The following is a 57671-nucleotide window of genomic DNA, read 5'->3' as shown; positions in this document are numbered from 1 at the left end:
TTCTCCGGCTTTTAGCGAAAGCTCCCAGCAGACATCTGTAACTTCATTGACCTGCTGATTCATGCTGACTCTTTTGGCCTTCAACCAGTCTGAGTTAGAATTTTTGAGTTCTCCTGCAATCGCTCTCCGGATATTGATCGCAATAGGTTTTGATTTGTAGTTTTTTATCGTGATTTCCCCCGAAACAGTGATCAGATCATAGTTGATCCTGTTTTTTCGAAGTTTGTTTTCCTCCCGACCGGTTTCTTCTTCTTTATGGGCTACTTTCACATCTGGTGCAGTGGTGATTTTTACCATAGAAAATCCTCCTGCCGGTGTGTAATTGAGCTGATCCTGGCTGATGGGGCTGATGGTTTCGCCCGTTTTCTTTACGACCATTGCAGTACCCGTCGTAAAAGGTTGTTTGCCCGGATTGGTGATCTTAATCTGGTGCAGTACTTCGTTTTTTTCCTGAGCGACGGGTAGGTCGTAATAGTTTCTTTGCTCCACGTTGGGGGGGAGATTTACCTCATATATATGCTCTACCGGAATATCTGTCTGCTGAATCTGATAAAAAGCTCTGCCGCCTTTGGCGAGTGTTACGTCTTTCAGTGTGTAAAAATATAGGTCTTCCTGCTCCGAACCTTCCACGTTGGGGGTGGTCTCTTCGATATCTGAAGGCTGCTCAAACGAATAGCTGATCGACTGATTCATCATAGCGTTGGAATAGGGCATCGCCCGCCAGTTATTATTCCTCTGATTCAGGTTGTTGATAAACTCTTCCAGCGACCGGTTGCTTACCAATGGGCTCACACCTGCGCTTATGGAAAAATTGGGTACCCCTACTACTACATTGACTTCCGCGTTTGTAATGTCCTCTGCATCATTGATGATTTCTGCCCGCATGGTGAGCCGGGCGGTTTTTTCTCCGGTGAGTTCGATCAGGTAATTGGGAAACCAGCCGATGCCTTTTTCCAGATACATCATTTGCAGGTTTTGTGTGGGCTGTGTGTTGCCAAAGCCGATTCGAATTCGCTGCTGTTGTTTTTTCTCCACAGTCTGCATTTCGGGGGCTTCGACAAAGGAAAACCCTGAAATCAGTGATGTCAGTATATTTTCATAACGGCTGGTAGTTTGAAGGGAAACGAATGTGAGGTTGGCCGATAGGATTTTACCTTCGTAGTTGAGATTATCTTTTGTTGTAATTCGCACCTGCTTCCCGATATTGGCTTCCATTACTTCATGTACATGGACGGTTTTGCGTTTCGTTTCTACTTCCTCCTGTGCTCCTGTGACGGAGGTGAGATTTCCTCCCTGAAACCATAAGGTGCCAAACAAAGCCTGAGGAATATGATCCTGCTCGATAATCCAGGTCTGGTTGACGGGCTTTACTTCGCCTGATTTTACAAAAAAAGCTGTTCCGTTTTTAAATACAGAAACAGACTGAGTTTTGATGGGTTGGGCGTGGAGGGTTGTTAGTAAAAAACAAACCATCCATATCGGGACTATGGCTGCAATTTTTTTCATACTCAATGATTGGACGTGGTGATCAAGTTACTAAAATTTACAAGAAAAACCCCCTGAACAGTTGTCATAAACTGAAGAGGGGGCCAGTTAAGTTTACACGTAATATCTTTCAATCTGCGGATGGGCTATTCAAACTTATAATTCTTTTTGCTGGCCTGCTCGCGGACGGTTTTGACTAGTACTGCGTCGAGTGTTTTTTCTTCAGCGCCCTCTTTTTGTTTTTCTGCGATAAAGGTTTTGCGCTCTTTTTCAAGGCTGAGGATTTTTTCCTGAATGGCTGACCGCTCCTTGTTTTTTTCCTCCACTTTGGCGAGAATATCTTCGTTGGAGAGATTTTTATATTCTTCCGGCAATGTGCTTTTTTCTATTTTTTCGACGCTGAATTCGTCATCTTTGGAAGCATCGACGAGGTCCCAGCTTTCATTGGAATAGACTTTCTTGCTTTTGGAAATGGCGCGGGTTACCTTATTGGACTGGCTGTAGGAATTGGCTTTTTCGTCTTCTGCCTGCTGCCTGACAGACATCTGCTGGCCCTGTGCACCGTAATATATGTAAGTTTGGTTGAGTTGGTCATTGAGATGGGAAATCTCGTCGTCATAGGGCGTGGCGATATAGGTTACCGTCTGGTTGTGGTCGATGTACATATACTGGCCGAGACCAATTTCTGCCCCTTCTTTCCATTGTGTATTGACCCCTTCAGCATAGTTGCCGCAGAAGATGGTGTTTACATAAATATCTTTTGCCACAGCTTTACGGCAGGATTCACGGAAGTTGACGGGCCCCTGTGTAAAAGGCTCATTCCCGGCGATAAAAATCATTTTCAGGTCCTCGGAAGAATTGCTCCACAAAAGCTGGTCGAGAGAAGTCGCTATGACCTTGCCGCAATATTCTTCTCCGCCATTGGTGGTCAGTTCAAATAATTTTTCCGAAATCAGGTCCAAATCGCTGGTAAGGGGTGTTACTTGTTTTACGTATCCGTTTTCAGCATTCAGGTGGTCGCCGCCATAGATATACAAGGCAATTTGCAGGCCGGGCGTTTCGCCGCCAATGCGTGCGTCACCGAGTTCGTTTACTATTCGCCATAATTTGGCTTTGGCCTGTTCGATCAATCCATCCATACTCCCGCTGATATCAAGCAGAAGGGCAACCTGGATTTTCTTGTCACTAAGGGCTGTTTCTTTGAGAAGAAGCGGCCTTTCGGGGTTGATGGCAGGCGTTTCATTTTGGTATGGAGTAATAGATAAAAGTTTGGCGCCGTAGGTTTTGACAGCAAAAGCAATGGCCAGGATAAAAGGCAGGAAGGATAGTGGGAGAATGATCTTTTTCATAACAGATAATTGTTGGCTGTAAAAGGATTTGACCAAAACTATGATGAAAAAAATGTGGAAAAAACCAGCAATACGTGAAACAACCGGTTGACTGTGTGAAAATGCCGGGGGGATGTGAGAACCGGGTTGTGGGAAAGCTAAATTGCTGGTTTTCAGTGTGTAATTCGCAAAATGTGATTTCTTTTTCTCCCTAATCCTTTTTATGTTCGCTGCGTATTCACCCTTATAATGAAAAGCATCCACATACTGATCCTGGTTTTTATCCTCTCCGGAGGGTGGCAATATGCTTTGGGGCAGGACGATAAAAAAATTCCCTCCAAAACAAAAAAGGCCGAATCCGTAGCGGATGATGCATTAATACAAAATTCCACTATCCCTTATGTCAAAAGGAGTAAGACCGTTGCAGTAACTTCAGACGAAATATTTGACCTTATCAATGCTGCCAACAAAGTATTGCCCGATTCGCCCGGAAAGTCCTTGGATCTGATTGAGCAGGCGCTGGCTTACAGCTATTCTACTGATAACAGACGAAGTGAAGCTTATAGCTACAACACACTTGGCGCCATCAATTACCAACTCAACCGGTACGACCTCTCGATTGAAAACTATCTGAAAGCTGTCGATATTTTCCAGAAGCTGGGCGATGCCTCCGGGCTTTACAACTCGTACAAATTTCTCAGTTCAGCTTACGATGCAAAAGGAAACAATGAAAAGGCGCTGGAGTATTATTCTGTATTTCTGAGCAAAGCAGAGCAGGCGGGAAATCTGGAAGACATGATTGCGACCCAGAACAATATCGCCCGGATTTACTACAATACGGGCAGGTACGAAACCGCCAAAAACCGCTATCTGATTGTGTTGCGGCTCGAAGAACAGCGAAAAAATCAGCAGGGAATTACCGAAACGTGGAATAATATCGGTCAGACCTACGACCAGAAAGGATACGGGGACAGTGCCCTGTTTTACTACCGAAAAGCAGAAACGCTGGCTACTTCTACCGGCGATAAAAAATCCTTATCACAGTCCCTGGACAATATCAGCGATTTTTACCGCAACCGCAACCAGCCCGAACAGGAGTTGCAGGTGCAGCAGAAAGCCCTGGCAACCCGGGAGGAAGCCAAAGATATTGAGGGGTTAAACGAGTCAAACCTGAAGATTGGCAAAATCTATCTCGATAAAAACCAGTCCAATGTGGCGATACCATATCTGAAGCGAAGTGTGGACCTGAGTGAAGACCTCGGCGCACTTTCCGACCAGGGCGAAGCGTATGAAGCACTTTCCCTGGCGTATGAGAAGATTGGAGATTACGAAAATGCGCTGACCAATCTGAAGGCATCCCGTGCGATTACAGACTCCGTACAGCAGGAGAAAATGGCTTTTCTTCAAAACACCCTTGCTGTAAGCGAGGAACTCAACCGCCGCGATACGCGGATCGCAACCCTGGTCAAAGACCAGGAACTGATAGAGGAGAAACTCCGCGTCCTCGAAAAAGAGCGCGAAGCGCGTGAGGCCAATCTTCACCGCCAGCAGATTATCAGCTATTCGCTGGTGGCAGGGTTGCTGCTTGTGCTGATCTCCGGATTTTTTGTGATGCGAAGTTATAACGCCCGGCGAAAAGCCAATCTTCTCCTTACCCTCAAGTCGCTCCGGGCACAGATGAACCCCCATTTTATCTTCAATTCTCTCAACTCTGTCAATAGCTTTATCGCCAAAAACGATGACCGCTCTGCCAATAAATATCTCGCCGACTTTTCGCGGCTGATGCGATCGGTGATGGAAAATTCGCAGCAGGATTTTGTCCCACTCTCCGCCGAAATACAGATACTGGAACTGTACCTCACTTTGGAGCATTTTCGGTTTAAAGATAAATTTGACTACACCTTTACGGTCGATCCTGCGATTGGCAGAGACAGCATAGATATTCCCCCGATGCTCATTCAGCCCTATATCGAAAATGCCATCTGGCACGGGCTGCGGTACAAAGATGAAAAGGGGTTTCTGCGGGTAGAACTAAAGCAGGTGGAAAATTATCTGGTAGCAGAAGTGGAGGATGACGGTATCGGCAGGAAAAAGTCCCAGGAACTGAAAACCAAAAACCAGAAAACCCATCAATCTACAGGCCTGAAGAATACTGCCGAGCGACTGAAAATTATCAATACCCTCTACCGTAAAGAAATAACGGTAAAAATAGAAGATGTAATCAAAGACGGAGAATGTAAAGGTACATTTGTGGAAATCAAAATACCGGTTAATAATGTTTAATTGCCAACAGCCAAAAGCCAACAGCCAAAAGCCAAAAGCCAACAGCCAACAGCCAACAGCCAACAGCCAACAGCCAACAGCCAAAAGCTAAAGATTAATTTATGTTGAGTGCTATAATTGTTGAAGACGAGCTTGCCAGCAGGGAGACGCTCGCCAGTTATCTGGGCAAATACTGCCCTGATGTAACGCTCCTTGCTCAGGCGGAATCGGTCAAAACCGGGCTGGCTGCGATTCGCGAGCATCAGCCGGATATTGTCTTTTTGGATGTGGAAATGCCTTATGGCAATGCCTTTGACCTGCTGGAGCAGGTGGAGCATATTACCTTTGAAACGATATTCGTTACGGCTTACAGCCATTACGCAGTCAAGGCACTTAACTTCAGTGCGTCTTATTACATTCTCAAACCTATTGATATAGACGAACTGATTGCCGCAGTAGAGAAAGTGAGGGACAATAAGTCAAAAAATGACCACGCATTCCACACCAAAATTCTCATCGACAATATCAAAAACCTCAACCAACAACAACAGAAGGTCGTATTGCCGGTACTCGATGGGTTTGAAGTCATTCAGGTGAGAGATATTGTTCGCTGTCAGGCGAATGGAAATTTTACCGACTTTTTCCTCACCAATGGCGCAAAGAAAATGATCTGCCGTACGCTGAAATTTTACGATAATATTCTCTCCGACCTGGGATTTGTCAGAGTACATAAAAGCCATTTGGTGAATGTTGAGTATATTACCGGCTACAAAAAGGGCAAAGGCGGCCAGGTTACGCTTACCAACGGAGACGTGGTCGAGGTTTCGCCCCAAAAAAAGCAGGACTTACTGAATCATTTTTAACAATCTGATATGGCTTCCAATCTTCCTCCCGCACAACCGCAGGGTTTTGTCAGACAACTCAGCTTATTGTCTATCGCCATTATCTCCGGACTGGTGATTTTCTGCGGTGTTGCCTTCTTTATCAACCAGACAGCGCCTATCGCTTCTGAAGAATTAAACGGACTGTTTTCCATTCTCGTTCCTTCGGCTTCGCTACTCCTTGCAGTGGCTGGCTATTTTGCTCTTCCGCTTTTCCTTGGCCGCGCTCCGCAAACCAAATACCTCCAGGTAAAACTTACTACTTATCGCACGGCTACCCTTCTTCGACTTGCTATGTGGGATGCCGGTGGATTTATCTGTCTTGCAGGCTATCTTCTGACGGGAAATAATCTGTACCTGGCATACCTTTTCCCGATTGTCGCTTTGTTTGTGTTGTTTTCGCCCAACCTTGACCGCATTATCAATGACCTTGACCTGAGCCAGTCCGAAGCAAACGAACTGAGCTGAGAGATTAGCACCCTTTGCGATTCCTTTGCGTACTCTGCGTGAACCATCGAGATGTTGATCGAAGATCACCCCCTGCTTTTGAACGCGGAGTAACGCAGAGTACCACGCATCTGCTAAGGCAGACAGGAAGTAACGCAGAGACTACATCACCCTTTGCGTTCCTTTGCGATTCCTTTGCGTCCTCTGCGTGAACCATCGAGATGTTGATCTAAGATCATCTCCCAGCTTTTGAACGCAGATTAGGCAGAGTACCACGCGGATTAACGCAGATGCCTTTGCGTCTGCCCGTGCAGATGCGATTCCTTGGCGTACTCTGCGTGAACCTTCGAGATGCTGATCGGAGATTAATTACTTCGTTGCCTGGCAATATATGTGTTGATCTCCTTTACCGGCGCCAGCCAGATACCGTTTTCGGGGTTTTGGGCGTAGGCGATGAGGCGTTCTAGCATGGCTACTCTTGTGGTTTGTGCGCCGGAATCCCCAATCTCATGGCCCGCAAAGACAAGCCATTGGCCGGATTCCGTTGCACTTGTTATGTAGGGAAGGATTTCCTCAAAATCATGTTCGTCCATATCCACGCCCGTAAGTTGCGCCGGATCGCAAAATGAAGGATCGTTGCCCGTTTCGTCTTTAAATCCTCTCCCCGAAGTAAATGTACGGGCAATCAGGGGAATATAACTTTGTGTCTGTTCGCCGCGGCCAATAAACTTCTGTCCGCAGGGATAGGCAAAAGATTCGGGCATTACGCCTAGCAGGTCATAAATCAACCGGTTGGACTCATCCAATTCGAACTGCATTTTTTCCAGATCAAAATTTTCAAGCGCTTTTTCCCTCGACCAGACAAAGTTGCCGGAGCAGGGATGAGTCAGCGAATGGTTGCCGATTTCATGTCCTTGTGCCACAGCTTTTTTCCAGCCATCGGGGCGTTTGTCCATCGAAAAAGTAGAGAGATAAAAAGTGGCTTTGACACCATTTGTCTCAAAGAAATCGAGCCCCCGGTCGATCTGACTGAGGCGCGCATCGTCAAAGGTAAGACTGATAGCAGCTTTTTTCCCTTCCGGCCAGGAAATATTGACGGGTTTGAAAGCAGCTACGGGTGCCTGAGTTTCAGGTTGCGGTTTTTGCATACAGGCTGCGAGAAAAACCAGGCATGATATTGCGAAGAAAAGGCGGGCGAATGTTGGCATAGTAGTAGGTGTTTGTAGACGGGAATATATAAAAAAATGCCAAACAAGGAATGCCAAATGCTAAATACTAACGGGAGGACTAACTGGTGGGGCATTGTAAATCCTGAGTCTGTTCTTTAAACGGTGTAAGGTACTTCCAACGGACTGAACTCAGCACAGATATTCCCAGCCAATACAAGCCAGTCTCAACATTGGAAAGCCTGGATATATCTCTGCCAGATACTTTTAAATATGGAGAAAAGGGGGGATATTCGTAAGAGTCAATAAGGAAATAAACGCAATGGGTGGCGTATATATGGATGTTATGGGCAAGTTAAGTACCGAGTACAGTTTAATGAAATTTATAAGATAATGAAATAAACAAACTTTGACGATGATAATGATATGTCAACATTTAGGCATATTGTAAAAAAGAACATCTTTTAATAAACAAGGTGAAACGAAAAAACCTAATTAATAGGAAATAAAAAGATGAAAAAAATTATAACAATTTCAGGTGCAATAATTTTTTTAATCAAATTTTCATTGGTTAATGCTCAAAATTGGACAAATGCTCAAATTTTAGAAGCAAATACAGCAAAAGATATTGAATATTTAACAAAAGTCGAAAAAGAATGCGTGATGTATATTAATCTTTGCAGACTTTATCCAAAAGAATTTTTAAATAATGAACTTCTAAACTATTATGGACCTGAAAAAAAAGGGGATTACTTAAAAAATTCCAAATACCGCAAATCATTGATTGATTTATTAAATACTATGAAATCTATTAATGCTCTCTATTTTGATGTTGAAGCGTATAATAATGCCAAATGTTTTGCAAAAGAACAAGGAGAGGCGGGTACTACTGGACATACAAGAATAACCTGCAAAAAAGGAAATTACGCTGAGTGCTGTTCATATGGTATGCATACAGGAAAAGACATAGTCATGCAATTATTGATTGACCATAATGTTCCTAGTTTAGGACATAGAATAAATTGTTTGAATAAAGAATATACTAAAATTGGTTTATCAGTGCAACCACATATAAAGTGGGAATTTTGCGCTGTAATTGATATGATTTGGTAAAGGTAATAATTTATAGCAACCAGCCCATAACCCGGTATAGGCAAGATGGCTATATTGTAGTTTGGGAAAGTGTCTGCTTCCAATTAAATTTGTAGTGATGGATAGCTTGTTGGCTCAGATTTCGCCACCTCGCCTATACTGATAACGTTATGCGGCAGCTTAAAAAGACTACAGACACATTGAAACAGACTTTTGAAATATTGACAATTTTATTATTTATGACAGGTTGTTGCCAGTTTAAATATGACGACAAAGACTTTTTATTTAATGAATATGAATTAAGTTTCTTTGACGCATATAATGTGGGTGACATTATCTATTTTGAAAATCAATTTGGCGACATAGACACAATAGAAATAATCGAAATTACTCGGACAAATACTGACCCGAAATCCGCTTGTGGCAAGGGACTTTTTATGAACCCAAGACCAGCAAACTCGAAATCAATAGCAATTAAACATTTACCAATTGACAGGTGGCACGGGACGACAGAAGAGCATTTTGATGACGGAGAAGTGAAAAAGTCTATAAACTATCAAACTCTATTTTCAACAACTAAATTTCCACTTGAAAAGGAAGTTGGTAGCGGAATTACATTTAAAGACTTTCATTCGAGTTTATCATTAAATTCAATGCTCAAGGACACCTTGGCACTTAACGACAAAAAGTGGACTAACTATTTCGTTGCAGAACATTCATATCCAGAAAGAGTAACAGACTCCTTAAATATTAGCAAAGCATATTGGACAGTTGACGAAGGGTTGATTGGATACGAAACTAAAGGTGGACAAATATGGACGAAAAAATGAAAGAAAGCCGACCGCATAACAGCACCTACCCAAAAGTGGCGGTTCAGTGCTGAATTCAAACTTTGTGCATCTAATGAAGTTTAGTGGTAAAAATCCCCGCCTTCGCAAAGCGGCCAAACGTTATGGGCAACCTTAAAATGACACTAACAGACAAACATATCACATATGAAAATGACTGCCGACAAATGTTCGTTGGACAGATAATTCGTGGTATCATTTATGGAGAACTAAAATACTTTGCTGACGAAGAAGGGAACAATATTAATCCTGAGCCATATTACAAAACAAAATTTTCTGATATTGACACTCTTGACCATTCTATTTACTTCAAGACAGACGACAAAACGATTTATGTTTTTTGGGACAACACATTTGTTTGTTACGGACTTCTATCAAAACAAATTGACTTAACAGCAACAACAAATGACTATGAACAAAAATGGGATGTTTCTTCTGACAGTAAGTGGCAACCTTTGATAGGACAAAAAATCGTTGACTTTAAAATTTTGTGGGCAGGAACTTTGACTTCAAAATATCCTCAAACATTTGAGATTAAAATAGAAAATGGAAAATCAATTTTTATAACAGCTTCTGAACTTAAAGACAATGAAGACGAATATTACTCTCAAATGGACAATTTACTTGTAACTACAAATTATGAATTGTTACAAAGACTTGAAAATATAGAACAGAAACAAATTGAAAAATACAATTCAAATAAAACTTAAAGGGCGAAACTATTTGGACAATAAAAAAGGCTACCCCTAACAACCAAGTTTTCCTGCCCCACACAGCGCCCAGCATGAAAACGATGTTGTTGCCTCCGACACAAGCTCTGGCAAGGCTCCACCTTCGGTAGTTTAAGGCGCCAGGGGAATTGGGTTGAGTCGAGGTGTCAGGGCAGTGCCTTTCAGGAGGCGTAGGAGGCCTGGTAGTGGGTAAACGTGCTGTGGTTTGGCGCGGATTCTTTGTAATTTCCCCCCATGAAAGTATCTCAACTTATCGGCTCCACGCTTCGCCAGGTGGAAGGGCACACGCCCGGAATGACTTTTTTGCTGCGGGCAGGCTATATACGAAAGCCTTTGGCTGACACGACGATATTGCTCACCCTGGGACAAAAAGTAGTGGATAAAATCGCTGCTGGTTTTGCGAAAATACTTAACCTTGCTGGTGCAACGCAAATACAGTTACCTGTCCTTCCGCCGGAAGATTTTTGGTCGAAGTCCGGCATCAGTGACGTGTTGCCTCAGGATGTTATGGCGCTGTTTACGCACTACATCACCGGCGAAATCACTTCCTACCGCCAACTCCCCAAAATCGCCTGGCAGATACGGCCCGCCTCAACCTCTGGCTCCGGAAGTATGCTGGATGTATGGGCAGTCGCTGCTTCTCAGGCAGAGTTGTCTGAGATCATGTCAAAACTTCATCTCCAGTTTGCCGAAATCTTAAACAACTGGATGATCCCCTATATTGGAATCCATGCACAGCCCGGTATTTCTGGTGGTAAAGCGGTTGGGATTCTATCGCCATATAACTTCGGAAAGACCCGCTATTTGATAGAATCAAGTGATTATTACCCTGCGGAAAATACGGTAATGCCTGTCAGTAAACCAGTTCCTCCGGCTGAGGTTTTCCTGCCGGCAGAAAAAGTATATACACCCGCTACGGCCAGCATTCAGGAACTGGCCGATTTCCTGAAAATACCAGGATCGAAAACCGCCAAAGTGGTATTTTTTACTGGAAAAGTTATCCGCAAAAAACAACCACAACTTATCATTGCCGTCATACGCGGCGACCGGGAAGTAAATGAAATGGCTGTCCGAAATCATACTGGTGCGGTTTCTCTCCGTCCTGCGACGGAAGCGGAAATTGCTGCGGTGGGCTGTGTTCCCGGCTTCGCCTCTCCGGTGGGTATTCGCAGGGAAAATGTGATTGTCATCGCTGATGACGAAATCCCACAAACGGCCAATCTGGTTGCCGGCGCCAATGAGAAAGATTATCACATACAAAACGTTTGCTATGGCAGAGATTATACGGCAGATATTGTGGCGGATATTGTGCTGGCTTCCGCTGGTCTGCCCGGCCCAAACGGAACCCCGCTGGAAGAGCGTTGGGGGATAGAATTAGGGAAAAAGATAGTCCCGGGGACCTGGTATTCAGACGTTTTACATTCGTCTTTTATGAGCGAACAGGGAAAGCCGGAACCTTTTCAATTAGGGTATTTTCAATGGGATCTCGAAATGATCCTCGCTGTTTTGTCGGAAATTTACCGCGATGAGAATGGATTGGAATGGCCGGACGAACTGGCGCCATTTGATATAACACTGATATCGCTGGAAGATTCGGATGAGACGACAGAAGAAGCAGCCAAACTGTATGAAAAACTACAAGCCGCAGGCAAGTCGGTATTGTTTGACGACAGGCACAAAAAAGTCGCCGGCCCGGGCGTGAAGTTTACTGATGCCGATTTGCAGGGATTTCCTTTGAGAATTACCGTATCAAAGCGCGCATTGGAAGAGGGCGGAGTAGAAGTAAAAAAAAGAGGGGCGGCGGAAAAGAAAATTGTAAAAATAGAGGAACTCCTCACCCCACCACCAGCGAACGCATAGAAATCGAGCCCATTACCAGATGTTCGTTGAAGAAATGGATTTCTTCTTTCTCCTCCGTGACGCCCAAAGCATAAATCAAAGGAAAATAATGATCAGGTGTCGGAATGGACAATGCCGCTGCCTGCCCCAACTTCTGGTAGTCGGCCAGCGCTTTGATGTCGCGGGTTTCTATCAATTGTTTGGATTTGGCATCAAACTCTGCTGCCCAGTCAAATGACTGATTGGGATTGCGGAAATTGATCATCCGGAGGTTGTGCACGATATTGCCGCTGCCGACGATCAGTACACCTTTTTCGCGAAGGGATTTCAGCTCGCGGGCCAGTTCGTAGTGATACATGCCCGGCTGGTAATAGTCCAGACTGAGCTGAAAAACGGGTATCCGGGCTTCCGGATACATCACCTTCAGCACTGACCATGTGCCGTGATCGAGCCCCCATTTATGGTCAAGTTCGATATGGGTTTTGGTGGCGAGTTTTTGTGCTTCGAGCGCAAATTCGGGAGAGCCGGGCGCCGGGTACTGCACATCAAACAATTCCTGCGGAAACCCGCCAAAGTCGTGAATCGTAGGCGGAGCCGCCATAGCCGTTACCTTCGTTCCCTGAGTCAGCCAATGGGCAGATACACAAAGAATGGCTTTGGGTACAGGCAGCTTCTTCGCAACCTCTTTCCATCCGCGGGTAAATGCATTATCTTCCAGTGCATTCATCGGAGAACCATGACCCACAAAAATCACCGGCATCCTGGGGCCGGGAGCAAAGCCATCAGTAATATTTTTTAAATCTGAAAGATTCATCGTCCAGGGCGCAGCCAAAATCGCTGCAATTGATGGTAATACAACACGTCGTTTCATTTCGACGATAAAATTAATGTTTAAACGTTGATTTTTCAAATAAGTTCAACGCCGCATTTGGCAAAAGCATCATTTTTACATTTTGTTACGTCCTAAAAGTATGAAAAATCTAATACTATCTTCAATCTGTGTGGCAGGACTGATTTTCTTATGCTTTCCTGTTTTTTCACAAGCGCCTCAGGGGCAATTATTCATTCATACTGCCCAAAACCTTCTTGAGTCGGATGGCGAACTGGGGTATATCAATTATCCCGAAGCAACCTACTACAAACTGGACTCGGTAAACGTGAGAGATTTCGAAATCGAGGGAAGCAGTCTTCTCTCCATCGGAAAGAATCTGTACCGTTATGATCTTGCTACCGGGCAGAAAACCGACAGTCTGCCGGGTATATTTGGTAGCCGCGTGGAAATATGGAATGACCGCCTGGTTACGATGCACGACTCTGTGCCGTATTTGCGGGTGTACCGGTCAGACTTTTCGCTGGATTTTGTGGTTGACACACCGGTTATGCGGCCTTATGCTATCGACTTGCTGGTCGCGGGAAATAAAGCCTTTATCACCTATGGAGACAGTATTCAGGTGATTGATTTGCAGACAAAATCTGCAATCCCGTATTTTCACAACACGCCTGTCCCTGTGGCAGCAGGAATTTATAGTTATATCTATCAGGCAAACGGAAAAATTTACGCCAATTTTGACTGGGCTACGGCCCTGCCCAGGGTAACGGTTGTGGAAATCGATACGTTGGTGGACTCCGTCCGGTTTGTTGCGATGGGTATATTTGGTTCCTCTTACTTCAATCCTGTCCCTGCCGATCAGAAAATATATATGGGTTGGTTTCTGGGATACTATGATTTTGTACAAGACACTTTTCTGACCAATGATACCCTGAATATGTTTGCCGTTGCCTGGGACGAACTTACCGAGTCTTTATTTACGATGAATATTGACTTTGGCATACCTGTCGTAGAGGTATCTTATCTGCAAAATGATACTTTCTCGACACCGGTTTCTGTACCCGGCTATATAAATCTCGCCAGACTCCGGAGTGGATACCGCACACCTGTTGAGGATTTGTGGGGGAATGGTTTGGACATTAAAATATACCCAAATCCCACTTCCGGACAATTGTTTTTGTCTTTGGACCATTTGCCCGGGCAAGAAGTCGAAATCACCATGTTTACTTCTCTGGGGCAAAAGCTTTTCAGCAAGCCATGGACTTCAGGAGAAACGATAGACCTGACGGGTTATACAGAAGGGTATTATCTGTTAAGTATCCGTTTGGGAGAAATGTATTTTTCCCGGAAAATACAGATTCAGCGCTAACCTATTTATCGTTGTACCTGTCTACCCGCTCCCGCTCTTCCCGAGTCAGTTGTTCGTAAAGTTTGGGAAAATAGGGCTGATTGATAAAATATTTGATCAGATCTTTTTCTCCGATATTGACGCCATTTGCCCGTAAAATTCCCAGCATCATCGGAATCCAGCTCAGTTCGCTGTAAAGGGGAGCTACGGGGTTTAGGGGAGCAGCGGGAGCACCAGGTCTCACATAACCCGCTACATTTCTGCTTTCTGCTGTCTCCGGTGAAATGCTGCGGGTGCGCATTTGTTCTGAGGGAGAGGGCGCCATCGCGACCATGGGCCGAACTTCTCGTTTGGTAACTACATCCGCTATGACGGGACTTTGGTTTTCCAGTTCCTGCAAACGTTGTTTTTCATTGTCCACCACAAACTGAGTCGTCTGTACAAACAGTTTCTGAACAAACAGCTTAAATGCCGCCACATTATAGGCATATTCTTCTCCGGTAGCGTACTTAACATCGCGTGCTACATTTTCAACATAAACCGTTCCGCCAGACCAGAGATAATAACCACGGACGATCTCCTCATCCAGTTTGATTTTCATCGGTTCGATGGGTTTCCTTACGGTCTGTGCATCATTGGGCCCTTGATATTCATAGGTATTTCCCGGTAGCCAGTCAGTATGAAATTCGACCTGCCGAAGTTCTGGGTTAAATTTTCCGTAACGAAGCAGAATATGCCGGAGGAATACTTTATCAAAAGGCTCGATATTTTTTCGGCTGAGATTTTCATCGACAAACCGTACCAGTTGGTCCTCTGCGCCATGGTTGCTGAGGAGAATAATTTTTTCAAAAAGACCTGAAAGGTTTTTATTCATGATTTCCGCCTGCGGGCCGGGTTCATTTTCCCGGTCGAGGTGGTACACATGATTGGGATGTGTGCGGAGAAGGTAATTTTTCTCATAAATTGCCAGCGAACCCAAACTCCCGAAATCAAGGGTGATGGCCTTGTATTGGTCGGAATATTCGCCTTTCATCTCCGTGTAGGTAGCCAGGCGAAAAAGGTTGTCAGGAGATAAATTGTGGTCAACGAGATAGTGGTTGATGATGTCTTCAAATGAGGAAAAAGCACCATCATTCTGCGCGTTCAGGGAAAAAACAGAAACCAGAGAAACAAGGGCAATAAATGCTCGTCGTGGGTTTAGTGTCATAACAGACCGATATACTAGCCAAAAAATTATAAGAACCAGGGAAAATGTCAGGGAAACCCCATTCATTCAGCCAAAGTAAGAATTCCTCCGAAATTATTTCGGTTAAATATTCCGGAATCAGCAGTATGTTCGGTTTAACGGATTTAAATCCTGTTTGAAAAGGAAAGCATAGACTTATCTATCCTGAGAGGTTTCTGTTCCCTGTGATAGATAAGTCTGGCACCATTTGTATTATTTAATCATCGGCAGACTTACCAGCCTTTTTTCCGCTTCATCTACGCTGCCAAAACCCAGCAAACCACCAGATGCTTCCGCAACCTTTTGAGCGAGACTCCGCCAGCTTTCTTTCAGCAGGGTTGCATATTCAGGGTCTATTTTAGGTAAAATGCTATTCACCCCGGCAAGCTCTCCGGTTATAAGGGCCTCACTATTCTCATTCCATCCGTCAATCAGTGCGTCAAGTGAAGATTCAAATCCCTCTTTCACCGCTTCATAGTAATTTTGAAGTTTTGGCTCAGAAGTAAAAGTCCGGTAATGTACCAGTTTGCCGGCCCAGTCTGTTTCCTTTTTGGATATATCATTGTCCGCCCCTGCGATAAGTACTGTAATCAGTGCGGGGGCGTTGGTAAGTAGAGCAGATTCCTGTTCAGTAAGATTGCTAAATTGTTTAATTGCCATAAGTGATACACTTTTTCGCAAAAATAGCGTAAAAATTTTCTACTAACGAGTATTCCCGATTATTTTTCATATTGACCTTCCCCACGTATATTTGAAGTCCCCGAAACTCCTTGTGGAGTGCTCCGGAACTCAACCCTGATTTTATGTCTTATACACAAACCATCGCTCAGGAACTGCAGCTGGCGCCCCGTCAGGTGGCCGCAGCGCTCGCATTGCTCGAAGAAGGCGCAACCATTCCGTTTATGGCCCGCTACCGCAAAGAAGTTACCGGCAGCCTTGATGAAGTACAACTGGCTGCAATCCGCGACCGCTCCGAACAATTGCAACAGCTCGACAAACGCCGGGAAGCAATCCTCAAGTCTCTTGAAGAACGGGAGATCCTTACCGACGAACTCCGCGCTTCCGTGGAAAAGGCCATCACCATGAGTGAACTGGAAGATATTTATCTGCCCTATAAACCCAAACGCCGCACAAAAGCTACCATCGCCAGGGAAAAAGGCCTTGAACCGCTGGCCAAAACCATCCTCGAACAACTCTCTAATACAGACCCCGACCGCGAAGCCCAGGCTTTTGTAAATCCTGAAAAGGAAGTGAACAATACTGATGAAGCCCTTCAGGGAGCTCGTGATATTATCGCTGAATGGGTAAACGAAGACAAAGATGCCAGAACCAAAGTCCGCGATCTGTTTGTCCGCCAGGGTATTGTAGAGGCAAAAGTGATGAAAGGAAAAGAGGAAGAAGGCGCCAAATACAGCGATTATTTTGAGTGGAATGAACCTATCAGCAAAATTCCTTCACACCGTCTGCTCGCTATCCGCCGGGGGGAAAAAGAACTGATGCTTACCCTTTCGATCCGGCCCGAAGAAGAAGAGGCTTTTTTTGTGCTGGAAAAACAATTTGTCAAGGGCCGCGGTCCCTGTGCCGAACAGGTGAAAACTGCCGTTCAGGATTCTTACAAACGCCTGATGGCCCCTTCGATGGAAACAGAAGTGCGTATTCTTTCCAAAGACAAAGCTGACGAGGAAGCGATAAAAGTATTTGTGGACAATCTCCGCCAACTGCTGCTTGCCGCACCTTTGGGTGATAAAATGGTAATGGCCATTGACCCTGGTTTCCGTACAGGCTGTAAAGTAGTATGTCTGGACCGGCAGGGGCAGTTATTGGAAAATACGACGATTTATCCACATCCCCCGCAGCCGCGGTCTGCAATGTCCACTTCCACTATCCACGAACTGGTGGCCAAACACGGCATTGAGGTCATTGCGGTGGGAAATGGAACCGCCGGGCGTGAGACAGAGGCATTTCTCCGCGATATAGGCCTGCCTTCCCATATTGCAATTGTAATGGTGAATGAAAGCGGCGCTTCGATTTACTCGGCTTCCGAAGTTGCCAGAGAAGAGTTTCCAGATCACGACATTACTGTGCGGGGCGCAGTATCCATTGGCCGCCGGCTGATGGACCCACTCGCAGAGCTCGTCAAAATCGACCCCAAGTCCATAGGCGTAGGGCAATACCAGCACGACGTCGATCAAAATGCCCTGAAAAAGAGCCTCGATGACACCGTCATCAGCTGCGTAAACGCCGTCGGCGTGGAGGTCAATACAGCCAGTAAACAACTGCTGACCTATGTATCTGGCCTTGGTCCGGCGCTGGCACAGAATATTGTGGACTACCGAAACACCAACGGCCCTTTCCGCAGTCGTGCCGCATTGAAGAAAGTGCCCCGCCTTGGCGATAAAGCATTTGAACAGGCCGCAGGGTTTCTCCGAATCCGCGACGCGAAAGACCCGCTTGATGCAAGCGCCGTTCACCCCGAAAGTTATCATATCGTATCCAAAATGGCCGGAGATCTGGGGGTAACCGTTGCAGATCTGATCACAGAAGACATCCTTCGGAAAAAAATTAATCTGAAAAACTACGTCACAGAAACCGTCGGTCTTCCCACACTCGAAGATATCCTGAGCGAATTGGCAAAACCCGGCCGCGACCCCCGCGAAAAATTTGAAGTTTTCAGCTTCGCCGAAGGCGTCAACGCGATTGAAGATCTGCACGAGGGTATGGTATTGCCTGGAATTGTTACCAATATCGTCGACTTTGGGGCCTTTGTAGATATTGGCGTACATCAGGACGGACTGGTTCACCTCAGCCAGATGGCTGACCGCTATATCAAACACCCGACCGAGGTGGTAAAAGTACATCAGAAAGTGCAGGTGAAAGTTATTGCCCTGGACATCAGCCGCAAGCGTATCAACCTTTCGATGAAAACCGGAGAGTCGCCTGCCCGGCCGCCCAGAGAAAACCGCGAGCGCCGCGACGATCATTCCCGGCGCCCCGACAATCGCGACCGTCGCGACCAGTCCTCTTCCCGCAGCAACGAGAACGAATTTATTCGCTTCAAGAAAGACCAGCGCAGGAAGTAAATGTAGAATGACAAACTTAGGGGGCACAGATTTGAAACCATCTGCAAGGGCAGACAGGCGTCGGGCCTCGAGAACTACAGAGATAGTTCAATGTAACTTCGCGTTACTGCCTGTCTGCCTTTGCAGATGCGTGGTACTTTGCGAAACTCTGCGTTCAAAAGCAGGGAGATGATCTCCGATCAGCATCTCGATGGTTCACGCAGAGTACGCCAAGGAATCGCAAAGGAACGCAAAGGGTGCTATAGTCTCTGCGTTACTTCGCGTGGTACTTTGCGAAACTCTGCGTGAACCGGGGAATATTTGATCGGAGATCGCTGCGATAGATTTTAACGCAAAGAGCTCTAATATGAAAAATAAATAAAATGGATAAACAATTCCTTAGCTGCGACTGGGGCACATCCTCCTTCCGGCTGTTGCTGGTAAATGCCGAATCCGGCGAGATTATCCATTCTCTATACACGCAGGAAGGAGTGGGGGTACTTTTTCGCCACTGGCAGGGGCTCAACACAACAGAAGACAAGGAAACCTTCTTCCTCCACTATCTGGGCAAACAGGTAACCTCTTTTCACGCGTTGGCCGGCTCCGGTTTTTCCCCCGAAAAAATCATCATCTCCGGTATGGCATCTGCTTCCATCGGCATGCGGGAGCTCCCTTATGCGACGCTGCCCTTTTCCCTTGACGGGACAAATGCGGTGATTGACCATATTTTCCGGGAAGAATTATGCCCTTACCCGGTCGTACTGGTCTCCGGTGTAAAAAGCGACGACGATGTCATGCGGGGAGAAGAGACCCAGATGCTGGGCCTGAGAGAAAGGGTCGGCATGGATTCGGCTGTATGTGTATTGCCCGGAACACATGCCAAACATATCTTCGCAGAAGCCGGAAAAATCACCGGGTTCCGGACCTATATGACGGGAGAAATCTTCCAGCTTTTGCAGAAGCAGAGCATTTTGGCAGCTTCAGTAGCGGAGGAAGCGTCAGGCTGGGACAAAAACGCATTTTGCGAAGGCGTACACCGCGCACAAAAGCAGCCATTGCTTCAGTCATTGTTTTCCGTTCGCACGGGAAGTCTGTTTGGCGAAAGAGACTTGAGGCAAGGATATCACTACCTGAGCGGACTGCTGATAGGCAGTGAAGTTGCCGGTATGGAAATCACCCCCGCTCAGAAAATCATTCTGAGCGCACCCGAGCGCTTGCGCGAAGCCTATAAGACTGCGCTGGAAGTTTTTGGCTATGAAAATCAGACAGAGGTGCTTTCTTCTGAAGAAAATAACCACCTCGCCCTCCACGGGCATTTGCAGATAAACCGAAGCGTTTATTAAGCCATACGTCCCGTTTATTTACTCAACCGACACACTTGTACATTCCCCTATAACCCCTTTTTGCAAGGGGCGTAAGAACTATTATAAGCAACAGAAACACAGATACTTACGACAACAGACACAGACATTACTACAACCCTGGAAAACGTTTTACAACAACAAACACAGATATTTTATCCAGACAAACAGCTCTTTACAACAACAGCTCTTTTTTCAAACAGACACAGTAAACACGACGGTCCGACGCTAACCTTCACCATGAAAGAATAATACGACTTGATTTTGATTTGGAGGACCCTAACGGAGACGGTTTCCGTGCAATTGCCGGAACCGCTCCTGTTTTTATCATTTGCCACAGCTCTTGCTTTAAAATCCAACATTAGTTTAGCCATGTAGCCCAAAAGTCCCGCCCCCTTGCGGGATTTTTTTTTGTCCTGCAAGGGTGTAAATTACACACCAAAATCAACAACTATATGACACTGGTAAAACTGAGCAAAACAAAATTTGGCATCAACCTTGGCTTTTTATCCATAGATTCTGAGTGGGAAATCGACGAAACCCAGAAAAACGCCTCCTGGGAGATGTATGTGGAACTCATCACCCGCATTTCTACTGCACCTTTAGAGCCGGGGGAAGGATTGCTGCGCGAAGCACTTTCATCGCTTTATAGCCTGTTTGGCACCACCCGCGAGATTCTCCGCAAGTACGGCCCTCCTATTGCCACCCCGGGAAACCCCGATGACATTACCTTCGGCCATCTGGCTGTCGCCATACTCAACAAAGTCCTTCGCCCTGTGCTTGCCAAATGGCACCCGCAGCTCAAAGACTGGGAAGATCATCGCCCCAAAGACCTGAGTGTCACAGCCCATGAAGCTGCCTGGCCACAAAATGAGGCCCTACGCAGTGAGATTAACAAAATTCGCGGCAGATTAATGGAATATGCCAACGTACTCGCCGAAGTATCAGGCGTGGCAAAGCTGACGGATTACCCTTCAGAGAGTTGATATATTCCTTGATTATTAGTATTTTAGTCATAAAATAAACATTATATCTCAATGGTACTTCTGGTGAAAAATAAACTTGAGGAAATCACTATACTTTGCCAAAAGTACAGAGTGAAAAAGCTCTGGATATTTGGCTCAGCGGTAATTCCTGAGCATTTTCGCCCAGACAGTGATTTGGATTTTTTGTACCAGTTTGATGATAATGGTACTTATGATCCATCATTTCCTTACGCTGCTAACTGGTCTGATATGTTAACAGCGCTTCGGGATTTATTTGATCGTGAAGTGCAGTTGATTGCATACGGCCCTTTTAAAAACCCCTGGTTTCGCGATTCGGTAGAAGCAACCAAACAATTGATCTATGACCAAAACACCCCAAAAGTGGCTGTTTGATATTATCGGATATGGAGAATTAATTCGAGGGTATCTGGATGAAATGCCTGATTTTATGGCTTACACTTCAGATAACAAAACAAAGTTAGCTGTTGAACGCTGTCTGGAGATTGTTGGAGAAGCCTGCCATAAACTTAGAAAAAACTATCAGATTATTTTAAGTTTTTCCGATCGCACATATAACTTCAGAGGAAGTCTGATTCATCAATACGATGAAATCAAAGATCAGACTATTTATCAATTTGCCTTGAATGATATTCCTGTCCTGGTCAGAGAAGCAAAAGAATTAATGGATACTTATGAGGATGATTAGGTAATCTCCCTTTGATGCAGGTACTCCCCTCCCCAAAAAAATTTTTCGTGACCGCCTACGGCGGTCTGGATTAAAAGTACAAAAGATAAAAGGTTTAAAGGGTAAGAGGGTAAAAGTGCCAAAGGGTTAGCGCCGGACTACCCGAAATCCTATAACATTATTCAGATCGAAAGGAATGTCCCCGTTGCGGTAGGAACAGCGACAGTCTAAGGCCGTTTCGAACCAGGACCCGCCACGAACCACCTGATCGGTTTGTTTTTTTTCCGGGCCGCGCGGATTTTTTTCAGGACTATTTTGGTAAAAGTTTTCATCATATCCGTCCCAGCACCACTCATAGACATTGCCGCTCATGTCATATAGCCCGAGGGCATTGGGAGAAAATCTCCGGACGGGTGTGGTTGCGCCCCGGTTTTCCCCTTTCTGAATCCAGGAAGCGATGGTTTTGTCAAAAGTATTGTAAACATGCTGTCCGTCGAAATTTATCTCCGAAGGATCGGCTATGTCTTTCCCGTTGCCAAACCTGATATTTTTGCCGCGTTCTCTTGCCGCGTATTCCCATTCCGCTTCTGTGGGCAGGCGGTAGCCGTTGTTTTCCCAGAGAGCAATTACGGTTTGACCGTCGGGGTGTTCATATACGGGTTCCAGCCCCTGTCGTAAGCTCAGCCAGTTGCAGTAGTGAGTGGTTTCGTACCAGTTGACATTCACCACAGGGCGATCGCCCCTGCCAAAACCCGAATCCCGGGGCAGTTCACGCCCGGTGTCAAGGCAATACATGCCAAATTGCCAACAGGTGACGGGTGTTGCGCCCATCCAAAAACCATCCACTTCAACCATGTGTTCCGGCCCTTCTTGTTTATAATATCTTGCGCCTTCTGTGCTGCCCATTTTGTAACGACCGCCTTTTACCTCAACCAACGAGGGGAAAAATCTGTCGGTATGAATGATAGAAGTATCAATATGGGGTATATTCCAATTGGCAGAAATATACCGATTCATTTCAGCCATCAACGCCATACATTCTTCTCGTTTTTCCTCCAGCCCGAGTTGTTCAAAGGGATAGGGCAGGTGTCGCGCCAGAGCCAGTATCCTTTCCGGACGGATTCCTTCCTGCCATGCGATATGGAGGTTGTCCAGCGCCTGGACAAAACGCAGGTGTTCGATATCTTCTGCTGCGCTGCGCAGGGCCAGCCGCTGGCGGTCGTATTTTTGTGTGAGATAACGTTGTTTGTCGGTTTGTATGCGTTGCTGAATCTCGGGCGGCACTGCTGACATCCCCCACTGCCCGGTTTCGATAAGGGTGATATCCGTCTCGCTGAACTGCACCTTTTGAATGGCGATTTTTTCCTTAGCCCGGATAATAAAAGCCGCCTGCTGACCCGGCAGAGAAGAAGTTTCATATCGCTTCCGGACGATACGCGCCAGGGCGTCATGAGCCAGCCGGGAGGTGTGCGCTTCGTCCTGACGAAGCAGGAGATACTGGTCTGCCAGACATTGTTGTATTTCTTTCAGCCTTCCCGGCCAGCGGGCCTCAATATGGGCATAACGCGCCACATAATCCCCGCCTGCCTGCGTAGCGGCAGTGAGGTCAGGGGTAGTATAGAAATAAAGGATATCGTTGATCAGACCGGAAGCAGCGGCTTCTGGAAAGGTTTTTTCGACTGCTGCCAGTTTGTGGTTTTCGAGGTAGGATTGCAGGGAGGTTTCCGGCTGATATTGATCCAGCTTCAGATAAATGACCCCGCCATGAGCGGCCCTTTCGGCTGCTTTGTACAGGTTTTCCAATTGAAACTGTAGCAGCGGCGCAATATGTGAAACCTCATCCTGCGTAATATCGCGAATCAGGGCTGCTTCCAGCAGGGGATCCAGTGTTCCAAGCCGGGGAAACATTTTTTTTACCTCCGGTGTGTCAAATACCCCGCGTATGGCCCTTCGCACACTTTCTTTCCCAAGCGGGCGCAGAGAGTATTCGAGGTAATTGATACGGTAATCTTTCAACTGGTCTTTGATGTCCGCGAGGTATTCCTTGCGGAAACCCAAAACGATTTTTACCGTGTCGGGAGCCCGCTTCAACATTTCAAAAAAGGCGGGTTTTTCGTCATCGGCACCCCGGTCGGTGAGCATTTCTTCCACCTGGTCGAGCAGGATAATACGTTCTGTTTTTTCACCTTCATCTGCCTTCGCGATAAGATTTCCCAGAAGAATATGCAGACCTGCGGGCGATTGGTCAGCGCCAGTTTGTTTTTTTCTCCGGTCGTAGCTCACGTTCCAGCCCTTATATTTTAGCCTTGGAAAAATCCCCGCATTCAGCAGAGAGGATTTGCCTACACCCGAAGCCCCGTGCAGAAGCAGGATTTGCCCCGGAGCCAGTTGAGTGATATATTCGTAATACAACCTCCATATATCCTCATCCCGCCCGAAAAAAAGCGGCGCATGTGCCTCGTCGAAGTGAGGAATGCCAATGTAGGGGCTGTCGAGATAGCAAAGTTCCCGGATAAGATTGGCGTTAAGTGGAAAGTCATTGAGAGGAAAAAGCGGTACTTCGCCGGATTGCGGTTGAGGGCTCATCACACCATTCAGCCTTGATTGCAGGGCCTGAATGGCTATCTCTGGTTTATCGGGGTTAAACCACTCACCTTGTAAACGGAAAAATGGTTCCAGTCCTTCGGGCGAAACCTCCGCAATATTTTTTTCGGCGGGCCATTTTTTTATGCCTTGCAGAAGAATGGGGATAATAATTTTATTTTCGTCAAGGGCAATCTGGATTTCCTTCCGCACCCAGTCATCTTCCCGGAAGAGTCGGCGATCAGTTTTGTATTCGCCTAATTCCAGCCATTCGTCACCATGGATAAACGCCAGAAAAACCTTTGCTTCCCGTATCGCCTGTGGAATTGTCGCCGCCCAGTCTTCCCCGCTTTGTATCGAATGATAATCCTGAAAGACGGCATCCTTTCCAAAGGTATTTTCGAGCAGCAGGCGTATGGTCGTGGCATGACCCTGCGCTGCGTTTTTGCGGTAATTGAGAAAAATAAGGGGCTTTGTCATTTCTGATAGGAGATATATTCCTGTTCGGTAAACGAAAATAGTCAATTCGTGGAGAAAATGAAGGGGGAAATGTGATTTGAAAGGATTGAAGTTCTCTTCGGGAGATGTGGTGGCCGGAGAATGGTGATTGAGTAGGCGTATGCCTGGGACGCCGGAGGTGTCCAAAGTTTGTAGCCACAAGGCTACCCTCTCAAATTTTTTCCCCATGCTTGCGCCTTAGCGCGCCTGTTAAATGAAAAATCAAAAAAGTTTTAAAGTATAAAACCCTTCCCTGAGCCAAGTCGAACGAGGTAAAAGTGCCAAAGAGCTAGCGCCGGACTACCCGAAATCCTATATTAACGTGAGTTTTGGGTAAGCAAACTTGCTTAATCCTGAAAAGGTTCTTCACTATCGCTCATCTCCAAAGGACTCCCTGGGAGATGAGCGATAGCGAGGAAGGGCCTTTTCCTTAGACCGTCATAGACGTAGGTATTAAATTCTTAATTCTGTTATTTTCAATGAAATACTGTTAAAAAACCTAAATCCCCTATCCCCAACCCACATTAAATAACACCTTGCAAAAACAATTTTTAAACCCAACCTCCCTCAAGAAAAAAAAAATTCGTGACCGCCGAAGTTGAAAATCTGCTTAGGCAGGGCGGTCTGGGTTAAAAGTACAAAAGTAAAAAGTTTTAAAGGGTAAAACCTGCCCTGAGCGAAGTCGAACGGGGGGAAAAAGTGCCAAAGGGTTAGCGCCGGACTACCCGAAAACCTACATTAAGATTCAGAAGGAAAGGATTGACCCTGAAGCGGTAGGAACAGCGACAGAGCATTGCTGTCTCGTCCCAGGACCCGCCACGAACCAACTTTCCGCTTTCAGAAGAGTTTTCCGGGCCGGTCGGGTCTTTGACACCTTCGCTTGAGCGGTAATAATCTCCCTCACTCCACCGGTCCCAGCACCACTCATAGACATTGCCGCTCATATCATAAAAGCCGAGAGCATTGGGTTGAAAACTAAAAACGGGGGTTGTACGGCCCAGTCCTTTTTGGCCGGTCTGGGAGATATACGATTTGTCATTGTAAGGGTGTGCATAATCGTAGTTCATCTCGTCGGGGTGGGCAATATCTTTGCCATTGCCAAAGCGCACATTTTTTCCGCCCTCCCGGGCTGCGTATTCCCACTCCGCTTCGGTAGGGAGGCGGTAGCCGTTGTTTTCCCAACGGGCGATGACGGTGTTTTTATCTTTATGTTCATATACAGACTGGAGGCCGTGGCGTTCGCTCAGCCAGTTGCAGTAGCGGGTGGCTTCGTACCAGTTGACATTGACTACGGGTTTTTCGCCTCTGCCAAAACCCGAGTCGCGGGGCAAATCCTGTCGGGTAGCCAAACAATAAAGGCCATACTGCCAGCAGGTGACGGGGGTTTCCGCCATTTCAAAGCTGCTCAGATGTACGGTATGCACAGGTTTTTCGTCTGCGTATCCTTCCTCGCTTCCCATCTTAAAACTTCCACCGGGTACGGGGAGCATAGTGGGGAAATAGCGTTTTTCCAGAATTTTTTGATCTGTTGGGGGCAGTTGTTCTCCGGCCAGTAGCTGACATTTTTCAAGGCCATCAGATTGGTTGAGTTCGCGAAAAACAAAAGGAAGTTGTGTCAGCAATTCTTCAATTTTTTCGGGTAAAATGCCTTCTGCGGCGGCCAGTTCGAGGTTATTTAGTGCCTCTTCATAGCGAAGATGTTCGTGGTCAGAAAGGGCAGTTTCATAAGCCAGCCGGAAACGGTTTTCCCGCTCTTTTCGGTATCGCTGCCGGTCTTTCTCCATCTGGGCGGCAACTTCCCGGGGTATTTGCGGCATGCCTTTTTCCCCTTCATCCACGGAGAGTAAATCCGTCTCGCTGAATTCGGAGTTCAGACCTGCGCGTTTCTCGCGGGTTTTGGTTTCGATGATACGTGCAGCGCGTTGTCCGGGTGCATCGGAGTTGTTGAACCGTTCCCGAACCAGGGGCGCCAGCGCATCGTGTGCCAGGCGGGTGGCGGGGCGTTCCTCCTTACCACAGGGGATCATCAGTTGGCAATGGTTTTTGAGCTGGGCAAAAAGTTCTGCAAACTCGCTGATATGTAAATAATCGGCTGCAACTTCAGCATCATCTTTTTCCCTTGCCGTGAGGAGGTCAGTGGTATAAAGACAAAGCAGATTCCAGATCAGGCCATTGTCGATATAAGTCTGCCAGGCAGGCAGTTTCTCAGACAATTTTTGCAATTCAGCCTCGATCAGTTCTCCCAGTGAAGTTCTTCGTCTGGTGAGATAGACTTTTTCGGTGAGGGTTATCCATTCGTAGTCTGCGTTTCGAGCCTGGCTGGCTTCCTTCCACAGATTGTGAAGCTGATATTGAAGCAGGGGAGCGATATGTGAATCAGGGCGACGAGGATCCACCAGATCGCCTGTCATCTGGTTTACCAGCCCCGGTTCGATATGAAGCTGGTAATGATTACTCATCAGCTTATCTTCAGATATACCTGAAATCGCTTCCCTGACGCCGGCTTCAGTCAGCGGGCAGAGATACATTTCCTGGTCTCTTGTGGGCACAATTCCTTTTGCGGCAATCAGCGCTTTGATCGGCGCTATATGTTCCGAGCGAAAGGAGAGCAATATTTTGATGTTGGAATGATGCTGCCGGATAAACCCCAGCAGATCAGCTGTGGCGGACGGTTCTTCTTTTCTGTTTTCCCGCGGATTTGTAAACATTTCCTCCACCTGATCGAGGATGAGGAGCGTGGGTTTTCCCGACTCGCAATATGTATCCAGCCAGTTTTGCAACTGGCGGTGGAGGCCGGGTTCTTTGTCTCTCCGCAGGTAGTGGGAGACAAAACGGTCTTCAATCCGGGGCAACAAACCCGCATTCAGCAGAGAAGACTTGCCTGCTCCTGATTGCCCGTACAACAAAACCACCGGAAAATTGGAAACTGCCCGGCAGAGGCGAAGCGATTCTTCTGTCCGGCCAAAGAAAATGCGGGCATCTTCCGGGCGGAAGTAATTTAATGCCATGAAAGGCACTTTCGAATGGGGGAGATGATATTTTTTGGGTAGGGGAAATTCGCGCGCCAACTCGTCGCGAAGACTGGGCAAAGGACTATCAGTTACTTTTTCCCCGCCTTCCGGCAGGAAAGGGAGTTCGGGCAACGTGCGCAGATAGTTGATCAGCGCTTCTACGTCCCGGCGAAGGTTTTTTTCGTCACATGGGAAATATTTTTTTTCTGAGAGGAAGCCAATAGAAGATACTTTTCTTGACAACCAATCGCCCGTTTTCTTAAAATCAACCTGGTTGAAGAGCACCAGAATAATGGTTTTATCTTTTTCAGCAGCGAATTCAATTTCTTTACGAACCCAGTCATTAGGATTGAGCAAACGCCGGTCGCCTTCGGCATCTGTGACATCCTGCCAATTTTCACCTACCACTACCAGCAGCAGCTTTGTCTGTTCCAAATGTTGCCCGATAACATCTCCGATTACCTCGCCGTAGGAAATGGATTCAGTATCCAGAAAAACACTGCCGCGCGGGAGCTGCTCCTCAAGGCATATGCGGAGATACTCGGCGAAACCTGCGGTATCGTCCTGGCGGTAGTTGATAAAAACTGAAGTAGGTACTGTCATGGATCATGTCACTGCACAATGGCAATATATGGATTTTTTGGGGAAAAGGGTATAAGTTTTACCCCCCCCTCCCCATCCAAAAAGGAACCGTGGCAAACCACATGATGGTTCCGATCAGCATCAGGGTTTTGTTTTGGGTGTTGGCTAATATGCCTGCGGCTACGAGCATGGCGGGTATGATCGTCAGACCCAGCCCGGTGAAGGAGATTACTTTTAATGCAGTTTTCATTTCTGGATCATTTTACTGATTACAACATATAAAATCGAGGCGATAAACCAGCCCGGCAGTCCGAGGAAAAATATTTCGATACCCTGGGTGATGTTCAGCATCAGACAAAGTGCGAGGGTTCCCAGCCACGTAATGCCTGCGGCAATGTTGAAGCTGATTTTTGCGCTTTCGGCATAATCGCTCTTCAGCCCGATGCGGGGGAAAACATAAAAGTCCATGATAATGACCGCTCCCATAGGCATCAGCAGCAAGCCGTAAAGTGCCACAAAGTCCAGCAATTTCATCACCAGTCCGGGGAAACATGCGGCAATCGTCGTGACCAGTCCGGTGATGAGCGTAACCTTCCACGTCTTCCAACGTGGGTTGAGCGACTGAAATGCCAGTCCCGCGCGGTAAATCGTCGGATTTGCCGTCGTCCAGCCTGCGATGACCACGCAGGTCGCACCGGCAATGCCTGCCGCATAATAGGCCACGGGGCCGGGGGCAAATTCGTCAGAACCGCCTGAGTTGATCAGGAAAACGGCGTAGAGAATGCCACTCGCCAGCCAGGCGATATAGTGTCCGACATACATGCCCGCAGCAGAGGCAAATCCCGCCTGCCATTTTTTCGCGTAGCGAAAAATGGACATATCTGCCATACCGATATGCATCGCCATATTGCAAAACCACGAGAAAAACAGCACATGCCAGAAGGTAAACTGGCTTTGGCCCTGTAGCGGAACGCCTGTCCAGATTTTTTCATTTGCCACCGGCCAGAAATCGCCGAAGGACTTGATGCCAAGTTCGGGTAAAACCGCCAGCGCAGCTGCGACAAATACCAGCGGCATCCAGGCAGCAGCAAGATTGGCAAATCGTGAAACCTGCTCATATCCGCGCATGGCGATAAAGGTGATGACCGATCCTACGGCAAATACCACAATCACCCAGATAATACTCGTGGGGTACATATCTCCCAGTGATGGCATGGGCATATGAAAGGGAATGCCCACAGCGGTAGCCGATACGGCAATCATAGAACCAGCCAGAAAACAAAACATCACGCCGTTGACGATGTTGTATCCTTTGACCAGCACCGGCCCGCAGATTTTTTCGAGTTTGTAATAGAGGGTCATACGGGTCTTTACCGCGACCGGAGCCGTAATGAATGCCCAGCTCAGCACGGCGAGCAGATTGCCCAGCAGCAGCCCCCAGATCAGGTCTGCGGCGGCGACGCCGTGAGCAACAAAGAGCGGACCGATGACAAATTCTGTTCCGGCGGTATGTTCTCCTGCATACATGCCGATAAAACTGCCGATTCCTTTGAGTTTGTGTTCGGGAACGGGTTCCCGTTCGTACTCATTGACAGATTCAAATGTTTGCGTGAGCGTAGTAGTCTTTTCCATAAAAAGTGAGTAAGTAGGGTAAATCAGGTAGTCGTATAATTATCGCCGGGCAACGGGGAGTGGATGGTCCATCCTCCGTCGATCATCAGCGTTTCTCCGGTGATATGATGTGCTTCTTCTGAAGCCAGAAACAAGGCGGCAGCAGCTATATCCGCTACGGTGGCTATTTTTCGGTTGGGCGCGACGACTTTCCAGCCTTCGGTGAAGGAGGGGCCTTCTTTTTCGGTTCGCTCGGTAAGGGTTGCGCCTGGTCCCAGGGCGTTGACGGTGATGCCGTAGGGGCCGAGTTCCATTGCAAGTGATTTTGCCAGCATGCGAATAGCCGCTTTGGTCATGCCATAGGCGCTGAGATTGCTGTGTGCCTGAACGCCAGTTACAGACGACATAAGCAAAATACGTCCATCGATTTTGTTTCTGATCATGGAAAGGGCGGCAGCCTGGGCACAGAAATAGGAGCCTCTCAGATTGACATTTACCAGCTTGTCAAAAGAGGATGCGGCGAATTGTAAAAATTCTCCAAAAATTGTGATTCCAGCATTTGCGACCAGTATGTCGAGTTTGCCCAGTTGAGATTCGATTCCCTCAGCCATGGCTGAGATGATCTCCGGATTACTGATATCTCCCGGCCAGGCACTGACGGTTTGGGTGCCGGTTTCGCGGTTGATGGCAGTTGCAGCCTGTTCTGCCAGTATCGGATCAAGGTCATTTAATGCCACCCAAGCGCCTGCCTGTGCAAACATTCTGCATATTTCGTAACCGATGCCCTGGCCAGCTCCCGTGACCCAGACGACCTTTCCAACAAACTTCATGGAGTTAATCTATTTCGTTTAGGGTATTTTTCTGTCCTATACTGTTATGTTTCCACTCATTACGTGATTTTCCCCGTTCGCTCCCGGTTGCTTTTATCCTCTTGCAGGGGAAGTTACTTTTATTCTATAATTCAGGCAAATGACTCCCGAAGAAGTAGAAAAACTCAAAAAAGAGATCGATGCCTTGCTCAGGGAAAACCAGCGGCTGAAAGTCGCATTAAAAATCCAGTCTCCCTACAATGGGAATGGAAATGGCCATAAGCCCAAACTTCATGGGAAAGCTGATTCTGCGTTGCTGGCTATGTCGTCTCAGCTTGAGCAGGTACGTGACATTCATCGGGTATTGAGCGATTCGCTGAAGATGATTGCAACCGTAGAATCTTCCATTGAAGCAATCATTCCCGCATTGGACCTCCAGTTGAAGGGGTATGACACGACGGTTTCACAACTGAAAGATTTTCAGGAGGAAGCAGAAAGTGCATATGCAGGGGTGGTAAAAAAACTCGAAAACCAGATCAGGGAAATGCGGCAGGATTTTTCAGATACAGAGCAGGTACTGCATCAAAATTATCAAAGGCGGTTAGCGGAGTTGCAGGAAAAAATCACGGTTCTGGAAAATGACCGGTCTGCGATTGCCGAAACGTTGGAAGAATTTCGGAAAAAAGAAGAAGAAAAACCCGCTGAGAATTTGCCGGGAAATGATAATAACCCGTTTTCCTCATTGAGTATATTTGGGATTTGAGGGCAGGAGGAATAATTCTTTTTTTGAAAAAGAAAATATAGGTTGTACCGTATAAGGGTAAAAATATCTATATTTGAAAAGAAGTAAATTAGAAATTTATCACTTCAATACCGCTTTCTGACAACCTTCTAAAACAACTACTTTATTGGTCCGGCCTGAAAAATCAGGAAGAAGCCTTAGAGATTGCCGTAGATACCTATATACGAATCCGGAAACGTAAACTTCTTAAGGAAATGAAAGGAAGTTTTCCTTTAGAGACCGATCTGGACAAACTTCGTGGTGATATATGACACACTTTGTGGACTCCAGTGTATGGATTGCTTATTTTAAATCAGGGGCAGGAGTGAATTGCTTTTAGGAACTCGTTCTGAAAAGGAATATAAACAACTATCAACTGCTCTGGAAGGCTAGATCTGGATGGACTTGAATCGAAGCTTATTAGAAAAAGTGGCTCAAAATGGATTTAATTTGAGAAAACACGGTGTAACAGTACCACTTACAGATTTGATAATTGCAACTCAATGCATAGAAGCTGAGCTTGTACTAATACACAATGACAAACACTTCCCGCTTATTTCGTCTCTGTTACCGCTTAGATTTGTTTAAAATATTACTCAATTCTCCTTAATCCGCAGTTTCTGCCCTACTTTGATCGTGTTGGAGGTGAGCCCATTGATGCGTTTGATTTCGGAGACACTGACGCCGTACTGTCGGTAGAGAGAAAACAGAGTTTCTGAGGGTTTTACGGTATGCATCACCCATCCACCTGAAATCTCTGTTCCGGGAGTTTTAGTTGTTCCCAATTTTTCTTCTCTTACGGGTGGAGTTGGCGGCTCGTATTCGGGAGAAAGGCCCATGGGCTGCCAGGGTCTGTTGGGCAGGTTTTGCGTTTCAAGATCAAGGGCAGACCGCAATTCGTTGGTATCATGAACGCGCTGTACCTGTGCGCGGGAATTCACCAGAAATAAGCCTGGAAGAGAATTGTGGGCAAATGCATTTTTGAGAAAAGCATAGTCAGACTCATAGGGAAGGAAAAGTTGTTCCCAGGGCATTTCATATTGAGGGAGGCGTTTTTCCCAGTTGGAGCGAACCTTATCCACAGAAATGCTGATAAATCTTACAGGCTTATTTCGGTACTCATCATATACACGTTTGAGATCAGGAAGCGTATAGAGTGAGGCCCCATTGTAGCTGGCCCAAAAATTTACCACCCAGACTTCCTGCCTGGCACTACGCGCAAACTCCTGACATTCCTTGAGAAAAGTCGCATAGGTGAGCGAGGTATCTGGTTTGTATTGGGCGTAGGCCGGCCTACCGGAAAAAATAACTACAAAAGCAAATATCCAGATAGCAAGTTGATTTTTCAGCATGATATAAATTCCCGGTTTCATAAAGGATTGAATATACAATTTTCCTTCAAGTTGTACAATTTCTGCGTTTTTACTCAAGGACTTTGCCCATTCGGGCTGTAACAAGCGAAAATAACTGGAAAGGTTTTAATTTCCGCCAGTTTATCTCATCTAAAACCGGACTCCAGAAAAAATAAGGCGATACACCATATTGGATCATGTCTTCGCGCACCTCTTCTTTTGCCTTTAAAATACAAATCCATCCGTCTTCCATTTCCTCCTGAATCGCCTGATAATAGTCGTCAGTTTCCAGGTAAATATGAAAAACATTTTCGCAAATCAGTATAAATTTATCAATTCCGTTGTCAATCAGGTAGGTAAGGCAATTTTCACCGAATAGTTTATAGTCATTTTCAAACAGATCGTTCCACTCTCCAAAAAGTTCGATGATGGCATATCCTTCCTGGTAGTTTGCATAAAGGATTTTCACCAGCAGACTTTCCGAACCAATGTCATCCCACAACGGATGCGCCGGGATATTATTGATCGAACGGTCGTAATAAAACATATTATGCTGAACTTCGTGGAATGGCGAAAGCTCGTCCTGATCATGGCTGTAAATTTCCAACCAACCGTAAAATGGTTCTATATCTCTTAATTCAAGTGGCATATAGGTAAAACAAAGGTCTTTATGTGTAAATTTAGCAAGGTTTTTTTTTCAATCTTATATATTTTCGCGCAAATTATCGTTGAATCCTGATTGATAATCGTCTGGATCCTTTCCTCCGGTTAAGCGCTATGTGTATGTATGGGTGAACTTGTGATTTAACCTTTAAGAAAAGGAATACGTAATGATAAATGCTATGAACATCAGGAAACTAATATCTCTCCCAACTGTTTATTTTGTGCTGAATATCCTTTCAGCTCAGACGATTTACAGGGCGGATACGATTCCTACGGACGAATCGATTTCTCATATTTATCTGAATCTGGAAATTCCCGTAGGAGAAATGTATATGCAATCTTCCGGCTCTTGCGGCACCAGCTATTCCCGGCTTTTTGCTCCCGATAGCTTTGTTCATCATCAGGTCATCACCCGCGCAAATGCCAATGGCAATCAGTTTCGTACCATCCGCCTCGAATCTACCTTAAATGCGAAATCAGCAGCGCCTTCTCCCACTGCCCGCATGCGGTTTACAGATCAGATGACCAATCTGGACGTATTTTCCGATAAAAGCGCCTATAAATCTGAATTTTTGCCTGATCCCTCTCTTTCCACTGACTTATATGTAGATCTGGGGGTTGGGGGTTCAATGCTGGATCTTTCCGGGCTTACGCTCAACAATGTTTCTGTTAATTCTGCCTTCTCAAATGTGGTGGTGACTTATACATCTCCCAACCAGACCGAGATGAAAAAAATGGACATCCACGCAGCGAGTGCAGACCTTACGTTGAAAAACCTTGAAATGGCGCGGGCTGATCTCATTACGATTCAGAATGATATGGGCGCTACCAAATTGATTTTCGGTAGCAGCTATAAATCAAATTCGACGGTATATCTCCAATCAGGTGTAGGCAGTTGTACGCTGGTACTTGACCCGCGACAGCCGACACAGTTGACACTGAAGACAGGTTTTTTTGCTTCTGTGGATGTATCTGATTCGTTTAAAGAACTGAAAAAAGGGGTGTATGCCAATAAAGCCTGTGAGCAAAACCCCGAAAAGTGTATGAAAATTATTTGTAATGTAGATTTTGGAAGTATTTCTGTAATACAAACCGAATAATAGCGACTAAGAGGAAAAACAAATTTCCCAAATGTCGGAACCCTTTCTCAACATCAGTGAAGTTTCCAAGTCTTATGACACCTATCGTGCGGTCGATAAGGTTTCACTGAAAATCCCCAAAGGAAAAATTTACGGCCTACTGGGCCCCAATGGCGCTGGAAAAACGTCTATTATCCGTATGATCACCGGCATTACCGCGCCGGATGAAGGAAAAATATTTTTTAACGGCGCGCTGCTCGATCCCACTCATGCCCGGTTTACCGGTTATATGCCTGAAGAACGCGGCCTTTACAAAAAAATGAAGGTAAAGGAACAGATTGTCTATCTCCTCAGCCTGAAAGGGATGACCACAAAAGATGCGACTACTGCCGCCGATCAATGGTTGCAAAAACTTGGTCTCACAGACTGGGCAGGCCATAAAACTTCTGACCTTTCCAAAGGGATGCAACAAAAAGTGCAGTTTATCACCACCGTGGCGCACAAACCCCAGTTGTTGATTCTCGACGAACCATTTTCCGGACTTGATCCCGTCAACGCCCGGGCGATCGAACAGGAAATACGCTTGCTGAAAGAACAGGGGACGACGATCATTTTCTCTACTCACCGGCTGGAACAGGTCGAAGAGTTGTGTGATTATATTGCCCTGATCAATAAAGGCAAAGTCATGATAGAAAATGATATTCAAACCGTAAGACAACAGTTTCAGAAAGATTTGTACAAAATTGTCTATACCGGTGATTCCTCCTGGTGGAAAAGCCTGGATATGGTCAATGTATCGGCGACTAATGAAAAGTTTGTCATGGTGCAGTTGAAGCCCGGCTTCTCTGGCAATGACCTGATGCGGCATCTTGCCGATAGTCCGCTGACTATCAATAGTTTTGAACTCCACCTTCCCCGACTCAACGATATTTTTATCGAATTGGTAAGTAACGCCTGATTGATCAACCGGAAAAAACATTCACATGAATACCATCTGGATTATACTCAAGAGAGAATATTTAAATATTGTCAAAAAGAAAACTTTCCTCATCAGCACATTCCTGGTTCCGCTGGGGTTTGCCGCCATATTTCTGATTCAGATATTGTCGGCAGCTTTTGTAGAGAAAGAAGCCTATACCGTACTCATTCAGGCCTCAGACGTGCCGCAGATCGTCTCCCGCCTCAAGCCGGGCGAAATCCTGAAGTTTGAACAAACCAATCTTTCGGAAGACAGTCTCCGGGCCAGGGTATCCCGGAGTAAAAATGAGTTGTACCTGACCATCTCCGAAACCCTGCTGGACAAAAAAAGCGGAACGGCGGTTATCGTAGGTGCTAAAAACCCAAGCCGTCAGGCAATTTCCGAGCTGAAACAACAACTGAATACTGCTGTAAGGGAATACAAAAATGAGCAGGCAGGAATTACGGAAGCGCAACTGGATGCCGTAGATTTTGATCTCGATATTAAAACGAGAAAAGTAAAGGAAGATGGCGAAGAAGTCCAGACAAACGTGGCCATTGCAACGGGAATCGGTTACGCAGTCTGCTTTTTGATGTATATGCTGATGGGAATTTATGGCTCAATACTCATGCAGGGAGTGATCGAAGAAAAATCCAACCGCATCGTAGAGGTCATTATTTCTTCCGTCAAACCCTTTGACCTATTGCTCGGAAAAGTTCTGGCGATCGCTTCTGTCGGTATTACACAGTTTTTACTATGGATGGTACTGTCGGTAACAGTAATGATGGTGATGACGCCATTTATGGGAGCAGTGGATCCCCAGGCTATGGGCCAGCCGGGAATGGAGCAGGTAGATGAAAATATGGTATTGACCATAATGGAAGAGATTCAACAGTTTGACTGGACGGTGCTCTGGTTTTTCCCGATTTATTTTCTGGGAGGATTTTTCCTGTATGGATCACTTATGGCAGCTGCCGGATCGGCCGTTGACAATATCCAGGATGCCCAGCAGTTTACCTTTCCTATCACCATCCCCATGATGTTGCCATTGCTGTTTGTGCTCAATATTATCCAGAACCCCAACGGTGTCTTTGCGATTGCGGCATCGCTGATTCCTTTTTTCTCGCCTATGGCAATGCTCGTGCGAATGTCGCTGACCGATGTGCCCTGGTATGAAGTTGTATTGTCCATCGCGATATTGATTGCAAGTTTCCTGGGATGTGTATGGCTGGCAGCAAGAGTGTACCGCACCGGTATTCTGATGTATGGAAAAAAACCTTCGTTTAAGGAGGTGTTTCGCTGGGTAAAATATCGACAGTAATTTCTGGTTATTGTTTGCCGAATAAGGTTTTGATCACTACTTTGCAGGTTGGCTGCCCTTAATTGATTGGAGAAACAATATGGCAAACAAAGATTGGAAAAACCAACTGACCCAGATTCTGGAACGGCTCAGTATGCTGGAAGATAAGTACGTCGGAATGGGGCAGGATATGCTTTCTTACCTCGACGGACTGTACTATTCAAATGGACTTACCTATTGGGAGTATATTCATCTCGACAGTCTGCTGGGACTTCAGACACCCCGTACACCTTTTAAAGATGAGGTGATTTTTATCACTTATCATCAGATGACCGAACTGTTGTTTAAATTGATTAAGCAAGAGATTGATGCACTTACCGATGATCAGGGAAAAGACAGCGAATATCTGCTGGTGACCAACTGGCGTAAAAGAATCAGCCGGATCAGCAATTATTTCAAACACCTCTGCAACAGCTTTGATATTATGCTCAGCGGAATGGATCCCGAGGAGCTGCGCAAATTTCGTATGGCGCTGTTACCTGCCAGCGGTTTTCAGTCGGCACAGTTTCGCGAAATAGAAATCATGAGTACCGGATTGCAAAATCTGATTCGCATGGAAGATAAAATAGCGGAGCAGGCAGAAGATTCCGAGATGATCTATCCGGAAATATACTGGAAAAAAGGAGGTATTGACCTGGAAACCGGCAAAAAAACCATTACGCTCAAAGAATTTGAAAAACGTTACGATCAGGAGCTCATCCAACTGATTCGCAAATACGAAAAACAAAACCTTCAGTACCTGTTTCTGAACCAGAAACCCGAAGTGCGTGATGATGCCGAAACGATTGCTGCGCTCAGAGAATACGACCAGTATGTCAATATTTATTGGAAACTGAGCCATCTTTCAGCCGCGTCCAAACATCTGGTAAGCGGCGGTAATGATATTGACGCTACGGGAGGAACCAACTGGCGCACATTTCTCCCGCCCCGATATCAACGCATTATTTTTTTCCCGGAACTCTGGTCAGACGAAGAAAAAGATACCTGGGGAAAAGCCGGGGTACTGAAATTTTTTCAGCAAAATATCTCCCGTAACTGGATGAAATAGCCACTTGTTATAAAATACATACGGAAAAAACACTTATAAAACAAGTGGACAATATTTTCAATGTATCCTATATTTGATGATGTTCAACTGCTGATAAGTCTCGTTGTGCCTTATGAAAGACAATTTCTGGGATAACGATTTCGAAGAACATCGGGCCCGCAAAAAGGCCCGGGACTTTGAACGGCGCCTTAAAGATCAGGAAAGCCTTTTCCTCGACCTGTTGCAGGTGGATGAAATATATAATTATTATCTGTTGTCCAATGAACTTGTCAAAGCACAGGAACTGGTCAGCATGGCGATTCAGACTTACCCTTCCAGCAGTGACCTTTATCATAAGCAGGCAAGAATAGACTACGAATTTGGCCGATACAATCAGGCGATTCATTATATAGATACAGCACTTGAGCTTAGCCCGGGTATGACAGAGTACCTGATGTTTAAGTCTGATCTGCTCGCCCGACTGGAAAAATATCAGGAAGCAATTGCACTGCTTTCAGGCCTGATTCATCTTCATTCTTCGCCCGAAGAGATATATCTGCAAATGGGAAATGTGGCGCAGATCTGCGCGTATCCGGAAGAGAGTGAGAATTATTATATTCAGGCACTGGAAATCCGTCCGGATTTTGAAGAGGCTTTATTTGAATTGGCTTTCCTGCTCGAATCTGAAGATAAAATTGAAGCGGGAATTACCCTGTATGAGTCGTTTCTCGACAGCTATCCTTATTCCACTGAAGTTTGGTATAACCTCGCATTACTTTATCTGAAGACCGGCAATTATGAGATGGCGCTGGATTCATGTGATTATGCGGTGATTGTAAAGGAGGATTATGCGATTGCCTGGTTTACCCGGGGACAGATTTTGGCTGAGTTGGGCAGATACCCACAGGCTTTGCAGTCTTTTTTACAGGCCGATACGATTTTGCCCCGCGATATTCATACTTTATACCATATCGCCGAATGTTATGAGCAGACCGGTTTATTTCGGGAGGCTTTTCGATATTATTTCCGCGTAAGCAAGCTGGATCCCTATCACAATGATGCGTGGATGGGCATGGGCTATTGTACCGAAAAGCAGCACAAATATCTGGAGGCAACACATTACTACCAGAAAGCATATAAACTGGATGAAGAAAACAGCCATATCTGTCTGTGTCTTGCGATCTGCGAGTATAAACTTGAACAAAGGTATCAGGCCTATCAGTATCTTCAAAAGGCGATAAGACTGGCTCCTCAGGAAATTTTTCTCTGGCAGGACTGGGCAGAAATGCTATATAAGGATGGTAATTATTTGGGGGCGATTACGTATCTGGAAGAAGGTATCAGCCGAAATCCATATTCTGCAGAACTGCACTATCAGTGTGCCGCTTATTGTTATGATTCGGGAAAACGAAAAAAGGGGGTAGCTATGCTTCAAGTGGCACTGCAACTCGATTTTGAAGGCCATTATCTGCTTTTTCAGATCAACCCTTCTCTGAAATTCGAACCTGAGCTAATGGACGTAATTACGGATTTCAGATAGCAGGCCTATCCCATTATTTTTACCTTAGGGTTATTGTATCCGGGTTTGTCTTACAAAGTGGAGACAAACTGATTGCTTGATTTTTCGTTACTTTGGTCTGTAGATTTAACCCGGGATAAAAAATGCTTAAATATAGCCTGCTGCTTATTGTTTCGCTATTGACACTTTCTGTCTATTCGCAGGAACATCCTGTGCGCTGTGCCACCATGGAAGCTGATGATATTTTTCGTGATGCGTATCCCCAATTGGGCTCCCGGGACGACTTAGAGGAATGGATTCAGCAACAGATGGCTTCGGGCTCAGGGAGCTTACCCATAGAGGGCGCAATTCTTACGATTCCCGTCATTGTACATATTATTCACAATGGTGAATCTGTCGGCTCCGGTACTAATATTTCATGGGCACAGGTGGCTTCTCAGATAGAAGTATTAAACGAAGATTACCGCCGCATGCTGGGAACCCCCGGGCATAATACACATGTCAATGGGGCAGATATTGAGATAGAGTTTTGTCTTGTTACCCTCGATCCTGACAGCAATACACTTGCCGAGCAAGGCGTAGAGAGGATTAACAGAAATGATCTCGCGTTAAATACTCCTCCATATACGGTGAGCTATTGTAAGTCGAATATTCAGCCTCAAACTTTCTGGGATCCTAACCGGTATATGAATATCTGGACCGTAGATCTTGCCAATGATTATCTGGGTTATGCCCAATTGCCCAATTCTTCTACGCTTCCTGACCTCGCTACCAGCTATGGATCGGGCTCTACAGACGGCGTGGTGATCCGGCCAACCTCGTTTGGACGAGTCGGAAATCTTAGCGCACCTTACGATAAAGGCAGAACGCTCACCCATGAAATCGGCCACTGGCTCGGCCTTTGGCATATCTGGGGCGATGGAAATTGTGGGGTAGACGACTACTGCAGCGATACACCTACTGCTGAAGCACCCAATTACGGCTGCCCTTCGAGTCATTTTTCCTGTGGTTCAATGGATATGGTCGCCAATTATATGGACTACACAGACGATGTCTGTATGAATATTTTTACCAATTGTCAGAAGACCCGGATGCGTACCGTGATGGAAAATTCTCCCAGAAGGGGGGTACTGACAAACTCTACCGTCTGTTCGGTTGAAATTCCTCCGAAAGCTGCTTTTGGCGCCAGCCGAACGGAAATATGTGAAGGAGGTAAAATCCAGTTTACCGATTTATCCAACAATAACCCTGGTATATGGTCATGGTCTTTTCCCGGAGGAACACCCGCAACCTCGGCCTCTCCCAATCCGGAAGTTACCTATTTTACTCAGGGGCTCTATGATGTGGTATTACATGTTTCCAATCAGTTTGGCGTGGATTCGATCGTAAAAAATACCTTTATTAAGGTGAATTCTTCCGGTCCCGGAGTATTTTTTCAGGCAGACTTTGAAGGAGGTCTTGGTGCATGGACCGTCGAAAACCCCGACAACAAAATTACATGGGAGATTAAGGACGTCGCCGGATCGCAATCAGGGAGTAAAGCAATGGGAATCAGCTTATATGACTATGCAGTTACAGGTGCACGTGATGGACTGGTTTCGCCGGTGATTGACCTCAGAACAAATGAGCAGGTTGTGCTGGACTTTCACCACGCGTACCGGCGATTCTCCAACAATGAATCCGACTCATTGCTGGTATATGCTTCAATTGACGGGGGGCAAACCTATCCGTATCTTCTCTATCGGGGAGCAGAGAACGGTTCGGGGAGTTTTGCCACGAATGCAAATTGGTTTACCAGCTTTGTTCCTGCGACTTCAGATGACTGGTGTTTTTCAGGCACAGGATGGGCAGGTTGTATTTCTATCGATCTTTCAGCTTTTGACGGGGAGGAAAAATTCAGACTCAAATTTGAAAGTTACAATGACTACGGGAATAATATTTTCCTCGATAATATCAAACTTACAGGTGTATGCTCGGCCTCAACCAGCATAGAAGAGACAATTGAAAATAATCTCCATGTAACCGTATATCCCAATCCCAATGAGGGTATGTTTACGGTGGCAGCTGAAAATCTTCCACAAGGCGCTCTGACTTTTCAGGTTTTTAATATGATGGGGCAAAATGTATGGCAATCATCAGTAATCACGCATTCAGACAAATACAGTCAGGAAATAAACCTCACTCATTTACCTGCCGGCACCTATTTAGTTCGACTTTTCGCAGGAAATTTTGAGATTCATCAAAAAATCTTGATCCGCTAAAGAGAATACTTGTTATTTTAGCTTTTCAATAAGCATGTTGTAAATGATAAAACAGGGGAGAAGTCTATTCTCAATCTCCGAACTATTTGTTTGCCGACTCGGCTTAATCGCGTTAGTTGTGGGTATCATCGTTTTCGGTTTTATCCGGGAGCTGACGAATCCCCCTGTAAATGACCCGCTTTTATTGCGGGTTTTGATCGGCATGGGTAGCCTTTTGATTGCAGGATTATCTTTTCGGGTGGAGTTTGTGAAAAAGAAGATCGGGCTCTTTATGCTTTTGGTCGTGTTTGGCGTTACTTCCTGGGGAATGCTGCTTTCCTTTCTCAATGATTTTAAGGAAGGTTATTGGATCGTTTCGTTGGTTGTGTTGAGTTTAAGTGGTTCATTTTATAAACACTCCCGTGGATTTTTGTTTTTAAGTATCATGTTGCTGCTGCAACTGTTTGTATTTACATGGTGGATTTTTCCGGATATCGTGATTCCCTGGTTGTATCCTGTATTGATGGTGATTATCCTTGTGATTCAGGGGATTTTGATGTTTGTGTTGTCCCAAATGCAAAGCAAGATAGCTTTTCATGCCAGTTTTCCGGAGTCAAGCCCGATGCCGATTATAGAGGTTGACAGTAGTGGTACGGTTGTATATATCAATGCTTCCGGGCGGGAAGAATTTCCTTATCTGTTTTCGCATGCGTCCACACATCCTCTACTGATGCAACTGAAAGACAGCTTTGGTACCCTGGATAAGGCGGGGCAGGTAAAAGGGGTGGATATTCATTTGGGGGATAAAGTATATCAGGCACATTTTTACTATATGCCTGATATCGGGTCTTATCGATGTTATATCACAAAAATTTCTGTCAGGGAGGAGTTGCTGCAACAGGAAACCAACCGCAGGATGGCAAACCTTAAAAAAGTGGAGGAGGAGCTGAAGGAACGCAATCATCAGATGGATTTATTTCTTTACAAAGCGACTCATGATCTGAAGGGCCCGCTTACTTCTGTTGTTGGTATTCTCAATATTGCGATTCAGGATTGCCTGCAACCGGAAGTAAGACAATATATTGAAATGGCATTGGCGAGTACCGCGCGACTGGATAATGCGCTGCTGGATTTGATTCACGTTACCCGTTTGAGCAAGGAACAGATTCGCCCTGAAAAAATAGATTGTAACGCTTTGTTAAACGAGGTCCTGCAAAGTATCAACCATATGCCCGAGCGGCGTAATGTGGAATTTCGGACCGATGTGCCGATGCTCCTTTCCGTGCGCTCAGACCGCAACAGTATGCTTTCAATCTTGCAAAACCTCATCACCAATGCCATGAAATACCGGCGCGATGGTGATTATTCACACGTGGTCTCTATCAGTATATTTCCCGAAACGGCGGGTATCAGAATCACCGTTTCCGACAACGGAGAAGGAATTCGAAATGAAATTCGTGAAAAAATCTTTTCGATGTTTTACCGGGGAAACAAAAAATCCAAGGGTACAGGGTTGGGGTTATATATTGTCAAACAGAGTATCTCCAAACTGGGGGGTACGATTGATATGGAGAGTCATTTTGGTGAAGGAACACGCTTTTCGGTATGGCTTCCCAATATTTCAGATGAAATTCCCGCCATGGACTAATCTTCAGGTATCAGGATATCCGTATCCTCGGATCAAGGAGTGCATATAAGACATCTGTCAGGATACTGGCCGCTACAAATATCACCCCGATTGTCATGGCACATCCCAGAATAACGGGGAAATCGTTAGTATTGAGTGCATCAATGGTGAGTTTTCCTATTCCCTGCCAGTCGAAAATGTATTCGATAAAAAAAGCACCGGCAAGCAGAGAGGCAAGCCAACCTGTGACCGCTGTCATGACAGGGTTGAGCGCATTGCGAAGGGCGTGGCGAAGTAAGACATTTTGGGCAGAAAGACCTTTCGCCTTCGCTGTGCGGATATAATCGGTACTTAAAACTTCCAGCATGCTGCTGCGCGTGAGCTGGATAAAAACTGCGAGGGGGCGTATGCCCAGGGCTACTGCGGGGAGGAGCAGATTTTTTAGAATGATCGTTCTGCCAGGGGAAAAAATATTTTCCTCAAAAATATGGCCGCTTACATTCAACCCGGTGATCCCTCTGAGCTTGACTGCAAAAAGCCAGGCAATGAGTACCCCCATAAAAAAAGATGGCGCAGAAATTCCCAATACAGAAACAGAAAGGATGGTCCTGTCCCACCAGGTATTGTATTTCAGTGCGGAAATGATCCCCAAAAATATTCCGGCAACAGAGGCAAAGATAATAGATACTCCCGCGAGAATAAGCGTTCCTTCCATTCTTGAGGCGATCATACCACTTACCGGGGCATTGGTCTGGTATGAGCGGCCAGGGTTGGGAAATTTGATTGCCCAATGTCCGTTTTCATTGATACCCAAAGGCGAGAGATCGTTGAGGTAAAGAATATATTGAACGGGCAGCGGTCGGTCTAATCCGTATTTTTCCCGGATGGCAGTTTTTGTAGCTTCGTCGGCCTGGTCACCTACAAGGTATTCTGCCGGATCACCCAGTGTATAAAAAATCAGGAACAGGAGAGTTACGATTCCCCATATGACCAGGATTCCCTGGAAAAGCCGTTGAAGGAAAAATTTCACAATGAATCTATCTTTTTGTCGGTAAGCGTATTGGGTAACAGTACGTGTAAACTTTTATCTACAATTTTTACAGATATTTCGGAGCCAGCTTCGACAGGTTCACCATCAATCTGGGCTGGTCCGGCTTCGCGCCTTACGATATCAATGCTGCGTGCTTTGTACACTTCGACATATTTCGAATCCTGAAACTGGCCGCTAAATAATTTTCCCACAATGAGTCCGGCCATCAGGAGCGGGAATTTGTGAATGATGATCAGGTCAAGCATACCGTCGGTAATACTGGAGTCAGGGGAGATTTTCGCATCATACCCCCATTGAGTTCCATTTGCGATAGCGATGCCCATGATTTCATTAAAGATAAACGGATTTCCGTCAATAGAAACCGAGTAATCTTCTGGTTTGTAACCAAACAGCCTGTCAGCAGAGCTTTTGGCGTAGGGCATAAAGCCCCTGTTTTTGCCCAGAGAAAAATGTTTAGCGACTTCGGCTTCGAGTCCTACTCCGGCGACATTTAGAAAAGGGCGATGATTGAAGAGGCCGGTATCGACCAAAATCGGTGATGCGTCGAGCGATTGTTCGATGGCCAGCCGGGTATTGATTGAGAAACCGAGGTTGCGGGCATATCCATTGCCGGAGCCTTTGGGGATGACGCCAAAATTGATGGGTTTGTGAATCAGCTTTGCACCGACGGCATTTACCGTACCATCACCGCCGACGGCAAAAACATTATCCACGCCATTATTTATGGCCTTATCGAGGGTCTGGTCGAGGTTGGGGAAGTCTATCAGTTGAATTTCAAAGGGAGCATCTGCCTGTTGATAGACATCGCGTATAATTTTAATGGTTTTTCCTGAGTCGCGTTTGCGTCCGGAGCCTGGGTTAATCAGAAACAGGGTCTTCATCTGGGGGCAAAATACAAATCAGGCGGCCCTTTTACAAAGACCGCCTGATCGAAATTTTCAAGAAATACCGGAAGGACTATTCCTGAATACATTCGAATTCAACTCTCCTGTTTACGTAGTGGAGAGGCTCCAGACGCTTATCAGAATAATTGTCAGGAAGATTTTTAATAACTGTATTGGATTCACCCTGATAGTCAGTTACAAAACGGTTAGGATCAATTCCATAAGTACTTACGAGGAAGTCAACGGTGTTTCTCACACGGCGCATGGAAAGATCTTTGTTGTAAGTATCGGTGTTACGGACATCGGTATAACCGGTAGCACGGACTTTGAGTGAAGTGTTGGCCTTCATAACCTGAGCGATATAGTACAGTTCAGGGTAGAATTCAGGCTTAACATTGTCTTTATCGAGTTCGAAGTGAATGATTGGCAGCAGACAAGGAGAGTTTGCACTTGCAGAAGCACCACCTGTAGCAGAACTAGGAATCTGGATAGCTACACCTTTTGCATCATAGTACATTCCGGGAGGTGAGTTGGGCTCTTTGTCGAAACAATCGGGTACACCGTCATTGTCGGCATCAAGTGCTACGCCATTGCGGTCAACCTGGCAACCTTTAGGTGTGAAGGGCTCATCATCTTCACTGTCAGGATAGCCATCGTTGTCGCTGTCAAGTGTACGACCCTGACCATCGACGGGGCTACCTTCGGGGGTATCAGGTTCTTTGTCATAGAGATCCGGAATACCGTCGTTGTCGCTGTCATCAGTCAGTTTTTTGACGATTTCACGGGCTTCCTGTGCGCTGCTATACACTTCTGTGAGCGGGTTGCTCCACCAGAGGGCTTCTTCACCGGGGCCTATGCGGAAGTGAATACCCAGCGTTGTATGGCTGTAGAGGTCAAAATCGCGGGTAAGCGGAGAGACTGTGCCTAAACCACCACCAGCTTCCTGCCAGCGCTGACCATCAAGGAGGTCATCATTGGTCCACGCAATGCGGTGTTCAAGTTCCAGTTCTACTCTTCTGCCCAGGCGGTAACGAAGACCGAGCGCGCCGGTTACTACAGGGTTGACCACATAGTTGTCTCCTTTTAAGGAAAGACCCGTTTCGTCTCTATGACCTTCTGCCGGAGTTTCATAGTCAAAATCTACAATGCTTCTGAGCTGGTCCAGGCGCTGACGGCGTCCGTCAATTTTAAAGAGACCATTGTTGCCGGTCATGGGGATAGCCGTTACAGAAGAGAAATCGTAAGGATCCACACCAGGACCGCTACCTGCATCAACTTTTGTATTGTAGGCCATTCCACCAATACCTGCAGCGGCATAAATATTCCACTGGCTTTGTTCTTTGTAGAAGTTGATATTGTTGAGGTTTACAAGACCCTGAAGAGTAAGGTCTCCATAACGCATCCGATAGTTGTAATAAACATAAGGTGCGATATTACTACCATCGATGGCGCTTACACCTCCATTGAAGTAAGTGGTATTCCATGGGTTGCCATTGTGTCCTTTATAACCCTGAGTAGGCTGATAATTGAGACCTGTAGGCTGACCAGCACTGGCTTCAAGGCGAAGAGAAAACACGTGCCCCAGTGCTTTGCGAACGTCAAGTGCAAAACCAGCGCCTGGTTGAGCCTTAACATCACCAGAGATGAAGGCGGCACCACCTTTCACACCCACCGACCAGTTGTTTTTGGGTTGAGGTGGGAAAAGATAGTCACCATCTTCGTACTGATCTTTTTGATCGTAGTCTTGCTTTCTGATATTCTTGTACTTGTCTTCGTCCTGGGCGTACCCAAAAATAGTAGAGCTAAGGAACATCAACAAAAGGAGATGTCTTAAATTTTTCATATACTTCCTTCCGGTTAATTTACTTTTCTGATTGTGAAATAAAACAAATTGAGAACGTGTGAAATATAGGAACTCACATTAAATCCATAGTTTAGAACGAATTCGTGACCGGTCAAATTGCCAGAGGCCGCTCGAAGAGATTTGTAAACTTATAAAATATTGATAATCAATATTCGGACATGTTAGCAAATCCTGAAATTAGTCACCTGGACAAAGGCATGCGGGTCGTAAGAAAATGTCAAAAAGTCGCTCGTATTTGTATTCAATTTCCCCTCAACATTCTACAGCACAATCGAGACACACACTGAATTACGACCTTAAATAAGGCTATTTAGACAGGACTATCAAGAAGGGTTATGGGAATTGCTCAAATCTTGTACCCAATGGCTTTAATCGTAACCGGAACAGTTATTCTTCCGGGGGATAAGTTTTTACCTTTCGGTAAATAATCGGATCAAAAAAACCATTTGGAGGAGAGTTGTTTGCAAAAAAAAGAAAGTTGAGGCGACGAGCGGATTCGAACCGCTGTACAAGGTTTTGCAGACCTCTGCCTATCCTCTCGGCCACGTCGCCTGACATTCTATATACGAGGCGACAAAACTAGTGATTAATTTCAGTATATCAAATATCGTCTTGAATTTGTCCAAGCTTATTCATGCAACGTTTTTTTTCTTCGGGAATTGTACACTGCCAATCAATGAAGAAAGTTTTTCATTTCTCCCATCTGGCTCATGATTCTATCCCTCATTGACCTTCGTTACTGATCTATTGCGAAGTACTCTTATTTTAGGAAATTTTCTATCTCAAAAAACTTCTCTTTCTTACTACCTTGTGGCCATCTGCTGGAAGTGTTTACTGATAGCGGATTCTATCTCCTGGTAGTCAATATTTCGTGCCAGCTCACCTTCCAGCGCGATGGACAATTCCCTTCTTTCTTCTGAGACGACAATCGCGAGTGAATCGCTGATTTCCGTAACGCCCAATGCCGAACGATGCCTCAATCCCAGCTCAGGATCGATCTTTGGATTTTTGCTGATAGGCAAAATACACCTTACAGCAGAGATTCGGTTGTTTTGCAATATCATGGCGCCATCATGCAGCGGACTTTCTTTCTGAAATATGGAATAGATCAGCCGGGCAGTGATATTGGCATCCAGTCTGTCGCCGGTTTCCTGTATTTCAGACAAAGGATTGCTTCCTACCAGAATGATTAATGCCCCATTGCCTGATGCACGGAGGCTTTTTAGCGCTTCTACAACTTCCCGATATGTACTGTCTGACTCTGTCCGGGACGTTACTTGTCGCATGATCCGGTCTATCAAAGTATTTTTACTGATCACAGACAGAAACCTTCTGATTTCCGGTGCAAAGATGATGACAATCGCAATGGCTCCCAGGCCCAGAAACTCGTCGAGAATTGTACCCAAAAGCCGAAAATTTAACAGATCAACCAGCTTCCAAATTAAAAAAACTGAAATAATCAGACTGGTGACCCTTACCGCAAGGCTGCCTCTGAGATTTTCATATAATTTGTATAGGAGAAAGGCTACGATGGAAATATCTATTATATCCACGAGCCGTACGGTGATAAACCCAATCTTAAATAATTCCATGCTCTTTTAAGTAACCAAATAGCTGAATAATCCGGGCTGCGGCTTTTACATCGTGTACCCGCAAAATGCCGGCCCCTTTTTCTAGTACTTTCAGGTGAAGGGCGGTTGTGATTTCCAATACATCCCCAGGATCTGTATGAAAGAACTTGTAGATCATGGATTTTCTGGAAATACCTGCCAGCAAGGGCGTGTCCAGACTTGTCAGATCGTTTAGCCCTTCAAGCAACTGATAGTTGTGATGGAGGGTTTTCCCAAATCCAAATCCCGGATCCAATACCACATCGACGATTCCCAGTCTTCGGGCCATGCTCAGTCTTTCTGTAAAAAATGTCAAAACCTCAGCTACTACTGATTCATACTGCGGGGCTTTCTGCATATTTTGCGGGGTTCCCTTCATATGCATCATAATATACGGCACATTGCCGTATCCAGCTACCATTCTCATCATTTCTTCGGAATCTCTACCCGCAAAAACATCATTGACGATATGTGCGCCCTGTTCAATCATCGCTTTTGCTACTTTCACCCGAAAGCTGTCGATGGATATAATCGCTTCCGGAAAACGGTCGATAATCATTCCTGTTATCGTTTCCACCCGCTTTAATTCCTCTTCCGGGCTGATATCTTCTGCAAATGGCCGGGTCGAATACCCTCCGATATCAATAATCGAAGCGCCCTCCTGCAACATCCGTTCTACCTGTGCCAGTGCTGCATCTGGTTTGGTAAATCGCCCTCCGTCTGAAAAACTATCCGGCGTAAGATTGAGAATACCCATAATGCGGGGGGTATCCAGGGATAATAATTTTCCCCGGCAATTGAGCGAACGTGGCCGTTGTGTTGGTATATTTGGACTTATTGTCAACTAAGTGATTAGTTTTTTGGTTGAAGGTTCAGCAAATGAAGTAAGAATTTTGCAATATTGTGCACGGTTTAGGGACAATGTCCTTACTTAGGAATAAACGAAAACGCATCGTGGAAAAAACCGCCGGTCAATTTTGGTCTGTGATTGCTATCTGCAGAGAGTTGTTTGTCAAAAAAACAATGGACTATGGGCCGTCATGGTCTATTCTCCGGATGCCTTCCGTAACAGACCAGATCTATATTAAAGCCGAACGGATCCGTTCTCTGCAGGAAACCAATATCAATAAGGTAGGCGAAAGTATGGAGGGTGAGTTTATCGCCATCGTCAACTATTGCATTATCGCGCTGATTTTGCTGGGGAAAAAAGAAACTCCCGATATGGAGATTCCTGACGACGTAGTGCAGCTGAGCAGCCTGTATGACCAGAAAGCGGAATTTGCCTTTCGCATCATGTCCAATAAAAATCACGACTACGGTGAGGCCTGGCGGAAAATGCGGGTTTCATCCATCACCGACTTGATTTTGATGAAGATTTTCAGACTCAAGCAGATGGAAGATCAGGAAGGAAAGCTGCTCGTATCAGAAGGGCCTGCCGCCAACTATGTGGATATGCTGGTTTATGCGGTATTTTCTTTAATAAAAATGTGGGAAGCAGAGGGTAAACTCTGAAAAGAAGCAATAAATTTGGTTATGAGTACATATCAGATTATCGGATTATTTGGACTGGGCTTAGGGCTTGCCTCAGCAGTAGTATTATATATGGAGTATTTCCGGTTGTTTCCGATGAAACAAAAGCTACTGTATGGACTGGGAATGGCTATGGGACTGTTGTTTTTATATCTGGGTGTTACCGGTGTGATTGGATCACCCAAAGCCATTGAAGCTTATGTCAACAGTGGCGATCCTTTTCCCGGCGGGCTTACCCTCAATTTTCTTTGGGCCCTGGTGGGGGGATTACTCATATTTTTTTCTGTTTGGCTGGCGGGCAAAGCACAAAACAAACTCGGTGTGGGGCAGTCGTTGAGTTGGGAATCGCTTCCCGTTTCTTTTATTTTTATCTGGCTGATACGGATTTATATCGGACTACTTTTCCTGTATTCAGGCTTTGTCAAAGCCAATGACTATATAGGATTTGCCTATAAGCTGGAGGAGTATTTTTTGGTTTTTGGTTCTCACTTTCCGGTCTTTAAAGGATTTTTTGGATTTTTTGTTCCTTTTGCCGAGCCAATGGCCTGGTTTATCAGTGTATTTGAGTTGGTACTTGCTGTGGCGATTCTCACCGGCTACCGTATGAATCTGACAGCATGGCTTACCTTGTTGATGATGATATTTTTCACAGCACTCACGGCTTATTCACACCTTACAGGAGCGGTGACAGACTGCGGTTGCTTTGGAGATGCGCTGAAGATCGAGCCCTGGGAGTCTTTTACCAAAGATGTTATTCTGATGGTCATGCTGATTCCTGTATTTTTGGTACGAAAAACTATTACGGCAATACCATCCAGTCGGATTGCAGCTATTTTGACAGGGGTTACTTTTTTGGTTTCAGGGGTTTATTCCTGGTATTGCCATGAAAACCTTCCGATCGTAGACTATCGTGCATACAAAATCGGGGTTGACCTTAAAGTCTGTACAACCCAAATGACTGCCGACGGCTACCCCAAGTGTAAGGACTGGAGTTTTGCGGATGAGGAAATGCTATTAATAGATGTATATCGCTTATTGCCGGAAACGGATTCGGTGCGGATCAAAACCGGTAAAGCATATGAAATTACGCCTACCAATATCTTCTCAGGGCCTACGCTTCTGATTGTTACACAAAATATTAATCATGCAGAAGAATCAGCGATGAGGGCCAGTGCCGGGCTTTCGGAAGCACTGAAAGGATCGGGGATATCTGTCGTTGGAGCGACTGCAACCGGGTACTCAGATATGGAGAAGTTGATTCCCCTGTACGCGCTTTCGTATCCGTTTGTATTTATGGATGAAACAGTGTTAAAGACGATTGTTCGCTCACATCCCGGTTATGTCTTGATGAATGACGGCGTAATTGTGAAAAAATGGCATTACAACAATATACCTTCGGCACAGGAAGTGCAGAATTTGTTGGGCAAATAGGGCGGAGATGGTGTTAGTTCAACGAAATGCGGGGTAATTCCCGTGCGTTGGTTTCGTGAAACATCAATTCGTGAATGGTGGCAAATGAAAACTCCATAATCGGCATACTGTCAAGGACTTCATCCACTTCCTCTTCTGAGCGGGCGACGATAATCACCCAAAGACGCGAGCGGTCAAGTGCCAGCGTATAGCTTAATATAGTTCCCTCATTCATCAGTTCATTCACCTGTGCGCGCTGTTCGGGAATGAGTGACATGAACTCCGGCGTAAGCGTCTCCGGGAGTTCAATATCCACCAAGTATTGATGATAGAGATTGATTTCGTCCATGATCCGGTATTAAGGCGTCGAATTCAACTAGTTCTGAAATATCGCTATTTTATTTTAAATTTTTGGAAAAAATAATCCACAGCATATAAATAGGAAGCGGGAAGATCCTTTAAAAGGGATCTTCCCGCAGAACCAGAAAGATTAAAAATAAAGTGAAGTAGTTTGGTTATTTCTTTCTATTATAAACGCCGCCCTGCTGTAAAAGGATGCCTGCTAAGAGAAAGATTTATAACTGGCCAAAATAGAGAATGATTTATCGAAAGGATTGCAGGCAGTTGTAGTTATCTGTATTTTTGGGGCAAATAGAAATCTTTATGAAAAACATCATTTATATAATTATCCTGTCTCTTTTTGCTGTTGCATGCAGTGAGAAAAAGGCACAGGAGTCAACGGAAGGCGAATCTGTGGCAATGGAGGATTCGCTTGTGCTTCCCGGGGAGAGACATTTGAAAAATATGCGCCAGCTCACGTTTGGGGGGGATAATGCGGAGGCTTATTTCAGTTTTGACAGTAAATCGCTTACGCTTCAGCGCACAAATCCCGCAGAAGGTATTCCCTGCGACCAGATATATACAGGGAAATTACCCATATCTGCGGAGGAGCCATTTACTTTAACCCGGGTAAGCAATGGAGAAGGTCGCACGACGTGTTCGTTTTTTATGCCTGGTGACCAGCAGATTATTTTTGCTTCTACCCATGATGCTTCGCCTGACTGTCCGCCGGAAGTTGATCGTACAAAAGTCAAAAAATATGTGTGGCCTATTTATAATGGATATGAGTTGTATATATCAGATCGAGATGGCAGCAATATGAAGCGGCTGACAGAGAATGACGCTTATGATGCGGAGGCCACAGTATCGCCAGATGGTACGCAGATTGTCTTTACCTCTACCCGAAACGGAGACCTTGATCTGTATATCATGAACATAGATGGCAGCAATTTGCATCAGGTGACACATGAAATTGGGTATGACGGAGGTGCTTTTTTTTCGCCTGATGGTAAAAAGTTGATTTTCCGCGCTTCAAGGTTTGAGACGGAGGCGGAAAAGCAGGAATATAAAGAGCTGCTCTCTCAGGGTTTTGTGGCGCCTACGAATATGGAGTTATTTACCTGCAATACAGACGGTTCTGATCTTACTCAGATCACCCACCTTGGCAAAGCCAACTGGGCGCCGTTTTTTCACCCTTCCGGCAAGAAAATCATATTCTCTTCCAACCACGCTTCAGAGACTGGTCGCAGTTTTAATCTGTACATGATCAACCCTGATGGTTCGGAACTGGAGCAGGTGACTTATGAAGCTGAATTTGCCTCCTTCCCGATGTTTTCCTACGACGGTAAAAAACTGGTATTTGCGGGTAACCGCAATAATGGAGGCACTAGAGAAACCAACCTGTTTATTGCCGACTGGGTAGAATGACCGGCGGCGCACTGGCAATCGGTGTGTTTGTGATCCTGAGTTATTTATCAGGGAAAATTGATCTGCCGGGGAGCCTGGTTGGAGGTGTGATTGCTATGGGCATTTTTATGGGAGGCGGTTTTTTTCTGTTGGGTCTGCTGCTGGTATTTTTTGTACTGGGTTCATTGGCGTCCCACTGGCGGAAAGCTGAAAAGCAGAAGATGGGTCTTGCACAGGAGAGCGGCGGAAAACGATCGGTACGGCACGCGATATCCAATGGAGGCGTAGCGGGTCTGTGTGGGTTAATGGCCTGGCTCTTGCCGGAATACGCCACAGTATTTGTGGTGATGACGGCTGCGAGCCTGGCGGCTGCTACTTCTGACACCCTTTCGTCTGAGCTGGGTAATGTGTATGGTCGGCGATTTATTGACCTTATTGGCATGAAACCAGGGCAGCGGGGCAATGATGGTGTGGTAAGTCTGGAGGGAAGTCTTTTTGGAATAGCGGGTAGCGGTGTGATTGCGGGGTTATTTGGTTTTACCCATTCATGGGATGCGGCGGTGGTTGTAATTTTTCTGGCGGGAATTGCCGGGAATATTGTGGATACCTTGTTAGGTGGCACTTTACAGCGGGCGGGCCATCTGACCAATGATCTCGTCAATTTTGGATGTACAGTTTCGTCGGCAGTTTTTGCAGGGATGTTTCTTTCTGTATGAAATGGTTCTACCGGGAAACCTGTAGAATCATGATGCAAAATCAGGTATTACAAAAGGTTGACTTAATGGGCTATTTGGGGTGTAAAATAATTAACAACCCAACCTCATGGAAGTCATCGAAAATACGTCGAAACCATCAGTCCTCAACTATGTTCAAAAAATCGGAGAACGAGCAGAAACCTTTCTGATTCAACTTTCCGACCGGCTGAAATTGCTGGGAGAGGTCGCAATGACCAATGTATTTACAATTGTCCTGCTGATTTTTATCTATCTTTTTTACTGGACATTTCCCCAGGCTAAGGATTTGTTGCTGACGATCAACCAGGAAAACCATTTCCAGATTGTACTCTTTTTTATAAGTCTGATTACGCTGGCAGGAATCAGCTGGTATTTGCCCCGCTATTTTTATGAAGAAAACCAGTCGCAATTCTCCAAACTTAATACCTGGAAAGAAATTTTTGCCACTGATCCGGGGTATAGCCATGGTTATGTTGCCAGTTATACCGATACCTATTCCCGGCATTTCCGGGAAATGATGCCAAGAGTACTGTCCGCTTCATTACTTTTTCTGGTAACACTGGGGATACTGAATGTAGGAAATGAAATAGATCCCGCGGGTTTTCCCTGGAGTATTTCAGCTTATGGCGTACTGGCTGTATTGGGAGGCGCAATACTCCTGATTCTGCTGCTTGAAAATGGATCCCAACCGATATTCTATCAGTTAAATTTCTGGCTCCGGGAGAATGTGGGTAGCAGAGTAGTGTTTTATTTTGGGTTTGTAGGATTGGTCCTGGCCAGATTGATGCTTACCAAGCAGGGCGATTTTAATGACCTGAAATTTTTACTGTTAGCCTCTGCTATAATAAGTTTTTCTTTCCTGGTATTTACCGTTTGCCGGCGATGGATGCCTTTTTTCCAGCATCACAAAAATGTTAGTTATCCGTTGGCTGCTCTGGCTTTACTTTTATCAGCGGTTTTTGTCCTGATCAATGTATTTCCCGGACTGTCGCAGCGCATGAACCCGCTGGTTTGTGCCAATCTCGCTTTTGTATTTTACCTTACGGTATTGTATCTCACCCGTATTTGGGGAATGCGCAAGCGGATTTCGACAGTTCTTTTTCTGTTGACAGCTATTTTTGTCTGTGCAGGTATCACCAATAGCTTTCGCCATCACGAAATCAATTATATCTATAAATCTTACAATCCGGGGAAGCGGCTCACGATGGAAGACTATTTTCGCCAGTGGGAAAACCAGCGGAGAGAGGTAATCCACAGCTATCTGAATTCTCACCCGAATGACTCCTTTCCGATTGTAATTGTGTCAGCAGAAGGCGGTGGATCACGGGCGGCTTTCTGGACTACCCGCGTTCATAGTTATCTGGAACAAGCTATTCCTGGTTATTATCAAAACCATTTATTTGCACTTACCGGCGCATCTGGCGGGAGCACAGGTAACAGTACGTTTTTTGCGATGAAGCAGGGCGATGTCTCACCAGAGAGAATGCCGGCCGTATCGTCGGAAATGTTTCGGGAAAATTATTTATCCTCCTCTCTGACTTTATTGATGGGTGCTGATCTGATAAAGGATATTTTTGGACTTTCCTTTGGTGTTGACCGGGGCAGGCAACTTGAGTATGAATGGAGAAATAAACTGGGAAGCCTCCTGGAAAACGGAAAGACCAATGCGTTTTGCAAACCATATCTGGGATTCTGGTATGGAGGAAAGGGGAATATGCAGTTGAATGATGATGTGGGGCCGCTGCTGTTTTATAATATGACCCGGGTGCAGGGCGGGGAGCATGCGATTGTCTCGCCTGTAAAGATAAATGAATCCGGCTACCGGGGCATAGACCTGCTCGAATCTGTTTACAAACAACATCCGGAGCAGACCCTCCCACTCATAAGTGCAAACCTTCTGAACGCCAGTTTTCCCTATGTCAATCCAGCAGGGCAGATTAAAGACGTAGGCAGCTTTGTGGATGCCGGGTATTTTGACAATTACGGAGCGCGTACGGCATCATACATTTTGAAAGAACTTTCAGCCATACGCGATAGGGATACCACATTCCGGAGGATAAAATTGATTTCCGTTCTGGTCAGAAACGGAACCGTTGACCAGGTATTGTCTGATGCGCCTCCGGTTCCCAGCAATCAGTTGCTCGCACCGGTAATTACGCTGGGTAATCTTCGTTCAGCCATCAACGATCATAATCTGTGGGATTTGAAAAATCAGGCGGATGACTTTTATTCCATTGACCTCCAAAAAGTGCCCGTCATACAGGGCGGAAAGGCAGTTACGCCCATTATTCCGCTGGCACGTTATCTTTCACCTCTGGCTATTACAGCGATGGAAGCGTCTCTTGAAGACATGGGAAGTAATGAATATTCTGCGCTGAGCTATTTAGTAAGGGAGTTGCAGTGAGTATAAAATAAAGGAATTAATATTTCACTATTTTTTGCGCTGCCATTCTTCTTCCCTCTGACTCCAGTGTGCCGAGGTATATTCCGGAAGGCAAATCAAAGGGAACCGCCCAGTGGTTTTGGTGAGGATAAAGCGGGAAATCGGCCAGTTTTTTCCCCTGCACATTCCAAATGGAAAAGTGAAGATCCCTGGATTCTGATGAAGGCAAATCACAGGTAATAGAAAGCCAGTCAGACACCGGCACAGGATATAACTTCAGATGTACCGGTTTGTATTCATCAGTAAGGCCTGTGGTTGCGGTTTCCATTACCCTGAAAAAATCTATTCCCGCTTCGGTGATGTGTTCGGGAGATGTTTCAGCGATTTTGAAGCGGATAAAGTTTGTTGGGCCCAGCGGTCCATAGTCACGAATACGTATGGAAGCGGTATCCCAGTAAGACCGGTAGCCCGAAAACCTGGCAACTTCATACAGCGAACCACCCAGGATCAGTTCTGCGATCAGGGTATCATTACCAGGTAGGCCGGATATATCGTGATTGGCCATCCACCAGTCAAATTTTATGACCGGATCGATATAGGAGGAAAAGTCCATATTAGGAGAAAGCAAAATTGTCGTCCCATTCTGCACATCGTCATTTAATGCATTTCCACCCTGGTTACCTGTAATATAAGCTTTTCTGCCAAGGTCATGGGGCGAATCGTCGTCAGGGTTGTAGATATGTCCCAGGTTAAAAGTAGCCTTGGGAATATCTCTTACCCAGTTGCCTTTTTGAGCAGTGGCGAAAGCCGACCAGTGAAAATCGAAAGTGAAATCATCATAGTAACCACGAGCAAGATAGAATGTCAACGACGGAGATCCCGGGTTTATGTCTGCTCTCAGGTCTGCAGATTGGTATCCCCATTTTCCGGCAATGATTTTATAACCGCCGCTGGTAAAGTTGGCGATTTGGACTTGTCCGTTGTTATCTGTCTTATATATAAATGTGTCTGAGGGTGAGGTGATTTCAATATCTGCATCTGCCAAAGGAGAATTTGTCCCTTCCTCCAAAATGGTAATAGAAAGAGTAACCGGAGCAGCCGGTGTCATCTGTACATTTTGAACTGTGAGTTGACCATTTGTAAGGATCACCGTTCTGATTTCTCTGGCATAGCCGGGTTTCGCGTAG

Annotated in this window: 46 protein-coding genes and 1 tRNA gene (2 of these 47 cut by a window edge); 26 read left to right on the top strand and 21 right to left on the bottom strand. The window is 45.7% G+C overall.

The annotated features are described in order from the left end of the window. Positions 1 to 1506 carry the 5' portion of a hypothetical protein gene (locus R3D00_26970; GenBank protein ID MEZ4776847.1) on the bottom strand. 45 nt of this gene lie to the left of the window's left edge, so only the first 1506 of its 1551 coding nucleotides appear in the window; its start codon is at positions 1504 to 1506; its stop codon lies off the left edge, out of view. 125 nt (positions 1507 to 1631) lie between these two features. Further along, positions 1632 to 2834: a VWA domain-containing protein gene (locus tag R3D00_26965; GenBank protein MEZ4776846.1), complete on the bottom strand. Its 1203-nt coding sequence runs from the start codon at positions 2832 to 2834 to the stop codon at positions 1632 to 1634. Between the two features lie 228 nt (positions 2835 to 3062). Between R3D00_26965 and R3D00_26960 the strand changes: the two genes are divergently transcribed. The 3 genes from R3D00_26960 (at position 3063) to R3D00_26950 (ending at position 6424) form a co-directional block, all read left to right on the top strand. After that, complete coding sequence (locus R3D00_26960; protein MEZ4776845.1) at positions 3063 to 5096, top strand: tetratricopeptide repeat protein; 2034 nt, start codon at positions 3063 to 3065, stop codon at positions 5094 to 5096. Between the two features lie 101 nt (positions 5097 to 5197). Then, a complete protein-coding gene (locus tag R3D00_26955) occupies positions 5198 to 5938 on the top strand; it encodes a LytTR family DNA-binding domain-containing protein (GenBank protein MEZ4776844.1) in 741 nt (246 codons plus the stop codon). A 9-nt stretch (positions 5939 to 5947) separates the two neighbouring features. Beyond that, positions 5948 to 6424: a hypothetical protein gene (locus tag R3D00_26950; GenBank protein MEZ4776843.1), complete on the top strand. Its 477-nt coding sequence runs from the start codon at positions 5948 to 5950 to the stop codon at positions 6422 to 6424. A gap of 344 nt (positions 6425 to 6768) precedes the next feature. On the opposite strand, the gene R3D00_26945 is transcribed toward R3D00_26950, so the two are convergent. Next, on the bottom strand, positions 6769 to 7611 hold the full coding sequence (locus R3D00_26945) for a polysaccharide deacetylase family protein (GenBank protein ID MEZ4776842.1): 843 nt from the start codon (positions 7609 to 7611) through the stop codon (positions 6769 to 6771). A gap of 471 nt (positions 7612 to 8082) precedes the next feature. On the opposite strand from R3D00_26945, the gene R3D00_26940 reads away from it, so the two are divergent. The 4 genes from R3D00_26940 (at position 8083) to R3D00_26925 (ending at position 12100) form a co-directional block, all read left to right on the top strand. Then, positions 8083 to 8682 carry a hypothetical protein gene (locus tag R3D00_26940; GenBank protein MEZ4776841.1) on the top strand — a complete coding sequence of 200 codons (600 nt, stop codon included), beginning with the start codon at positions 8083 to 8085 and terminating at the stop codon, positions 8680 to 8682. Positions 8683 to 8831: 149 nt separating this feature from the next. Next, complete coding sequence (locus R3D00_26935) at positions 8832 to 9491, top strand: hypothetical protein (GenBank protein ID MEZ4776840.1); 660 nt, start codon at positions 8832 to 8834, stop codon at positions 9489 to 9491. Positions 9492 to 9628: 137 nt separating this feature from the next. Next, a complete protein-coding gene (locus tag R3D00_26930) occupies positions 9629 to 10219 on the top strand; it encodes a hypothetical protein (protein ID MEZ4776839.1) in 591 nt (196 codons plus the stop codon). A gap of 255 nt (positions 10220 to 10474) precedes the next feature. After that, positions 10475 to 12100, top strand: a complete 1626-nt coding sequence (locus tag R3D00_26925) for a YbaK/EbsC family protein (GenBank protein MEZ4776838.1) — start codon at positions 10475 to 10477, stop codon at positions 12098 to 12100. Here R3D00_26925 and ygiD read toward each other — a convergent pair. Beyond that, the gene (gene ygiD / locus R3D00_26920) at positions 12075 to 12950 is read right to left on the bottom strand and encodes a 4,5-DOPA dioxygenase extradiol (GenBank protein MEZ4776837.1); all 876 of its coding nucleotides are present in this window, start codon (positions 12948 to 12950) and stop codon (positions 12075 to 12077) included. The genes R3D00_26925 and ygiD overlap by 26 nt on opposite strands. A gap of 100 nt (positions 12951 to 13050) precedes the next feature. Between ygiD and R3D00_26915 the strand changes: the two genes are divergently transcribed. Further along, on the top strand, positions 13051 to 14277 hold the full coding sequence (locus R3D00_26915) for a T9SS type A sorting domain-containing protein (GenBank protein MEZ4776836.1): 1227 nt from the start codon (positions 13051 to 13053) through the stop codon (positions 14275 to 14277). Between the two features lies 1 nt (position 14278). On the opposite strand, the gene R3D00_26910 is transcribed toward R3D00_26915, so the two are convergent. Continuing rightward, positions 14279 to 15463: a hypothetical protein gene (locus tag R3D00_26910; protein MEZ4776835.1), complete on the bottom strand. Its 1185-nt coding sequence runs from the start codon at positions 15461 to 15463 to the stop codon at positions 14279 to 14281. A gap of 231 nt (positions 15464 to 15694) precedes the next feature. Continuing rightward, on the bottom strand, positions 15695 to 16141 hold the full coding sequence (locus R3D00_26905) for a hypothetical protein (protein ID MEZ4776834.1): 447 nt from the start codon (positions 16139 to 16141) through the stop codon (positions 15695 to 15697). A 143-nt stretch (positions 16142 to 16284) separates the two neighbouring features. Between R3D00_26905 and R3D00_26900 the strand changes: the two genes are divergently transcribed. The 5 genes from R3D00_26900 (at position 16285) to R3D00_26880 (ending at position 21593) form a co-directional block, all read left to right on the top strand. Then, positions 16285 to 18561, top strand: a complete 2277-nt coding sequence (locus R3D00_26900; GenBank protein ID MEZ4776833.1) for a Tex family protein — start codon at positions 16285 to 16287, stop codon at positions 18559 to 18561. 362 nt (positions 18562 to 18923) lie between these two features. Next, positions 18924 to 19883 carry a 2-dehydro-3-deoxygalactonokinase gene (locus tag R3D00_26895; GenBank protein MEZ4776832.1) on the top strand — a complete coding sequence of 320 codons (960 nt, stop codon included), beginning with the start codon at positions 18924 to 18926 and terminating at the stop codon, positions 19881 to 19883. A gap of 473 nt (positions 19884 to 20356) precedes the next feature. Further along, the gene (locus R3D00_26890) at positions 20357 to 20887 is read left to right on the top strand and encodes a hypothetical protein (GenBank protein MEZ4776831.1); all 531 of its coding nucleotides are present in this window, start codon (positions 20357 to 20359) and stop codon (positions 20885 to 20887) included. Positions 20888 to 20938: 51 nt separating this feature from the next. Continuing rightward, complete coding sequence (locus tag R3D00_26885) at positions 20939 to 21280, top strand: nucleotidyltransferase domain-containing protein (GenBank protein ID MEZ4776830.1); 342 nt, start codon at positions 20939 to 20941, stop codon at positions 21278 to 21280. Further along, positions 21249 to 21593, top strand: coding sequence for a HepT-like ribonuclease domain-containing protein (locus R3D00_26880; protein ID MEZ4776829.1), 345 nt, complete (start codon positions 21249 to 21251; stop codon positions 21591 to 21593). Before R3D00_26885 ends, R3D00_26880 begins: the two co-directional genes overlap by 32 nt. 126 nt (positions 21594 to 21719) lie before the next feature. Here R3D00_26880 and R3D00_26875 read toward each other — a convergent pair whose 3' ends face one another. From R3D00_26875 to R3D00_26855, 5 genes are all read right to left on the bottom strand, one after another. Then, complete coding sequence (locus tag R3D00_26875) at positions 21720 to 24635, bottom strand: SUMF1/EgtB/PvdO family nonheme iron enzyme (GenBank protein ID MEZ4776828.1); 2916 nt, start codon at positions 24633 to 24635, stop codon at positions 21720 to 21722. 728 nt (positions 24636 to 25363) lie between these two features. Beyond that, a complete protein-coding gene (locus R3D00_26870; GenBank protein MEZ4776827.1) occupies positions 25364 to 28267 on the bottom strand; it encodes an SUMF1/EgtB/PvdO family nonheme iron enzyme in 2904 nt (967 codons plus the stop codon). Between the two features lie 58 nt (positions 28268 to 28325). Continuing rightward, on the bottom strand, positions 28326 to 28496 hold the full coding sequence (locus R3D00_26865; GenBank protein MEZ4776826.1) for a hypothetical protein: 171 nt from the start codon (positions 28494 to 28496) through the stop codon (positions 28326 to 28328). Beyond that, on the bottom strand, positions 28493 to 29878 hold the full coding sequence (locus tag R3D00_26860) for a hypothetical protein (protein ID MEZ4776825.1): 1386 nt from the start codon (positions 29876 to 29878) through the stop codon (positions 28493 to 28495). Before R3D00_26860 ends, R3D00_26865 begins: the two co-directional genes overlap by 4 nt. Before the next feature lie 23 nt (positions 29879 to 29901). After that, the gene (locus R3D00_26855; protein MEZ4776824.1) at positions 29902 to 30687 is read right to left on the bottom strand and encodes an SDR family oxidoreductase; all 786 of its coding nucleotides are present in this window, start codon (positions 30685 to 30687) and stop codon (positions 29902 to 29904) included. 139 nt (positions 30688 to 30826) lie between these two features. Between R3D00_26855 and R3D00_26850 the strand changes: the two genes are divergently transcribed. Then, entirely contained in the window at positions 30827 to 31429 is a 603-nt protein-coding gene (locus tag R3D00_26850; protein MEZ4776823.1) for a hypothetical protein, read from the top strand. Between the two features lie 614 nt (positions 31430 to 32043). Here the strand turns inward: R3D00_26850 and R3D00_26845 are convergent. Both R3D00_26845 and R3D00_26840 read right to left on the bottom strand, forming a co-directional pair. After that, positions 32044 to 32820 (bottom strand): LysM peptidoglycan-binding domain-containing protein, encoded by a 777-nt coding sequence (locus R3D00_26845; protein ID MEZ4776822.1) that lies wholly within the window; start codon positions 32818 to 32820, stop codon positions 32044 to 32046. Between the two features lie 49 nt (positions 32821 to 32869). Beyond that, the gene (locus R3D00_26840) at positions 32870 to 33448 is read right to left on the bottom strand and encodes a hypothetical protein (GenBank protein ID MEZ4776821.1); all 579 of its coding nucleotides are present in this window, start codon (positions 33446 to 33448) and stop codon (positions 32870 to 32872) included. Between the two features lie 193 nt (positions 33449 to 33641). Between R3D00_26840 and R3D00_26835 the strand changes: the two genes are divergently transcribed. The 7 genes from R3D00_26835 (at position 33642) to R3D00_26805 (ending at position 43293) form a co-directional block, all read left to right on the top strand. Beyond that, entirely contained in the window at positions 33642 to 34562 is a 921-nt protein-coding gene (locus tag R3D00_26835) for a hypothetical protein (protein MEZ4776820.1), read from the top strand. Positions 34563 to 34593: 31 nt separating this feature from the next. Beyond that, positions 34594 to 35499 carry an ATP-binding cassette domain-containing protein gene (locus R3D00_26830; protein ID MEZ4776819.1) on the top strand — a complete coding sequence of 302 codons (906 nt, stop codon included), beginning with the start codon at positions 34594 to 34596 and terminating at the stop codon, positions 35497 to 35499. 25 nt (positions 35500 to 35524) lie between these two features. Next, on the top strand, positions 35525 to 36820 hold the full coding sequence (locus tag R3D00_26825) for an ABC transporter permease (protein ID MEZ4776818.1): 1296 nt from the start codon (positions 35525 to 35527) through the stop codon (positions 36818 to 36820). A 79-nt stretch (positions 36821 to 36899) separates the two neighbouring features. After that, complete coding sequence (locus tag R3D00_26820; GenBank protein ID MEZ4776817.1) at positions 36900 to 37907, top strand: tryptophan 2,3-dioxygenase family protein; 1008 nt, start codon at positions 36900 to 36902, stop codon at positions 37905 to 37907. A gap of 112 nt (positions 37908 to 38019) precedes the next feature. Further along, complete coding sequence (locus R3D00_26815; GenBank protein ID MEZ4776816.1) at positions 38020 to 39426, top strand: tetratricopeptide repeat protein; 1407 nt, start codon at positions 38020 to 38022, stop codon at positions 39424 to 39426. A 122-nt stretch (positions 39427 to 39548) separates the two neighbouring features. Then, on the top strand, positions 39549 to 41666 hold the full coding sequence (locus R3D00_26810; GenBank protein ID MEZ4776815.1) for a M43 family zinc metalloprotease: 2118 nt from the start codon (positions 39549 to 39551) through the stop codon (positions 41664 to 41666). A 118-nt stretch (positions 41667 to 41784) separates the two neighbouring features. Further along, the gene (locus R3D00_26805; protein MEZ4776814.1) at positions 41785 to 43293 is read left to right on the top strand and encodes an ATP-binding protein; all 1509 of its coding nucleotides are present in this window, start codon (positions 41785 to 41787) and stop codon (positions 43291 to 43293) included. A gap of 10 nt (positions 43294 to 43303) precedes the next feature. Here the strand turns inward: R3D00_26805 and R3D00_26800 are convergent, their stop codons facing one another. The 6 genes from R3D00_26800 to folP all read right to left on the bottom strand — a co-directional run bounded on the left by R3D00_26800 (position 43304) and on the right by folP (position 49438). Next, positions 43304 to 44302, bottom strand: a complete 999-nt coding sequence (locus R3D00_26800; GenBank protein ID MEZ4776813.1) for an ABC transporter permease — start codon at positions 44300 to 44302, stop codon at positions 43304 to 43306. Continuing rightward, positions 44299 to 45204, bottom strand: coding sequence for a YegS/Rv2252/BmrU family lipid kinase (locus tag R3D00_26795; protein MEZ4776812.1), 906 nt, complete (start codon positions 45202 to 45204; stop codon positions 44299 to 44301). The genes R3D00_26800 and R3D00_26795 overlap by 4 nt, the downstream gene beginning before the upstream one ends. 76 nt (positions 45205 to 45280) lie before the next feature. Then, positions 45281 to 47050 carry an OmpA family protein gene (locus R3D00_26790; protein MEZ4776811.1) on the bottom strand — a complete coding sequence of 590 codons (1770 nt, stop codon included), beginning with the start codon at positions 47048 to 47050 and terminating at the stop codon, positions 45281 to 45283. A 502-nt stretch (positions 47051 to 47552) separates the two neighbouring features. Beyond that, a tRNA-Cys gene (locus tag R3D00_26785) sits at positions 47553 to 47623 on the bottom strand. Positions 47624 to 47874: 251 nt separating this feature from the next. Continuing rightward, the gene (locus tag R3D00_26780; GenBank protein MEZ4776810.1) at positions 47875 to 48663 is read right to left on the bottom strand and encodes a diadenylate cyclase; all 789 of its coding nucleotides are present in this window, start codon (positions 48661 to 48663) and stop codon (positions 47875 to 47877) included. Then, a complete protein-coding gene (folP, locus tag R3D00_26775; GenBank protein MEZ4776809.1) occupies positions 48650 to 49438 on the bottom strand; it encodes a dihydropteroate synthase in 789 nt (262 codons plus the stop codon). The genes R3D00_26780 and folP overlap by 14 nt, the downstream gene beginning before the upstream one ends. Positions 49439 to 49665: 227 nt before the next feature. Here folP and R3D00_26770 point away from each other — a divergent pair, with 227 nt between their 5' ends. Beyond that, a complete protein-coding gene (locus tag R3D00_26770; GenBank protein MEZ4776808.1) occupies positions 49666 to 50193 on the top strand; it encodes a DUF1599 domain-containing protein in 528 nt (175 codons plus the stop codon). Between the two features lie 21 nt (positions 50194 to 50214). Further along, on the top strand, positions 50215 to 51642 hold the full coding sequence (locus R3D00_26765; GenBank protein ID MEZ4776807.1) for a DoxX family protein: 1428 nt from the start codon (positions 50215 to 50217) through the stop codon (positions 51640 to 51642). Between the two features lie 13 nt (positions 51643 to 51655). On the opposite strand, the gene R3D00_26760 is transcribed toward R3D00_26765, so the two are convergent. Next, the gene (locus R3D00_26760) at positions 51656 to 51970 is read right to left on the bottom strand and encodes a muconolactone Delta-isomerase family protein (protein MEZ4776806.1); all 315 of its coding nucleotides are present in this window, start codon (positions 51968 to 51970) and stop codon (positions 51656 to 51658) included. A 314-nt stretch (positions 51971 to 52284) separates the two neighbouring features. On the opposite strand from R3D00_26760, the gene R3D00_26755 reads away from it, so the two are divergent. The 3 genes from R3D00_26755 (at position 52285) to R3D00_26745 (ending at position 56505) form a co-directional block, all read left to right on the top strand. After that, a complete protein-coding gene (locus R3D00_26755) occupies positions 52285 to 53388 on the top strand; it encodes a hypothetical protein (protein MEZ4776805.1) in 1104 nt (367 codons plus the stop codon). Then, positions 53385 to 54083 carry a DUF92 domain-containing protein gene (locus tag R3D00_26750; GenBank protein MEZ4776804.1) on the top strand — a complete coding sequence of 233 codons (699 nt, stop codon included), beginning with the start codon at positions 53385 to 53387 and terminating at the stop codon, positions 54081 to 54083. Before R3D00_26755 ends, R3D00_26750 begins: the two co-directional genes overlap by 4 nt. Before the next feature lie 106 nt (positions 54084 to 54189). Beyond that, on the top strand, positions 54190 to 56505 hold the full coding sequence (locus R3D00_26745) for a hypothetical protein (GenBank protein MEZ4776803.1): 2316 nt from the start codon (positions 54190 to 54192) through the stop codon (positions 56503 to 56505). A 16-nt stretch (positions 56506 to 56521) separates the two neighbouring features. Here R3D00_26745 and R3D00_26740 read toward each other — a convergent pair whose 3' ends face one another. After that, on the bottom strand, positions 56522 to 57671 hold the end of the coding sequence (locus tag R3D00_26740; protein MEZ4776802.1) for a choice-of-anchor B family protein. Its footprint extends 1211 nt past the window's final position; the window shows 1150 of its 2361 coding nt (coding positions 1212–2361); the start codon falls outside the window, past its right edge; its stop codon occupies positions 56522 to 56524.

The sequence above is a fragment of the Bacteroidia bacterium genome (assembly GCA_041391665.1).
In the GTDB taxonomy this organism is placed as follows: Bacteria; Bacteroidota; Bacteroidia; order J057; family J057; genus JAGQVA01.
This window is presented reverse-complemented; position numbering and strand designations above follow the sequence as displayed.

Coding starts and splice junctions, on each gene's coding strand:
- R3D00_26965 (MEZ4776846.1), bottom strand. CDS start 2,834: ATGAAAAAGATCATTCTCCCACTATCCTTCCTGCCTTTTATCCTGGCC.
- R3D00_26960 (MEZ4776845.1), top strand. CDS start 3,063: ATGAAAAGCATCCACATACTGATCCTGGTTTTTATCCTCTCCGGAGGG.
- R3D00_26955 (MEZ4776844.1), top strand. CDS start 5,198: ATGTTGAGTGCTATAATTGTTGAAGACGAGCTTGCCAGCAGGGAGACG.
- R3D00_26950 (MEZ4776843.1), top strand. CDS start 5,948: ATGGCTTCCAATCTTCCTCCCGCACAACCGCAGGGTTTTGTCAGACAA.
- R3D00_26945 (MEZ4776842.1), bottom strand. CDS start 7,611: ATGCCAACATTCGCCCGCCTTTTCTTCGCAATATCATGCCTGGTTTTT.
- R3D00_26940 (MEZ4776841.1), top strand. CDS start 8,083: ATGAAAAAAATTATAACAATTTCAGGTGCAATAATTTTTTTAATCAAA.
- R3D00_26935 (MEZ4776840.1), top strand. CDS start 8,832: ATGCGGCAGCTTAAAAAGACTACAGACACATTGAAACAGACTTTTGAA.
- R3D00_26930 (MEZ4776839.1), top strand. CDS start 9,629: ATGACACTAACAGACAAACATATCACATATGAAAATGACTGCCGACAA.
- R3D00_26925 (MEZ4776838.1), top strand. CDS start 10,475: ATGAAAGTATCTCAACTTATCGGCTCCACGCTTCGCCAGGTGGAAGGG.
- ygiD (MEZ4776837.1), bottom strand. CDS start 12,950: ATGAAACGACGTGTTGTATTACCATCAATTGCAGCGATTTTGGCTGCG.
- R3D00_26915 (MEZ4776836.1), top strand. CDS start 13,051: ATGAAAAATCTAATACTATCTTCAATCTGTGTGGCAGGACTGATTTTC.
- R3D00_26910 (MEZ4776835.1), bottom strand. CDS start 15,463: ATGACACTAAACCCACGACGAGCATTTATTGCCCTTGTTTCTCTGGTT.
- R3D00_26905 (MEZ4776834.1), bottom strand. CDS start 16,141: ATGGCAATTAAACAATTTAGCAATCTTACTGAACAGGAATCTGCTCTA.
- R3D00_26900 (MEZ4776833.1), top strand. CDS start 16,285: ATGTCTTATACACAAACCATCGCTCAGGAACTGCAGCTGGCGCCCCGT.
- R3D00_26895 (MEZ4776832.1), top strand. CDS start 18,924: ATGGATAAACAATTCCTTAGCTGCGACTGGGGCACATCCTCCTTCCGG.
- R3D00_26890 (MEZ4776831.1), top strand. CDS start 20,357: ATGACACTGGTAAAACTGAGCAAAACAAAATTTGGCATCAACCTTGGC.
- R3D00_26885 (MEZ4776830.1), top strand. CDS start 20,939: ATGGTACTTCTGGTGAAAAATAAACTTGAGGAAATCACTATACTTTGC.
- R3D00_26880 (MEZ4776829.1), top strand. CDS start 21,249: ATGACCAAAACACCCCAAAAGTGGCTGTTTGATATTATCGGATATGGA.
- R3D00_26875 (MEZ4776828.1), bottom strand. CDS start 24,635: ATGACAAAGCCCCTTATTTTTCTCAATTACCGCAAAAACGCAGCGCAG.
- R3D00_26870 (MEZ4776827.1), bottom strand. CDS start 28,267: ATGACAGTACCTACTTCAGTTTTTATCAACTACCGCCAGGACGATACC.
- R3D00_26865 (MEZ4776826.1), bottom strand. CDS start 28,496: ATGAAAACTGCATTAAAAGTAATCTCCTTCACCGGGCTGGGTCTGACG.
- R3D00_26860 (MEZ4776825.1), bottom strand. CDS start 29,878: ATGGAAAAGACTACTACGCTCACGCAAACATTTGAATCTGTCAATGAG.
- R3D00_26855 (MEZ4776824.1), bottom strand. CDS start 30,687: ATGAAGTTTGTTGGAAAGGTCGTCTGGGTCACGGGAGCTGGCCAGGGC.
- R3D00_26850 (MEZ4776823.1), top strand. CDS start 30,827: ATGACTCCCGAAGAAGTAGAAAAACTCAAAAAAGAGATCGATGCCTTG.
- R3D00_26845 (MEZ4776822.1), bottom strand. CDS start 32,820: ATGAAACCGGGAATTTATATCATGCTGAAAAATCAACTTGCTATCTGG.
- R3D00_26840 (MEZ4776821.1), bottom strand. CDS start 33,448: ATGCCACTTGAATTAAGAGATATAGAACCATTTTACGGTTGGTTGGAA.
- R3D00_26835 (MEZ4776820.1), top strand. CDS start 33,642: ATGAACATCAGGAAACTAATATCTCTCCCAACTGTTTATTTTGTGCTG.
- R3D00_26830 (MEZ4776819.1), top strand. CDS start 34,594: ATGTCGGAACCCTTTCTCAACATCAGTGAAGTTTCCAAGTCTTATGAC.
- R3D00_26825 (MEZ4776818.1), top strand. CDS start 35,525: ATGAATACCATCTGGATTATACTCAAGAGAGAATATTTAAATATTGTC.
- R3D00_26820 (MEZ4776817.1), top strand. CDS start 36,900: ATGGCAAACAAAGATTGGAAAAACCAACTGACCCAGATTCTGGAACGG.
- R3D00_26815 (MEZ4776816.1), top strand. CDS start 38,020: ATGAAAGACAATTTCTGGGATAACGATTTCGAAGAACATCGGGCCCGC.
- R3D00_26810 (MEZ4776815.1), top strand. CDS start 39,549: ATGCTTAAATATAGCCTGCTGCTTATTGTTTCGCTATTGACACTTTCT.
- R3D00_26795 (MEZ4776812.1), bottom strand. CDS start 45,204: ATGAAGACCCTGTTTCTGATTAACCCAGGCTCCGGACGCAAACGCGAC.
- R3D00_26790 (MEZ4776811.1), bottom strand. CDS start 47,050: ATGAAAAATTTAAGACATCTCCTTTTGTTGATGTTCCTTAGCTCTACT.
- R3D00_26780 (MEZ4776810.1), bottom strand. CDS start 48,663: ATGGAATTATTTAAGATTGGGTTTATCACCGTACGGCTCGTGGATATA.
- folP (MEZ4776809.1), bottom strand. CDS start 49,438: ATGGGTATTCTCAATCTTACGCCGGATAGTTTTTCAGACGGAGGGCGA.
- R3D00_26765 (MEZ4776807.1), top strand. CDS start 50,215: ATGAGTACATATCAGATTATCGGATTATTTGGACTGGGCTTAGGGCTT.
- R3D00_26760 (MEZ4776806.1), bottom strand. CDS start 51,970: ATGGACGAAATCAATCTCTATCATCAATACTTGGTGGATATTGAACTC.
- R3D00_26755 (MEZ4776805.1), top strand. CDS start 52,285: ATGAAAAACATCATTTATATAATTATCCTGTCTCTTTTTGCTGTTGCA.
- R3D00_26750 (MEZ4776804.1), top strand. CDS start 53,385: ATGACCGGCGGCGCACTGGCAATCGGTGTGTTTGTGATCCTGAGTTAT.
- R3D00_26745 (MEZ4776803.1), top strand. CDS start 54,190: ATGGAAGTCATCGAAAATACGTCGAAACCATCAGTCCTCAACTATGTT.